The organism is Ruminococcus sp. AF37-20 (assembly GCF_003460465.1).
Classification (GTDB): domain Bacteria; phylum Bacillota; class Clostridia; order Oscillospirales; family Ruminococcaceae; genus Hominimerdicola; species Hominimerdicola aceti.
Genome location: NZ_QTVE01000016.1, coordinates 1 through 45902 on the forward strand (window position 1 = coordinate 1; position 45902 = coordinate 45902).

The window sequence follows — 45902 nt, forward strand, 5'->3', positions numbered from 1 at the left end:
CTTTTCTTTTTTCTTAATTTTGTCCAATATCTATTGTAGCACTACAGTGCTATGGGCGGTATGGTACAAATGCCCTTGACAAAATGTCTATATCATACTATAATAATATGGTATAAATCTTTCGGCAAACGCCGAAACACCGAAAGGAGGATATGCTTTTCAAAGGTCGAAAGGCATGATCTGGATATGATAAAGGACGTACAGGAAAAAATTCTTCAGTTAAAGAAAGAAAACGATATTTGTATACTTGCGCACAGCTATCAGGCTAAGGAGATAGTAGAGATAGCAGATATTACGGGTGATTCATACAAGCTAAGCGTTGAGGCGCAGAAGGTCTCAAACAAAAACATACTTATGTGCGGAGTGCATTTTATGGCTGAGGCGGCAAAAATGCTCAACCCTGACAAGAACGTATATCTTGCAAATCCATCGGCAGGCTGTCCAATGGCAGAGCAAATGGAACCTGAGATGATAGAAATGATAAAGGCGCAGGAGCCTGACAGAAAGGTAGTATGCTACATAAACACCACAGCCGCACTCAAGAGGGTTTGCGACGTTTGCGTTACTTCCTCGTCTGCGGTTAAAATAGTAAAGAACATGGACGCTGACAAGATACTGTTCATTCCTGACTGCAATCTTGGTGCATTCGTAAAAAAAGCCTGTCCTGAAAAGGATATAATGCTTTTGCAGGGCGGATGTCCTGTTCATGCGTCGGTAACAAAGGCTGACATGATAGCGGCTAAGACGGCTCACCCTGATGCACTGGTGCTTTGTCACCCTGAGTGTATCCCTGCTGTAAGCGAAATGGCTGATTATGTTGGTTCGACTTCTGGCATAATGAATTTTGCGGCTGAGTCTGACGCAAAGGGGTTCATCATAGGCACTGAGATTTCCATTGCGGAGCATTTGCAGTACAGATTCCCTGAGAAGGAGTTTTACATACTCTCAAAGAAGATACTTTGTCCTAACATGAAGCTCACCACTCTTATGGACGTTTACAAGACCTGCGAGGGCATAGGCAACGGCGGCGGTTTTGAGATAAAAATGACAGACGAGGAGATAACCTCTGCAAGAAAATGTATCGACGAAATGATACGTCTTGGGGGCTGATATAATGGATAATTACACCATAAAGATCGCAAAAGGGCTTGCAAACAACGCAGACGCCAGGCTCATAAGACAGCAGGTATTCGTTGAGGAGCAGGGCTTTGTGAACGAATTTGACGATATCGACCATGAGGCTTATCATGCTGTTATCTACACAGGAGGATATCCCATTGCAACAGGCAGGCTGTTTGACGAAAATGGCGAAGCGCACATTGGACGTATCTGCGTGAGAAAGGCATATCGCGGCAGAGATCTTGGCAGAATGATAGTGGAAGCCCTTGAAAAGCAGGCTGAAAAAGTGGGCTACAAGGAAGTCGGCTTATCGGCGCAAACGAGAGTACAGCAATTTTATGAGAAGCTTGGCTACAGGGCATATGGTGATGTTTACAAGGACGAATACTGTCCGCACATTGCAATGAAAAAGACCCTTTCAGGGGAATAGATATGAAAAAGGACGACTTGGTGTGTCGTCCTTTTTTGGTTTTATAAACAGATTGTCTGGAACGAGTGACATTTGCCATTACAGAAAAAATAGAATTTGCGCACAAAAAAAGGACGGAAGCGATTCCGTCCTTGATTTTTTTAGCTATTTACTGTTTCCATGATAGCGTCAACTATTTCAGGGAAATACCAGCCGCCCTCGGATCTGTTGAGCAGTCCGAAGTTCTCACCGTTTCCTATTCTTGTGCCGTTATCCCACCAACAGCATGGTACGCCATACTGCTTTGCGGTGCTGAGATAATCCTTTACACACTGAACTCTTGCTTCTGTATTATCCTTGTTTACAGAGCCGAACTCACCGATTATTACAGGAATACCCTTGCTTAGAAAAACGCTGTCGATATCAGTGAAAAGTGTTGTGATAGAAGAATCAATGCTTGTATACTGGTCTGTGCCTGCGGTATCGAGAGCGAATGAATATGGAAGATAAGCATGGATAGAAACTATTATCTTATCGTCGCCCTGCGGAACTTCCAAAGCTTCCATGTTCTGCTTTGATGATGAAGCGGCATATGGCGTTACCATTATACATCTGTTAGGGTTGTTTCCACCGGAAGCACGGACAGTTTCAACGAACGCCTTTGCGTACTGATTTACGACCTCTCTTGACTCAGCGTCGCCTATCCACTCGTTGCCCTCGCCTCTAAGTCTAGGTTCATTCACGCCCTCGAAAATGAGGTGCTCGTCATAGCCCTGAAATCTGTCGCATATCTGCTTCCAGAGGGCTTTGAGCTGCTCTATATCCTTATCGGCACGGTCTTTCTTAGGCATATACCACTCCTCGTGGTGGGTGTTGAGGATAACGAACATTCCGTTGTCGATACCGTAATCGACAATTTCCTGAACTCTGTTCATCCATGCTTCGTCAACTGTATAGTTCTCGTCCATGTGAGTACCCCATGAAACAGGAAGTCTGAACACGTTGAAGCCTGCGTCCTTGACCTGGTCTATCATCAATTTTGTGGTTTCCACATTTCCCCATGAGGTTTCGGCGTCAAGACCTGAGCCTGTGGCGTCCATGGTATTGCCAAGATTCCAGCCCACTTTCATCTGAGCCACAAGGTCTTTTGCAGTGGTCACTGTCATAGGGTCATTGGTATGCTTCTGAGTATTTTCTGTAGCTGAGGAATCGTTTTCAGCCTTTGAAGAGCTGTCCGAACTGCCGCAGGCTGTCATCATTGATACGCCCATTGCAAGGGAAAGCACTGCCGCAAGTAATCTTTTGATTTTCATATTTTGGTTTTCCTTTCTCACCATGTAGAATAATAATATTTATATTTTAGCTCATTAATGTGGATTTGTCAATAGGAATAATAAAATTAGATAAACGCACAAAGTTCTGTTGAAATGTGACTATATATACAAAATTTGTTTTTTGTTATTTATTTTGCCCATTGACAATTATAATCATAAACTGTATAATTTAAACATAGAGTATTTAATTTGAAAATTATATGGGGGGTACAACTATGAAAGCTAAACACGTTGGCATAATAATATGGATAATCGTTGCTGCCGCTTTTATATTTTGCTTTTGGTATTTTGGCTTAAAGAACATAGTTTCTTCTGATGAACCTGAAGATGATGAAAGCGGAATAAATACCTTTAACTACAGCTGTCCCCATGACGATACCTATCAGGAACCAACGCTGAATATGGGAAAATATTATCCAAACGGAGATACAAGCAAAGATTATTTTATAATAGGAGAAAACAACACTCTGAAATACAGCGGAGATTCGGAATATCTTTGCAATAAGCTGTTTACGTTTTATGACGAGACCGCAAAGCAGGATACGATAAAAATGTGGTCTGAAACCAGAACATATACTATTAAAACCTATCACGAAGCAACAGATAAAGTATACGTCGAATTTACAATCGGAAACGATTTACAGCACGAAAAATATAAAGAAGCTTTTGACCACCCGTTTAAGTATGTTGATGAAAACACATTTGTCGCCGATGAAACTTACATTCGTGTTCCCGACGATTCTGCCGCTGAATCGGAATCTTATTCCGACGATGTTTCGGTAAATGAAAGCAAAATTTCATAGTAAAAAAACTTCAATGGCGAAAAAACGTCATTGAAGTTTTTATTTATGTTTTATGTTTCAACCGGCTTTTCCGGAATTATCGGGGTAAGCTTTCCGTCACGGAGAAATTCTATATAATCTTCTATGGAATTGATAGGCTCGTCAGTTGCAACGCCGCTGATACGGCTGTCCTCCACCCACAGGTGGTGATTATCCGTGCCGCCTGTTTGCTTGAAGCTAAACTGTTCGGCATACCACTTGGCACGCTCATTGAAAACTTCCTTGCCATTGCCGCTGTTGTATACCTCAACGCCGTCTATCCATTTCGGCAGGAGCTTTATTTCATGGATATACCAATCTGCTTCACGGAAAGGGTGGGCGTGGACAAGCACGCCCCCTGCTTTATGCACTCTGTCGGCAAACTGATAAAAGCTTATATCACTGATGTTATCATTGGCAAGAAGAAAGTCCTTGTCGATACCATAGGTCAAAAGGTCTGCGCCAAAGTAAGAATACTCCAGACCAAAAAAGACTTTCAGACCTATCTCGTCACCCACTTCTTTGGCGTTCTCATAGCCCTTGCAGAACTTGTTCACTCTGTCCTCCCAACTGTCAAAGTTGGTGACAGCACAGTTTCCGTTGAAAAAGTGATCGGTGACGATGATCCCGTCATAGCCAAGGGCTTTATAACGCCTTGCCTGCTCTGCTCCGCTGGCAGAGGCACAACCACTTCCCTCGGCGGTATGCAGATGTGTTTCATACCTGAACATCAGAAGTCCACGCCTCTGTTTATGACCTCCATGCACATTCTGCCGTTATGATATGGGCACTTCCATGGGCCTACTATCTCTTTCCAATCGTGTGGTTTATGGTCATAGGAAACCTCGGCATACCACTCTGAGCCTTCTCTCTTGTCGATTATCTCAGCCTTGATATACTCCCACACACTTCTTGCACTTTCAAGGAACTTCTTTTCTCCGCTGTGCTGATAAGCGTTGATGAAGCCAACAACAGACTCTGCCTCTACCCACCATACACGCTTCTTGTCTATCTTATCGTTCTCACGCTCGTTATTAAGTGCGCCGTTATCCAGAGCGATATTCTGAATGTTATGAGAGATCTTAAGATCCATTTCGGCAAACTGCTTTTTAAGCTCCTCGTCCCCAAGAGTATCGCAGGCAAGATCCATAAGCCATGTTGCTTCGATATCGTGACCAAATGAATGGATATCTCCCACAAGGTCGAACTTTGTGTCAAAGAAAACTTTCAGAGCGTTTGTTTCAGGAGTATAAACAATATCTCTCATCTGACCAAGCTGGAATTTAAGCCTTTTAGCAACTTCCTCGTTGTGGTCTGCCTTATAAAGCTCGGTATAAGCCTCGATAAGGTGGAGGATAGCGTTCATGGTCTTATCAGCCTGCAAGCCATTCTCAGAAAGAGCGTCATTTGATACCAAATTCCACTGTCTGTCAAAAGCTTCTCTGTAGCCGTACTCATCGAGAGTGTTGTTCTCGATATCGTGGAAAAGCTTATAGGCAAGCTCAAGAGCCTCTTTGTCGCCGCTTGCGTTATAGTAGCATGACAGTGCATAGATAGCAAATGCGATGTTGTATGTATGCTTCATAGTGTCGGCAGGCTCGCCCTTATAGTTCATCATCCAATAAACTCCGCCGTACTCATAGTCGATACAGTGGTTTTTGATAAACTCGTAAGCGTGGCGTGCGTTGTCAAGAAGTGTCTTATCGCCCAGAGTGATATACGCTTTTGAATAGAACCAAAGTATTCTTGCGTGGAGGATAACGCCCTTATCAGCCTGCTTATCCAGCTTGAGGTCATAGCTCATAAAGCCGTAAAATCCACCGTTCTCATCATCTCTCAGCTTGTTCCAGAAGGGAATGATATGTCCTGTAAGTTCCTTTTTGACTTCTTCAATTATCATCGTAAAAACTCCTTTTAAAATATATTGTCTACGATTTTTCTATTTCAACATTTCTTTAATTTTTCTATTTCAATATTTTCCTTGCCTCAACATAAAATCTCTTATCCTCGGCATGACCCATGGAGAACGTTTTTCTTGGCAGTGCGCCGTCAACGATAACTGTAGGGAAAAGCTCTTCCTTGCCCATGTCAGGGAGCATAAAGCCTATGGAATTTTCCTTTGCGGAAAGCTCTCTTATGACCTCCGCACCGTGGATATAGTCCACCTTGCCGCCTTTTTCCTTGATATAGCTGTCAAGGAAATTCTGCAATGAGCCGACAGTGAGCTTTGAAGTCGGCTTATGTATATAGAGAGTCTTTTCCTCGCCATTGTCGCAGACAACTATTGCCTGCTCTGACTTTTCCTCAGAAAACTCAAGAGCCGCTGTCATTTCGCTCATAAGAGCCTTTGTGTCAACATCTGTAACTATTCTATGGATAGCTTCAAATTCAAGTGCAGGCGAATGAAGGTTCACTATCTCCACAAGGGCATATCTGCAAAGAGCATTGCTCATGTCCTTATGAGGGTTCTCTCTCTTCTGCTCCTCGTAAAATTCCTTTGCAGTAGCAAGAGAATGGTTGCCGTCACCCATAGCGTAAACGAGCGGTGAAGTTTCCTTAAGACCATACTTTGTATTGAAAGCGTCGATATCACCAAGCTTTTCAAGTGCGGCGATTATCTTTTCCTGCATAGGCTTTTCAATAAGATAGCCTGCGATATGACCACCCTTTTTCATAAGGTCAAAGTCATAGAGCTTTTTCATTTCTCCCTTGTGAGCTTCAAGCGGCTCAACAACGCTTTTTTCTGTATCGTCAACGAGTATCATGATATGCGGCAGCTCAACAGGTGCGCCACGTCTTACCTTTATTCTAGGCGGTATTCTCTCCACAACAGTGGCTTCGGTCGCTCTTACGGCAGACTTCGAGCCTTTGCGGTAGTCATACTCTTCAAGGTCGATAGCGCCAACAATGCCTGCTCTGACCTTTCCGTCAGACTGTGTTCTTTCAACGTATATCATAGCGTCCTTATACTCTTCAAAAACGCCCTCACTGATATAGCTGTCCATATTCTTATGTATGTCGGCTATTCTTTCATCAACGTTATCGTCCTCCAGATAGACCTCAGGCAGGATAAGGTTAAGTGCGCTTTTTGCACCCTCTGTTATCTTTTCCACGTCAGCCCAATACTCAGGCTCAGAGGTATACTGGTCGCAGGCAACTACTGCCCATTTTGACATATCGGCGTTCTTAGGCAGAAGTATATCTGCGCTTTTAAATGCTGTTGACATTTCACTACACTCCTATTATTCTTATATCCAAAACAGGACGGCTGTTTTCACCGTCCTGCATATTGTTTTTATTCTTCAGAGCTATTCTCTGTCTGCTCGGCTTCGTCAGCCTGTACACCGTTTCCGGCACCGCAGCAGTTCTTATACTTCTTGCCGCTTCCGCATGGGCAAAGATCGTTTCTGCCCGGCTTCTTAGCCTTTCTTACAGTCATGTTATGATGCTCGCCCGGCTTGAGAACGTCCTCTCTCTTTGGAGTGGCGCTGTTCTTCCTTACCTGAATGGTGAACAACATTCTTACAGTGTCCTCACGGATAGAAGCTACCATATCGTCGAACATATCCATACCTTCCATACGATACTCGACTACTGGGTTCTTTTGACCGTATGAACGCAGACCGATACCCTTTTTCAGCTCGTCCATATCGTCGATATGAGCCATCCACTTTGTATCGACAACTTTAAGCAAAACGACTCTCTCTATCTCATGAAGAAGCTCCTGACCCAAGTCTTCCTCACGCTTTGCGTATATCTTCAAAGCTCTGTCTTCAAGCAGGTCGATTATATCCTTCTTTGTTATCTCGTCAAGCTCCTGTGGGGTATAGTTGAAGTCGTCCTCAACGGTGATTATACCCATAAGTCTTTCTTTAAGACCCTGCAAATTCCAATTATCCTGAACGTCCTCGTCAGTGATATACATATTTACAGAATCCTCAACAAACTCCTTTATCATGCCGAGAATGTTGTCATGGAGATCTTCTCCGTCGAGAACCTGCTGTCTTTGCTTATAGATTATCTCACGCTGTGTGTTCATAACGTCGTCGTAATTAAGGACGTTCTTTCTGATGTTGAAGTTTCTGCCCTCTATCTTCTTCTGTGAGGACTCGATAACACCTGTGAGCATTTTTGACTGTATTGGAGTATTCTCGTCAACTTTGAGAGTATCCATCATGGCTGTTATTCTCTCACCGCCGAAAATTCTCATAAGGTCGTCTTCAAGTGAGAGGAAGAATGTGCTTTCGCCCGGGTCGCCCTGACGGCCTGAACGTCCTCTCAGCTGGTTATCGATACGTCTTGACTCGTGTCTTTCTGTACCGATGATATAAAGTCCGCCTGCTTCTCTAACCTTTTCTGCAAGCTCCTTTACCTCGTCAGAATACTTTGCATAGAGCTTCTTATACTCTGCTCTTGCAGCCAGAACTTCCTCGTCCTGAGTATTTGAGAAGCCTGCTGCCTCGACAGCCACTTCCTCAGAATAGCCCATTTTCTGGAGGTCTGCAAGTGATTTATACTCAGCATTACCGCCCAGCATGATATCAGTACCACGTCCTGCCATGTTGGTAGCGATAGTAACAGCACCGTATTTACCTGCCTGTGCAACTATCATAGCCTCACGGTCATGGTGCTTGGCGTTAAGCACTTCATGCTTGATTCCCTTATTTTTCAGAAGTCTTGAAAGATACTCTGACTTCTCAACGGAAACAGTACCAACGAGGACAGGCTGTCCCTTTTTATGGCACTCTATCACCTGCTCGATAACAGCGTTGAACTTGCCCTTTTCCGTTTTGAAAACAACGTCCGGATGGTCAACTCTGATAACAGGCTTGTTTGTCGGTATCTCGATAACGTCAAGCTTATAGATCTCTCTGAACTCGTCCTCCTCAGTAATGGCAGTACCTGTCATACCTGACAGCTTGCCATAAAGACGGAAGTAGTTCTGATATGTGATAGTAGCGATAGTCTTTGACTCTCTTGCTATCTCAACGCCCTCTTTTGCTTCGATAGCCTGATGCAGACCGTCATTGAAACGTCTGCCCTGCATGATACGGCCTGTGAACTCGTCTACGATAAGAACTTCTCCGTCCTTAACAACGTAGTCGATATCCTTTTTCATAACGCCGTTTGCCTTGATAGCCTGATTGATGTGGTGGGCAAGGGTCATATTATCAGCGTCCATAAGGTTTATAACGTTGAACGCCTTTTCTGCTTTCTTAACACCGCTCTTTGTAAGAGTTGCGGTCTTAGCCTTTTCGTCGATGATATAGTCGCCGTCCAGAAGGTCGTTATCTGCCTTATCGTCCATTTCAACAACTGTAACAGGCTTCAGGGTCTTTGCAAATCTGTCGGCAAGTGAATAAAGCTTTGTTGACTTGTCGCCCTGACCTGAAATGATAAGCGGAGTTCTTGCTTCGTCTATGAGGATAGAGTCCACCTCGTCCACGATAGCGAAAGCGTGCTCTCTCTGAACCTTATCTTTCTTATAGATAACCATGTTGTCACGGAGGTAATCAAATCCGAACTCGTTATTTGTACCATATGTAATATCAGCGTTATAAGCTTCCCTCTTCTGCTCCTTGTTCATGCCCGTAAGCACAACACCGATAGAAGTGTTCAGGAAGTGGAACACCTTGCCCATTTCCTCAGACTGGAACTTAGCAAGATAGTCATTTACTGTTACAACGTGAACGCCCTTTCCTGTAAGGGAGTTAGCGTAAGCCGCCAGACAGGCAACGAGAGTTTTACCTTCACCTGTTTTCATTTCAGCGATACGTCCCTGATGAAGAACGATAGCACCGATTATCTGAACAGGATAAGGCTTTTTGCCAAGCACTCTGAACGCAGCTTCACGGCAAACCGCAAGAGCGTCAGGAAGAACGTCATCAAGAGTTGAAAGCTCGTCCAGCTTGCCCCTCAGAATGGCAGTCTGTCCGCCCAGCTCCTCGTCAGACATATCGGCATACTTACTTTCAAGCTCGAGTACCTTATTCTTTATAGGCTCGATCTTGGCAAGCTCTTTTTTAGAATAGTTGCCGAATATTTTATCAAATAATCCCATGTTTCAATCCACCTTTATTTATTCTCCTGCCAGAATTTATGGCAGGAAAAAGTTAAAAAATATACTATGTTATAAATACACTATTATATTATACAATATCCCCTTTTAAAAGTCAAGCAATTTATGTAACGTTTTACAAACAAAAAACGACGGACAGTGTTTTCTCACTGCCGCCGCACCAATATGCTATTTCTGCATTAGCCTGTATTCGCTGATACCCGTCAGCACTGTAAATGCCACCTGACGCTGATAGTCCTCATTCTCCAATTTCTGAGCCTCCTCAGGGTTTGAAAGAAAACCGCACTCTATCATAACCGCAGGATTTTTGGTATTATTAAGTAGATAAAGCTCGTCGCCTACCGGCTTAGTTTCTCTGGTATTGTCAGGCTGTAAAAGGGAAACGAACTGCTTTTGCATCACTCCCGCAAGCTTTTCACCCTCGGCATTGTCTTTAGAATAGAACATCTGCGCACCGCTGTAGCGGCTGTCGGTAAACTGATTTTGGTGTATGGAAACTGATATGCCCTCGGAATATTTCGAGAATATGGCAAGGCGGTTTTTCATATCGGACTTTTTCTGCTCCCCAAGCCCCTCTGTGCCTTTGTCATAGATAGAGATATCGCTTTCACGGGTGCAAACAACATCATAGCCGAGAAGCTTCAGACCGTCACGGAGGCTTTCCGCCACTGCAAGGTTTATCCCCTTTTCAGGCGTGCCGTCAACGGATACACAGCCTCCGTCCACACCACCGTGACCTGGGTCGATGACCACCACAGGCTTATCCATGGTCGTTTTCACCGCCCCTCCTGTCATGACGGCTTCACCGTTGTTTTTACCATACCAGCACACTGCCGCAAAGCCTGCTATCACCACACAGCACAAAATATTCTGCAATCTTCTGAACATATATCCGCCCTCCTAGTTTTTGTCCTTTGTACAAGTTATGCGGACAAAGGACGGCTTATGCAAAAAAATCACCGCACCATGAGAGGGTACGGTGATAAAATATTCAGCACACAGATAATATGCCAATATACGGGTGAACGCTGTTCACCTCTGCATATATTAGGCTGAAAAGACTATTTCTTTTTACGCTTTGCACATATCGCCAAACCTGCTCCAGCGGCTATTATTGCGGCTGTAACGCCTGCCGCCGCACCTGTTGACGGATTTGTTGACGAATCGGTATTATAATTCTTTGAAGCCTGAGAGCCTGCTGTTTTGTCAGGGTTAGAAATATCATTTGAAGTGTTCTTCTTTTCTACATATGTAAAGTTTGCTCCGCCCACAACGTCACCAAGCTTATAATCGTCATATGACTCTGCAAGGGTGCCTTCATCATTAGGGACTTTGTTTTCGCCCATGGTGCTTATTGTTACAGAAAGCTCATCATAGTCGCTGTTAAGCTTTGCAAGATACGCCTGAAACTCCTCTGATGTGGCTTTCTTTCCCTCGATGGTGTATGAAGTCACGCCTTTTTTGCTGTCATATTCTGCGGTGCAGATATCAGCGGTGAGACATTCACCAAGACAGCCAAAAAGCTTTCTCACTGCGTAATGCTCCTTGCCGTCCTCTGAATATCTATCTTCTGAGAGATATGTTTTTTCGCCAGTCTGCTTGTTTACATAAGGCTTGAAGCCGAAGCCGTTCTCACCGTCGCCATGGTCGTTCGACACATTGGTATCCGCCAAAAAGCCTGCATTGCCCATACCGATAACGTCATAAAGCCTTAAAGCAGTACCTTCATCTAAGAGGTCTGCAATACCGCCGATAACAAAGTCAGGAACGCCGTCAAAGTTTAAATCCTCAAACCAACTGTTATAGCTCCAATCAACATCACTAGCAATTTCATAAGGAGCGTCAGCCATTATCTCTTTAAGAAGATCGAACACCTCGACTATTACGCTTACCATATCGTCCTTTTTGTTCTCCGCCGTCATGACAACGCAGTTATAATCGTTATACATTTCCAGAAGCTTATCAGCGTCAGCCTTTGCAGTTTCATCTGATGTCAGCTCTGTATTTTCCACTTCAAGAGGGATAAATCTGCTGAGGGTGGATTTATAGTTATAATACTCGCTCTCGCTGACCTCTTTGCCGTCTGTTTTGTAAACAGTGCTGTCAGTTTCCAAATCGTATTCTTCCGAGCAAAGCTCCTTTTCAGTAACACCTTTTTCAGGGTCAAAGGTCATAGTTTTTATCTTATCGTTACTTGAAAAATATGATACCTCCCCTGTATAAAGATCTCTGTAAGGCATATAATCAAAGCCCATAAATCCCGGAAAATACTGTCCGTTTGCAACAGTGTCATCTATCTTTATCTCCTTGCCGTCCTTGGTAAGAATAGAATAATGTCTGTCGCCGTCAGCCATTTCACCGCCTATTATAAACTCAGGCACACCGTCAAAATCCAGATCCATGAACCATGAGCCATAGTCGAAATAAATCTTATCGCCGTCTGCAACGCTGTCCATACTCTTTAAAATATCAGGCAGCTTGCTGTCTATGAAATTGACGAAGTCTTCTCCTGCGTCCTTATCAAGAACATAGGAAGCGTCTGCCGAAGCTGTAGTGAACATCATGCTAGCTGACATAATGACCGCAATTGCCGCCGCACTTATCTTTTTTATCATACATATCACCCCAAAAAATAGTTTTCATACATATACCTACTTAATATTTCATACATATATCTACTTAATATATAACATATATCAAATAAAAAGTCAAGAAAAAAACTGACCAAAGCACACACTTTAGTCAGTTTATCACTTTTTTGGAAAGGGTATTTAGCAATGTTGTATTATTGCAGGTCGCCTCTGTTAAATTCTGAAAGCTCAAGACCCTCGTTTCTTTCAAGCGCCCAGCGGATATTCCACTCGCTTGTGAAAAGAAGCAGATAGTTGTCACGGAAGTCCTTGACAAGCTTTGTGTCACTTGAAAGCTTCAATGTCTTAGGGTCGATATCCTTGTTATCTATCCAGCGGATATAAGAATAAGGCAGACCCTCTTTGAAGAGGTCAACGTTGTACTCATTTTTCATTCTGTATTCAAAAACTTCAAGCTGAAGAACGCCCACAACACCCACGATAACTTCTTCCATACCGCTGTCAGGCTCATGGAATATCTGTATCGCGCCCTCTTGTGCGATCTGCGTTGTACCCTTTACGAACTGCTTTCTTTTGAGGGTATCCTTCTGACGGACTCTCATAAAATGCTCAGGTGCAAAGGTCGGGATAGACTCGAACTCGAACTTTTTCTTTGGCGAGCAGATCGTATCACCGATAGCGAAGATACCCGGGTCAAACACACCGATTATATCTCCTGCATAGGCTTCGTCGATTATCTCTCTTTCCTGAGCCATTATCTGCTGAGGCTGAGAAAGTCTGAGCTTTTTATTGCCCTGAACGTGGAGAACTTCCATATCCTTATCGAACTTGCCTGAGCAGATACGCAGGAAAGTGATACGGTCACGGTGAGCCTTGTTCATATTCGCCTGAATTTTGAACACGAAAGCCGAGAACTCAGGGTCAAACGGGTCTATGATACCGGCAGAAGAATTTCTCGGAGTAGGAGAAGTTGTCATTTCAAGGAAGTTTTCCAAAAACGGCTCAACGCCGAAATTTGTAAGAGCAGAGCCAAAGAACACAGGCGAAAGCTCACCCTTTCTCACCTTTTCAATATCGAACTCATAGCTTGCGCCATCGAGAAGCTCTATATCATCGCAGAGAGTTGAGTGGAGATCCTCGCCGATAAGGCTGTCAAGTGACGGGTCGGAGAGGTCGACTTCTGTGGCTGCAACCTGATGCTGTCCACCGCTTGCCTCAAAAGAGATTATATGCTTTTTATCTCTGTCATAAACGCCTTTAAACTCTTTGCCTGAGCCGATAGGCCAGTTCACAGGATAGGTCTGGATACCAAGCTCAGACTCTATCTGCTCCATAAGATCGAAAGGATTTCTGGACTCACGGTCCATTTTATTTACGAAAGTAAATATAGGGATATGGCGCATAACGCAGACCTTGAAAAGCTTTCTGGTCTGATTTTCCACACCCTTTGATGCGTCTATTACCATTACGGCAGAATCGGCAGCCATAAGTGTACGGTAGGTATCCTCAGAGAAGTCCTGATGTCCGGGAGTATCCAGGATATTTATACAATAATTTTTATACTGAAACTGCATAACAGAAGAAGTAACAGAGATACCTCTTTGTTTTTCTATTTCCATCCAGTCTGAAACAGCATGGCGGGAGTTCTTTTTACCTTTTACAGCACCTGCCTGTGCTATCGCACCACCATAGAGCAGAAATTTTTCCGTAAGAGTTGTTTTACCTGCGTCAGGGTGGGAAATTATCGCAAAAGTACGGCGGCGTTTGATCTCATCTTCAAGCTTACCCAAAATTATTCCTCCATATTTCATTGCATTTTTAAACATACCTTGTTAGTATAGCACAGTATCGCTTAAATTGCAAGAGATTTTTTATGAAGAAAGCGGCGTTTGTAGAATGAGTAGTGAGGAATGAGGAATTATGGTATCGCCTGTCGGCGATAAATTTTTTGATAGGGGCGAACGCTGTTCGCCTGCTTCTTGTTTGCCAAACTTGCGTTATCCCCCATATTTGGCTTCAAGTTCTACTGCCGCAAAATCGCTTCGCTCGGTGTTGGCTTCAAAACTCGGTGCGGCTATGTCATTCCTCACTCCTCACTCCTCACTCCTCACTTAAACCGCTCCTCACTCCTCACTTAACTTCGTTCCTCACTTAAACAGCCGTTGACATTCTCCACAAACTATGCTAAAATCAAATTATAAGCAATCAACTATCAAACCTACAAAGGAGGCTGTTTTATGAAAGATCTGCTCGAACTTATGAAAACCAGAAGAAGTGTACGAAAATACAAGCCTGACATGATACCGCAGGATGTTCTCGACCGCATCATAATAGCAGGAACTTATTCCGCCACAGGAAGAAACTTGCAGTCGCCTATTATCATTGCTGTCACCAACAAGGAAATGCGTGACAAAATTTCTGAGATGAACAGAAAGATAGGCGGCTGGGCTGAGGGCTTCGACCCGTTCTATGGTGCGCCTGTTATTCTTATTGTACTAGCTGACAAGTCATGCCCGACTTACATTTATGACGGAAGTCTTGTTATGGGCAATCTTATGCTTGCCGCTCACAACGAGGGCGTTGGAAGCTGCTGGATACATCGTGCAAAGGAAGAATTTGAGTCTGAAGAGGGCAAGGAGATCCTCCGCAGCCTTGGCATCGAGGGCGAATACGAGGGCATCGGTCACTGCGCACTCGGCTACACTGAGGGTGAATATCCCGAGGATCACGAGAGAAAAGACAATTGGGTATACTATATCAAATAATCCTGCAAACTATCTTAACAAAAAACGGAGCGGTCAAAGCCGTTCCGTTTTTTTGTTCTTATTAATGAGCTGTCACGTCAGAAAATTCTATGCCGACCTGCTTGCCCTCATATGTTGCGGAATACTCGAACGTTGTGCCAACAACTGTCGCCTTGCCATTGCTGTCTATCTTGAGCTTGCACTTCGGAAGCTTCTGGATATAAAGCTGTTTTGTTTCACCGGGATAGTTGTTGTCATATATCTGAAGGATATATTTTCTGTGGCAATCAGAATCCTGAATAAGTCCGATAGCGTTCACTGTATGAGTATCGTCTATAGTTGTAACAACCGGTATGCCAAGGCTGAGCTGGTCTTCAAGCTTTTCAAAGCCCTTACTGTCGTTGTTAAGGTTATACTCTGAGGAAGAATCATCCCACTGGAGGGCGTTAAGTCTGTAAAGTGCCTTTGCGAACTCTGCGTCATTTGCGGAGTAACCGCCCTTTATCTTGTCAATGCCGTTTGCTATATCCATATCAAGCAGCTCGACCTTTTTCCAGCGGAGATTGCCGCCTGATATTTTTGTAACGTCCTTTACCCAGCCCTTGTTCTTGCTGTCATACTTATAATCATCATTAAGGGTGAGAGTATCCCCTGTGCAGGAGTAATCGAGATACTTTGTAACGTCTGAATATGTGCCTGCGAAAAGGTCTGAGGTTATCTTGCTAAGCGGCACTCTTTCGTCATACTGTTTGCCGAAATCTGTTCCGCTTATGTCATAGCCCGCAGCATTCACCTTTATGTCGCTCTTATCTGACGGAGCGATATCCCCAAGAGAAGTTTTTACATTTCCGAGATACCAATCTCTTGCCATAACAGCCATGCCGAAGTCAACGCTTGCGGTAGTTGTTGTTCTGAAATTCTTGAATGAGAAGCCGTTCACCTTTGGGTCAAAGCCTGTGTTGTAGAGCGAATAACCTCTTACATTATCGTCAGCGTTTGTGTATGTAACGATATCATAGTTCAGTGTAGTAACTATCTGCTTGTAAACGTCATTGAGGGCGTTTGCGTCGGAAGCCGAGTAATATTTTCCGCCTGTGGAATAAGCAAGCTGCTGAAGCCAATCTCTGTCAACATCTCTGCCAAGGCCGACTGTGAGAACGATTATGTCCTTATCCTTTGCGGTATTTGCAAGGCTTGAAACGCTTGCAGGATTTGGCTCGTCAGACTCGCCGTCGGTGAGCATTACAATGATATTCCTGTATTTTCCACCGGAAGTTGTCCTGAACTCGTCCATGCACTTTTTAAGAGCCGTCTGGCTGTGAGTGCCGTTAAATATCTCTTCCTCAGACTTTATCTTATCGAGAGCTTCCGTAAGCTTTGTCTTATCATTAGTGAAGTCTACCATCTTTTTGTAGCTTCCTGTGAACTTGCAAATGCCGACCTGATAGTGGCTCTCAAACTTGTCGATAAGATTCTTTGCAAATTCAAGGCGCTTGAAGTCAACATCATTCTCAGAAGAAGTTACACACTGCTCCTTTGGATACATAGAGCCGGAGTTATCAACGAGGAAGCAGATCCTTGTTGTGGCTTCATCGTTTACAGTTTTCTCAACGCCTACCACATAAGTGCCAAGCTCTGTAAGAGAAGCAGAAACTGTCTTTTTGCTCTTGTCTGCCTTTGAATCCACCTTTGTGTAAAGGGTGGAGCGTGAATCAAATCTCAGCACTGTAAGGTCATCAAATGAATATCCCATTTTACTCAGCTTTGCAGAGTCGATATCAAAAGTTATCTTTGCCGAGTTGAACTTATAGTCAGAATAAGCGTCATAAGCCTTTGTGACGATACTTGCATTTGATGAGATACCAAAGAGGTCAAGCTCAACGAGGGTCGCACTGGCAGCGTTTGCGTCGCCCTTTATTTCAAGGCGGCAGTCCCCTGCATTTTTTTCCACTGTAAGCTCTCTTTCAGCGTCATTGGTCTTTCCGTCAGACTTTGACTCTCTCGGATTTGTGCCTGCCATAAGCTCATAGCCGTCAAGAAGACCGTCGCCGTCAGTATCGGCTTCAATAGGGTTCGTGCCTAGCTTTATCTCATCGCCGTCGCTTATTCCGTCATTATCAGTATCCTCGCTTTGAAGGTTAGTGCCATGACGTACCTCATCGGCATTCTTTATGCCGTCACCGTCCCAGTCCTGATCGTCAGAAAACTCCGACTCCTTGAAGGTAGTGCTTATATCAAGCTTTGTTATGACCGATTTCGCCATGGCGATACGGTTATTTTCCCTTATTTTCAGACCCACGACAACACAGGCAGCCACAAGGAACGCAAGCACTATACACAGCACCAGCAACGCTATCTTCTTTTTGCGCTTTCCTCTGTTCATGCTCTGAACAAAATCATTCGTATCAGAAAAATTTGCTTTCATAAATATTAATTCCCCTTATCAGATCACATATTTCACGATATTAATATTTTAGCATATATGTAACTCATTTGCAAGCAAAATAGCCTAGAATAATTCACAAAATAAACTGTTCTTTTTTGTTTACAAACAGTATATCTTACCAAAACATTAACAAGATAATTCTTTTATTATTAACCTAAAATAAATTAAAACCTTCTTTTTCCACAAAAAAAGGCAGCCCCTCTCGGAGCTGCCCTTTGGCATAATACTATCACTCTTCTGTAACAGTATTATAAATAACGTTCACAACGAAGTCCTTGTCATAATCTACCTGCAAGATAGAATCAGGCTCAAGCTCGTCTGCAATGATCTTCTTTGCAATAAGAGTTTCGATACGTCTTTGGATAAACCTCTTGAGAGGTCTTGCACCGAAGTTCTGGTCGTAGCCCTGATTTACGATAGCTTCCTTAGCGGCGTCTGTTACCTCTATGCTTAGCCTCTTGTCTTCAAGACGCTTGCCAAGCTCTGCAAGCATAAGGTCAACTATCTTGTATATCTCCGTCTTCATAAGAGGCTTGTAGTAGATTATATCGTCAAGTCTGTTAAGAAACTCAGGTCTGAACTGCTGTTTCAGCAGAGCGTCCACCTTGTCCCTTGCTTCCTGAGATATCTCGCCCTCAGGTGTGATGCCCTCAAGGATATAAGGAGAACCAAGGTTTGAAGTAAGGATTATGATAGTGTTCTTGAAGTCAACCGTTCTGCCCTGTGAGTCTGTGATACGTCCGTCGTCAAGCACCTGCAAAAGGATATTGAAAACGTCAGGATGAGCCTTTTCGATCTCGTCAAGAAGAACTACTGAATAAGGCTTTCTTCTTACAGCCTCGGTGAGCTGACCGCCCTCCTCATAGCCTACATATCCCGGAGGCGCTCCGATAAGACGGCTTACGCTGAATTTCTCCATGTACTCCGACATATCTATACGAACGATATTGTTCTCGTCGTCAAACAATGCCTGCGCAAGAGTTTTTGCAAGCTCTGTTTTACCAACGCCAGTAGGACCGAGGAAAAGGAACGAACCTATCGGCTGATTTGGATTTGCGATACCGGCACGAGATCTCATGATAGCCTCAGACACACGCTCAACGGCCTCGTCCTGACCGATAACTCTCTCGTGGAGGATATCAGGCAGGTGGAGAAGCTTCTCACGCTCGCCCTCCATAAGCTTTGCAACAGGGATACCTGTCCAGCGGCAGATTATCCTTGCGATCTCTTCCTCTGTTACCTTATCTCTCAGCAGAGTGTTCTTTGTCTTTGACTTCTCTGCCTTTTCTTCTTCCTCGGCAAGCTGCTTCTGCAAGTCAGCCATTTTGCCGTATTTCAGCTCTGCAAGCTTGTTAAGGTCATATTCACGCTCTGCTCTCTCGATATCCTTTGAGCATTGCTCGATATCTTCACGGAGCTTCTGCACCTTAGAGATAGCAGACTTCTCATTCTCCCATTTAGCTTTCATCTCATTGAACTGCTCACGCATTTCTGAAAGCTCTTTCTGCACCTCATGGAGATGTTCAACTGCAAGCTTATCAGTTTCCTTTTTAAGGACAGTTTCCTCTATCTCGTGCTGGAGTATCTTACGTCTTATCTCATCAAGCTCTGTAGGCATTGAGTCCATTTCCGTTCTGATGAGTGCGCAGGCCTCGTCCACAAGGTCGATAGCCTTATCAGGGAGAAATCTGTCTGTGATATATCTGTTTGAAAGAACAGCCGCCGCAATAAGCGCCTGATCCTGAATTTTCACGCCGTGGAATACTTCGTATCTCTCTTTAAGTCCACGAAGTATAGAGATAGTGTCCTCAACTGTCGGCTCATCAACCATAACAGGCTGGAAACGTCTTTCAAGAGCGGCGTCCTTTTCGATGTACTGACGGTACTCGTTAAGAGTCGTTGCACCGATACAATGAAGTTCGCCCCTTGCAAGCATAGGTTTCAGCAGGTTGCCTGCGTCCATTGCGCCGTCTGACTTGCCTGCGCCAACGATATTATGAAGCTCATCTATAAAGAGGATTATCCTGCCCTCAGACTTCTTTATCTCCTCAACGACCGCCTTAAATCTCTCCTCAAACTCACCTCTGTATTTTGCGCCTGCGATAAGCGCACCCATATCAAGTGAGAAAACCTGTCTGTCTTTCAGGCTGTCAGGAACATCTCCGCTAACGATACGCTGAGCAAGACCCTCTGCAATAGCGGTCTTACCAACGCCAGGCTCACCAATAAGGCAAGGGTTGTTCTTTGTTTTTCTTGAAAGTATCCTTATAACGTTTCTTATCTCGCTGTCTCTGCCGATAACAGGGTCAAGCTTGTTCTGTCTTGCAAGCTCCACAAGATCCTGACCGTACTTTTTCAGCACGTCATAGGTTTCCTCCGGATTCTGGCTCGTTACCTGAGCGTTTCCTCTTACAGCTTGAAGAACTTTCAGAAACTTTGTTTTTGTTACCCCAAAGGTCTTGAATATTTCCTTCAAAGCATTGTTAGGGCTGTCCATGATACCCATAACAAGATGCTCTACTGAAACATACTCGTCCTTCATTCTTGAAGCTTCCGACTCAGCCTCCGCAAAAGCCTTGTCAAGGTCGCTTGAAATGTATACAGAGTCCTGCGCACGTCCGCCTACCTGCACCTTAGGTATATCATCGACCGCTCTTGTAAGAGCCGCCTCTATATTTTCAGGGGCGATATCCATTTTTACAAAAAGCTGCGGCACAAGACCGTTTTCCTGTGAAAGCAAAGCCAGCATAAGGTGCTGCTGGTCAACAGCCTGATTTGAGTTTCTTGAGGCAATGCTCTGCGCTTCCTGCAAAGCTTCCAATGATTTCTGTGTCAATTTCTGAGCGTTCATAAAATTACCTCCCTTATCATCTTAAAAAGATATATGCTCACAGCAGGCGGAATGCTCCGCCCACCGCTTAAAGAACGACAACGCCTTTTTTCAGATATCTTTCATACATTTCAGATACCTTTCTTGCCGCCGTTTCAGGTTCTGCAGCGTTGTCAAAGTAAAGCTGAATACAGCTGTCCATACAGCTTATATAATCACCGATAGCGTTCGCTATATCCTCATCGGTCAGCTCCGACTGAGGCGGTGCGTAAAAATCTCTTGTAAATCTGCCCTCGGCTGTTTCATAAGGCACTCCAGTAGTGAAAAGATACGAAAGATATTTTTCCTCGAGCCTTGCCCACAGCTTAAAAAAGCTGTCAAGCATTGAAATGAGCTGTGTGCTCTGAGTTCTGAAAGATACTTTCAGCCTTCCCACCTTTCCGTGAAAATCTCGGCTCAACTCTATGCTGTATCGTATGGTCGGCTTATATTTATATCTCAAAGGACTTTTTATTGACATCATGGCGTCAGAGGGCTGATTAAGGGTCTGAAACCTGCTGTCCATAAGCTGTTCTATTTTAGCGAATATCTCACGCATTCTTTTTTCAGGGGTGAGAAGCTGGACACGCTCTGCCAAAATCTGATTTATCAGATTTGAACGGCTTGTATTCATGGAATACGCCAGTCTGTCAATAGCCTCCACCACATCGTCTGCAAGCACCAGACTATACACGCTCTTGTTCACTTTACTCTCATTCCTTTCTTTAAGGCGTTCCCATATGGCGTCGCCTTTTATCACTGTACTTATTATACCACATTCTAATAATTTGTCAATAGGATTATATAATTTTAATTACGAATTATATAGATGCACAATAGAATGTATGTTCTGCACCTCTAATTTGTGCAGTTTTATTGAAAACTTGTCAAAAGTGTGATATAATAACAGATACCAAGTTGGAAAGGCGTGATAAAAATGCTCAAAGGCGTTATATTTGATATGGACGGACTAATGATAGATACGGAAAAGCTGCTCACAAGGTTTTGGTGTGAGGCGGCGAATCATTACGGCTATCCAATGACAAAGGAACACGTTCTGGGCATACGCTCTCTTGCAGCGAAGTATGCTATCCCACACCTGAAAGGCATTTTCGGAGAGGATTTTGATTACTACAAAGTTCGTGCAAAGCGTATCGAGCTTATGAACGAATTTATCAGGCAAAACGGCATAGAAAAGAAAAAGGGGCTTGATGAGCTTCTTGACTATCTTGACAGCACAGGGCTGAAAAAAGCCGTTGCCACTGCCACCGACTTACAGCGCACCACGCTGTATCTCAGCTCTATAAATATCATTGACAGATTTGACAAGCTTATCTGCGGAAACATGATAGAAAACGGCAAGCCTGCCCCTGATATTTATCTCGCCGCCGCAAAGGAGCTGGGGCTTGACCCTGGCGAGTGCATTGCCCTCGAGGACTCTCCAAACGGCATACGCTCCGCCCACACCTCAGGCTGCAAGCCTGTTATGATACCCGACCTTTCGCAGCCTGACGAGGAAACAAAAAAGCTTCTGTATGCCTGCTGTGATGACCTTTCCAAGGTCATTGAGGTGGTACAAAAGCTTGTGTGAAAAAAATTAAAATACAAAAATGCGGATACCTCCACGATATCCGCATTTATTTTTTTATCCTATCTAATTAATCCTCGACCTCAGAAACAGAAGACGTGTCAGTGTCCGTTTTGCTGTCCTTGTCTTTATTATCAGAAGCCTTGCCGCCCAGATACTTTTCATAAATAGCAATCTGATCCTCAACAGACTTCAGCTCGTCCTTAGACTTTGTTGTAACACAAATATATTTGTGTCCGTTATCATCAAGTATAGTTGAAAGGGTGTACTTTGCTTCGTCGGTGAAGCCTGTCTTTCCGCCCTCGATGCTTATGCCGTCATCAGCTTTGCCGTCACCGTCACAATCCACATAGTAGCCCTCAATTCTCTGTGCAACAATGCTTGTAAGCTCGATACCGTCCTTGTGCTGTTTTGTCTTTGAAGTTGTGTACTTTGTTGCTGTAAGCACCTCACGGCAAGTTTCGTTATCCATAGCCGCCTTTGTGATAACTGCGATATCCTGCGCTGTGGAATAATGATTTTTGTTGTGCAGACCGCTTGCATTCACAAACTTCGTGCCGGTAAGACCAAGCTCCCGGATCTTAGCGTTCATAAGCTCAACGAACTTCTCCTCTGAGCCTGCAACTGCATTTGCAAGACCTGTTGTGCCGTCAGCACCGCTCACAAGGATAGCTGAATAAAGCAGGTCTTTCATTGTAACAGTTTCCCCGGCTTCAAAGCCTGCTCTTGATGCGTTGTCCTCGATAAGAGGGTCGATATCATCGCTTGTGAACTTATATGTAGCGTCCATATCCTGAATATTCTCTGCGGCTACAAGAAGCGTAAGCATCTTTGTAAGAGAAGCAGGATATACCTTTTTCTCGTAATTATAACCTGCAACTATCTCATTAGTGTCAGCGTCAACAAGTATAGCTGTGTTTGCTGTCATACCCTTTATATTTATATCCTGATAATTTGCAGACTTCACAGGATAATTGCTCACAGGCTCTTCCGCAACTGATGAAAGGTCGTCAACCTCTGAAACCTCCTCAGAAGAGCTTTCCTCAGGTTTGCTGTCCACCCTAACAACTGCGTCTGCCACCTTGCTTGCCTGAATGGTATATCTTCCTGTCACCACCAGTGCCGCCGAGCCAACAGCCACAAGCATTATAACTATAAGCACAGCAACTATAGCTGCACCGCCCTTTTTGTTTGTCCTCTTCATTTTTACAACAATTCCTTTCCCGGTGCTTATACTGCACCTATCTCCTCTTTTTCTTCCTTATGACCATATTTCGCTTCATATTCGTTAAGAGTATCGTGACAATATTTAAGTATATCTCTTCTCGTCACAATACCTATAAAAACTTCCCTGTCATCAATAACAGGCACAAAGTTCTGATCCATCGAAAGAAGTATCAGATCCTCGATAGTAGAATAAACATAGACGGGTTTCATTCTGACACGCCTTGTTATCTCGCTTATCTTATATTTTTCCAGCTCACGCATATCCTGAATGCCATTATTGAGCATGAACCACAGAAAGTCGCCCTCTGCAAGGGTCTTTACATATCTGCCCTCACGGTCGATAACAGGCACAGCGGTAAAGCCGTGATTTTTCATTTTCTCAAGAGCCTGCCTTGCTGTGTTGTCATCATAGACAAAATCCACGCAAGCCTTCGGCTTCAAAAACTTTAGTATATTCATTTATATATATATCCTCTTGTAAGCATACGTTTTTATGCGGTAACGACCGCACTTATAATTATACCAAAAAAACGCATACAAGTAAAGCATAGAGAGGGCATTTTCCGCCCTGCGTTTTCAACAAATCTCCACGCTGAAATTGTGCATTTTGACTTACTGCTGTGCAGACTTGTAGCCGTATGTGTAAACAAGGCTCACAAAGCTGTCATAGGATATGGTCTTAAGATCGTCCGTCTGATATCCCCCTGCACTGAGATCGTCTGTTGTAACGCCTGCTTTGTTGAAGATACCCTGACAATAGCCAAGCCTCTGATCCTCTGACATACTGTCAAAGTCCACAAGACTTGTCGCCTGAGATACGTCAAACAGGCTGTCGTCAGCGTCCCCCGAAAGCTCGTCAACAGTGTATTCTGAAACTGTATCATCTGAGCCTTCAACAGTAAAGGTCTGCGTGTATTTTTTTAAGCTTCCGTCAGATTTATCAAAATACAGGTCGATAGCAGTAATGTATGTGTCGCCTGTATAAGTGTACTCCTCGATATCGAAATCATCAGCCTCATCACTGTTTATATGGCCATAGGTTCTCGGCAGGTTTTGCTTGACTATGCTTTCAAGAACGCCGTCAAGCTCCGTCACGTCTGACTTGTGATAAACACCGGTCACGTTATCGTAATCATATCCTGCTCCGTCAACATAGATAAATCCGCTGGTGCCTATATCCGATGTGACTTTCAGATAGATGTTTCCGCCCTTTTTGGCTCTTACTACCTCCTGCTTTGAGCCGTCGGCCTCTGTGCAGGTCGTTTTCAGAGTGTAGTCACCGTCAAAGATCGCAGCAGTTTTTGTAATAAGCTCACCCTGCTCGTTCAATACCTTACTGTCTGCATCACTCTCGTCACCCTTGCTGTCCTCAGACTTTGCGCTGTCGGCATTGTCGGCTGTTGAAACGTTCGCCTTGCTCTCTGTGACAGAAGAGCTGTCCTTACTATCCTTTGAACAGCCCGCTGCACACAAGCATACCACGCAAGCGCAGAGAGCCGCACATATTTTCTTTATATCCATATGTAAATATCCTTTCAGACCATGTACTATATTTCTTTTTCAAGACAATACTGCTCTTAACATTATACACCCCTTAAACTTTTATGTCAAGAGATAAGGCGGAGTGTAAAGATCGGTGCATTATTTGCTTTTTTACCTTATTTACGCACATAAAAATACAAAAATCGCCCATCAATGTATACTGTGAGTTCATGCTTTTTTCACAAAAGTCTGATATACTATTTGGGTATTCTGACGAAAGAACACCTAAAGAAGAAAAATATATGTGAAAGAGGAAGTAAAAATGGAAGCAGGTCTGATAATCGGAAACCAGATAATAATAATGTTCATTATCCTTATTGTAGGTGCATTTTGCTATTTAAAAGGGATAATCACAAAGGACGGCACAAAACAGTTGTCCTCATTCGCACTGAATATAATCAATCCTGTGCTTATATTCATGTCCTATCAGTCAAAATATGACAAAAGCCTTGTGCATGGACTGCTGTGGTCTTTTCTGCTGTCAGCGATATCCTATGCAGTGACTATCTTGCTCACCTATGTTCTTATAAGAAAAAAGACTCCCGACCTTGCGGTGGAGCGTGTTTCGTCAATATATTCAAACTGTGCATTCATGTGCATACCCCTTATAAACGGCATTTACGGCTCAGAGGGCGTTTTGTATCTTACAGCGTATCTTACGTTCTTCAACGTCCTTATCTGGACGCACGGACTTATGACAATGAAAGGCGAGCGTGACTTTTCTTCTCTTGTTAAAGCCCTTATCTCGCCGTCAGTTATAGCCGTTGTGGTCGGTCTTATTTGCTATCTTACAAATATCAGACTGCCGAAAGTTCCTGCAACAGCTTTGCAGTACATAGCAGATATGAACACGCCTATCGCCATGGTGATAGCAGGTGCAACAGCCGCACAGACCAACGTTTTGAAAGCCCTTCAAAACCGCCGTATCTACTACGTTTCACTGTGCAAGCTCATAATACTCCCTGTGGCAGGCTTCCTTGCAGCGTGGATACTTGATCCTCCTCCGATAGTTCTTATGACAGTTACCATAGCCGCCGCCTGCCCTGCAGCGACCATGTGTACAATGTTCGCTGTAAACCTTGACAAGGACCCTAAAACAGCCTCAGAGATCTTTACAGTCACCACTATTCTCAGTGCTGTAACTCTGCCGCTTATAACTATCTTTGCCGACAGAATTACATATCATATTTAAAGTCAGCCTAAGCAAACATATCCATATAAACAAAAAGACCTGTCAGCATTTCGCTGCACAGGCTGTGAAAAGATAAACAAGCTACGCTCTGCAATGCTTTCCGAAAACCTCGGAGAGCATTTTTTTATCACTCTTTTTGCTGCACCGCAGGTAATTCTATAAAAAGCCTGCCGCACACACTGATCCCCTTCATGACAACACCGTTCAAGAGATCTCAAACGTCTTGCCTTTATAATTTTTTATCCACCCATAGCATACACCTTACTTCATCGGTGCCTCGGATAATGAAAGTATAACATATAATCAATTCACTGTCAATATTTCTTTGAACAAATAGCATATAAATTGTATATTTCAATAAAACAGCCGGATAATTTATAGCGTTTTACACAAAATTGTCAGAAAGCATTCTCAAACAAGACACAATTTCTCCGTTATTTTACTTTTTTCTGCAAAATATTATCCTCCGCCCTCATAAAAAATCTGTATACATCTCCAAGAGAAGCAAGGTCACTGCATACTGTGTCCAGCAAGTTCACGTTGAAAAGCAGCTTAGGGTCTTCACTGTCAAAGCTTACGCCTATATCCTTTTTATTAAGCCACAAAGCGTCCTCACGGCTGGCATTTGGAAAATGGTCACGCTTATACTCGTCACCGAACAAAACGAACTTGCTGTTGTCTTTCAGCGCCTTGCAAGCCTTTCTGTATTCCTGCGCCCCTGCAAGTATCATCGCCCTCATTTCGTCCATGCTTTCTCTGTCGGTTTTGTAATATCCACAGCCATAGCCGAAACCGTGGGTAGAGATATAGAAATAAAACTCAGGCATAGGGTGATATTCGCTTTTGTCACGCTGGCATTTCAAAGAACACCACACGCTCTCTCTGAATATCGGTCCGCCCTTGTTGTAACGTGCGTCTTTGTAAAGTCTTGATATCTTTTTCGGGTTGCATACTATCCTGCTGTCAATATCGTTCATTATGGGCGTAAGCGCAGTGATAAGCTCCGCAAAAGGCTCTTCTATAAGCCTGTGATAATCCGCCTTATGCTCCTTGAACCATTCCTTACTATCTCTCGTATGATTTTCAAACAAAAAGCCGATAGCCTCTTCACTAAATAGCATTTTTTCTCTCTCCTTGATGTTTCTAAACTTATTATAGTATATCACGATTTGCATTATTAATCAAGAAAAAAGAGCCTGCCAAAGCAAGCTCCTTAATGACAAAATTTACTAAAGTGTCTTTATAACGTCCTCGGCTATCTGCTCAGGGGTAAGATGATTTTCTTTCAGCACCTCGGCAGGGTCATAGCGGTCATAGAACTTCTTTTCAAGACCAAAGCAAAGGGTCTTTACATTACTGTCGCCATAAAATCTTGCTATCTTCTCGCCAAAGCCGCCCTCAAGAACACCGTCCTCAAGAGTGATAACCGTCTTGTGGTCAGCCTTAAGGCTTTCAAGCATTTCCTTGTCAATGCCTGTGATGTAGTAAGGGTTTATTACAGTAGCCTTGACACCTGTTTTTTCCTCGATAAGCTTTGCGGCTTCAATGCCCATGCCGTAGAACGAGCCAAGTGCGATAACAGCAACCTGACTTCCCTTCTGTGTCATCTCATACTTGTTGAGCTTTGAAAGATCCTTTGTGAAAGGCTTGCCGTCTGAAACAAGGCTTGCAGGAACTCTTATTGCAACAGGGTGTTCGTTCTGTTCAAGGGACCAATCCAGCATTGCAAGATATTCTTCCTTTGTTACAGGTGCAAGATAAACAAGCTCAGGGATATTTGATATCATCGGTATATCGTAAATTCCAAGGTGAGTAACGTCACTCATGCCGTAAACCGAAGCCGCAAAAACAGCTATTGTAACAGGACTTTTATTTATGCAAACGTCCTGAGAAAGCTGATCGTAGGTACGCTGTAAGAACGAGCTGTAAACGCCGTAGAAAGGCTTCCCACCGTTCTTTGCTATACCTGAGGCAAGTGCCATTGCGTGTTCCTCTGCAATGCCCACGTCCATAAACTGCTTGCCTGCTTTCTTTCTGACATCAGGAGTGAAGCCGAAAACCGTCGGAGTAGCGGAGGTTATAGCACACACGGACTTGTCAGCCTGCATTTTTTCAAGGAGATAATTGCAGGTAACAGTTCCGTAATCCTCGCCCTCAGAATTGTAAAGGGACTTGCCTGTTTCAGGGTCGAAGGGCATATGCCAGTGCCATGTTTCCTTATCCTTTTCCGCAGGAGCATAGCCCTTGCCCTTTTGTGTTACAATGTGAACGACAACAGGCTTTTTGCTGTCCTTTACGCCCTCAAAAGCCTCAATAAGCGAAAGAATATCGTTGCCGTCCTTAACGAAAACATAGTCAAGACCCATTGCCTTGAAAAGGTTACACTCAGCCTTGCCCTCGGTATCACGAAGAAGCTTGAGATTTCTGTACATACCACCGTGGTTCTCAGCGATAGACATATCGTTATCGTTCACAACGATTATGAAGTTTGTATCCATTTCCCCTGCAAAGTCGATACCCTCCAGAGCTTCGCCACCGCTGAGAGAGCCGTCGCCTATAACAGCGATAACATTGCCCTCCTCGCCATTGAGATCTCTGGCCTTTGCAAGACCGCTTGCAAGGCTCACAGAAGTGGAAGTATGGCCAACCGTAAAAAAGTCATGCTCGCTCTCCTCCGGGTTTGTGTAGCCTGAGATATCATCGAACTTGTCAGCGTCAAGATAGGACTCCTTTCTGCCTGTGAGCATTTTATGCGGATAGCTTTGATGTGAAACGTCAAAAACTATCTTGTCCTTAGGGGACTCAAAAACATAGTGCATTGCGATAGTGGCTTCCACCATGCCGAAGTTAGGACCAAAATGTCCGCCATGCTTGCTGAGCCTGAAAAGCAGAGCCTTTCTCATTTCCTCAGCCAGCGCTGTCATTTCATCAACAGTGAGCTTTTTAACGTCAGCAGGTGAGTTTATTTTTTCAAGATACATTTTCATTTCCTCCTGTTTTACTTATAATTTTTCTTAGCTTTAGCTTACTTATATTGTACCACCTGGAGTTAGCTCCAAGTCAACAGGTTGTAGAGATATTTTACATTTTATTAACAATCGACCTAACAAAAAAGCACGGTCATGTGCCGTGCTTAGTATATTTCTCTTGAAAAAAATTAATGCTGTGCTATAATTATAGTATCACCAATATCACACCGGAAAGGTCTTGAAAGCATGAAATACAAAGTTATAGACATAAGTGAAGAGGATTACGGCTGCGAGGGCATACCGGAGGACAGCGAACTCATGTGCAGTGTTTTGATCGAAAGCTCTGACGGCACACAAAAATGGTTGAAAATAGCTGACCGATATCTCAGAGAAAACGACATTGATATAGGCAGTGTCATCACTGCAGACTAGCCTGCCTCCCCTGGAATATCACGCATTATCCACGCAAGCTGTTCTTCTGTAGGCTCTTCTATCTCATAGCCGTCTTAGTGTAAAATAGATCATTCCTTCAAAGCACGGTTATCCGGCTGCAAACAGATATCGCAAATGGCTACCTGCTCCCCCTCTGAACATTCTGCAATAACATTGCCCAAAGGGTCTGCGATAATGCTTCCACCGAAAAGCTTCAGTTTCTCAAACTGACCAAACATATTTACCGAACAAAGATAAATTCCGTTCTCTTTTGCGTGGGAAGTGGTCATTTCCTTGAAAAGCGCCTTGTCCTGCTCTCTCCATGCGCAGGGGCAAAGCACCAGCTCTGCACCCATTTTGGCACATTCCGCCGCAGGCTCGGAAAAATTATTGTCAAAACATATTATCACGCCCACCTTGCCGAAGCCGGTTTCCGCCGTGATATAGCCGCCATCAGATGTAAAATATTTTCCTTCGTCGCCGAACATATGCTGTTTGCTATAAAAATAAGCCTGTCCGTTTTTATCAGTGAGAACTGCACCGTTGAGCACTCCGCCGTTGTTAGCCCGAAGCATTACCCCGGCGCATATGGCAACGCCAAGCTCTCTTGAAAGCCCTTTCAGCCTTGTGACAGTTTCGCCGTCACGCTCTTCACAAAGCTCTTTAAGGTGCTTACCAAGCACAGGAAGAAAATATCCACATCCGAAAAGCTCAGGCAGACACATTATCTGTGCACCCTGTTTTGTTGCGCTTCTTATAAGCTTTTCCGCCCTGTCAAGGTTATACTCCTTGTCAAGCAGCTTTGAAGCTGTTTGTACCATTGCAATTCTGACTTTGCTCATTTTTATCACCCCTGTCGGATAGTTTTACCGTCCTTATAAAAACAGCTTCACTGCACTGTTGCACACAAGTTCAAAGCTTTCTATAGGAGTAAATTCAAGGGGAGAATGACTTTTTCCACCAATGCTCGGCATAAAGATCATCGCCGTTGGGATAAAATTTGCAAAAGCCTTTGCGTCATGACCTGCCCAGCTGTAAAGCTCCATTGTGTCAGGCATTTCAAGAGCTTTTATTGCCGATATCATATCCTTGTCAAATAGCTTGACCGGTGTATACGTTTCGGCTGTTATCTCTGTCTTTACGCCGTAGCTTTCTTCAAGGCTCTTCACAAAGGCTTTGAATTCCGCCGCCGTTGCTTGTGATAAGCTGTCGTCTGCAGAACGATAATCTATCACAAGCTCTGTTTCTCCAGAGATAACATTGTGGATATTCGGACTATTGTGAAGTCTTGCCACTGTGCAAACAAGGTCGCCGCTCTTTTTCTGACCCTTCTCCCAGACGTGGGTTATGAGCGCCGCCGCTGCCGCAAGTGAGTCCTGTCTGCCCTTCATAAGCGTAGGGCCTGCGTGGTCTGAGCTGCCTGTGAATTTCACAAATATCCTGCCAATGCCCACAACTCCGCAGACTATCCCAGCCTGCTTATGCTCGGTCTCAAGGACGTTTCCCTGCTCAACGTGTATCTCCAGCCAGCTTCTGTAACAGTTCTTTGCCCAGCCGCAGTCGCTGCCAAATGTGTTGTCTTTGAAAAGTCTGCAATCCCCTTGCAGGTCTGCGACATTTTTGCCCTCAGCATTTCTAAATCCAAGGCATTGCTCCGCCGTCATATCCCCTGTCATAAACCTTGCACCGAAATAGCCTTTCTGACAAATTGCGCCCTCCTCATCAGCGGTGGCGATGACTTCTATAGGGTGCTTTGGCACAATGCCGTTTTCGTATAGCATCGATACCATTTCCAATCCGCAGACAATGCCCGCAACGCCGTCATACTTGCCTGCGTTTTTCACGCTGTCAAGGTGCGAGCCCACGGCAAAAGGCTTTTCGCTGCTGCCCAAAGGGTCGTAACGGCCGATAAGATTTCCAAAGCTGTCCATTCGGCAAGTCATTCCTGCAAGAGCAAACTCCTTTTTGAGATAGTCAACAGCATCCGCCCAAGCGGCGGAATATGTTCGCCTTGTGATCTCACCGTCTATTTCCGTGAATGAGCTTATCTCGTCTATCCTGCGCTGCATTCTGTTTTTATTTGATAAAAGAGCATTTCTCATATTATTTCCTCTTTTCTAATTTATTCTTGATACAATGCCAAATTTACACCGCAAATAAAATTGTCAATCTACGGACGTCCACAGGTCACCCATACATCTTATATTCCCAGACCATTTCTCCGCCTACATATAATGCCTCGACCCTGCTGTGAAGCTTTGTGCTGCCGTATATCACTCCATTGTGAGAGGCTCTTGTCAGCATATTTTTCTCATTCATAACATATGGCTGACAGTTCATATCCAGCACCGCAAGATCGGCCTTGAAGCCCTCTTTTATAAGACCTTTATCCATTATACCGAAACGCTTGCAGGCATTATATGAACTAAGCTCCGCCGCTTTTTCTATAGTCAGCCTGCCCTTTTTGACAAGCTCCAAAAGCAGCCGCAGGGACATTTCTATTCCAGGCAACCCATCAGCCGAAGTCCATACGGAGCCATTGGGGGCTTTTTCCTCTGCGGTGAAAGGTGCGTGGTCACTGCCAATATAGAAAAAGTCGCTGTGTTCCACAATATCAAGAAGCTCGTCACGATCTTCTCGGATCCTGAACGGTGGCTTCATTCGGGCATATCCCCCTTGACACGCCATATCTTCATCGCAGTAGAAAAGATAATGCAGAGTAGTTTCGCCGCAGACATCTACCCCTCGCTGCCTTGCGGCTGTAATAAGCCTTGCAGCCTTTGCTGTGCTGACGTGGGCGACATTGACCTTGCAGCCTGTTTTCTCTGCGCACCTTATGGCTGTTTCCACCGCCTTTATCTCGGAGATATCAGGGTGTGAACGGAAATATGCTTCTGCACCGTCTGCCCCCTCTGCTTCAAGCCTTGCGGTCTCACGGGTGATGATGTCATAGTCCTCACAATGGATAGTAAGCGAAAGGCCGGTCTGCTTCACCGCCGCCATTATTTTTTCAAGTGCCTGCTCGTCAGGAGCGCAAAGCCCCACAAATTCACGCTCTCGACCTTTCAGCGGCGGGTTCATAAAAGTCTTGAAGCCCACCGCTCCGCAAGCCGCAAGTTCGGGAAGCTTATCAAGGTTATCAAAGCCTGCTCCGGCATACAATCTGAAATCTGTTATACTGTCACGAAGCATTTCCGACCTGCGTTTTTCAAACGAAGCCTTGTCTACCACAGGGGTCTTTCCGCCCGGCATTTCAAAGAACGTTCCCACACCCCCGGACGCCGCAGCGGTCGAGCCCGATCGAAAGTCCTCACGATAAGAAAATCCTCCGCCCCTGATGTGGGTGTGGGTGTCGATCATTGCAGGGATAATAAGCCGCCCTGAAAGATCCGCACTTTGCTTTGCGTCCCCAAGCTTTGTGCTATTTTCAGCAACTTGCGTTATGAAACCGTCCTTTATGCCGATATGAGCGTTTCTTAAGCCACTTTTGTCGCAAAGCTTTGCATTTAAGATATTCAGGTCATTAAAAGCTTTCATTTTCTCACCATTCTTATTGCACCAACAGGACATATCTGTGAGCAAAGTCCGCAGCCGTCACATTTTTCCTTGCTGCAAAAGGCTTTTTTGTCCGTGATATCTATTGCGCTGTAGCCATTGTCTGCACAGCTTATCTTACACCTTCCACAGCCTATGCACTTTTCCGTGTCAACGCAGGCGCACATTTTATATGCCCTATTGAGCTGGTTGTGCTTTACGATATTTCCAAGAGCCTTTCCGCAGAAGTCTGAAATAGTTTCATAGCCAGACTTTTCCATAAACTTCACAAGCCCTTTGGACATTTTTTCACAATGCCATAACCGCTTTCCATTACTGCCGAACACACCTGTAAGGTGGTCGCACCTACGGCAATAAACTCTGCGCAATCGTGCCAATCGTATATGCCTCCCGTTGCCGATATAGGCAGACCCGTTGCCATTGAAAGCTGTGCAACGCTTCGCAAAGCTATGGGCTTGAGAGGTCGTCCGCTCAGACCTTGAAAGGCGCTTTTGCCGTCAACGCTGTTGAAAGGCACCATTGTTTCAAGGTCAATGCCCGGAAGAGAGCTTATGGTATTTATTGCTGTGAGCGCTCTCGCTCCCCCACGTTTTGCCGCAAGACCTTTTGAAGGCAGATCAGCGGTGAGTGCTGTAAGCTTTGGCATAACAGGCTTTGAAGTGGTGGAAGTTACCCAGCCCACCACCTTTTCTATCATAACGTCATTTGCACCGATAGCAGCTCCACCGCCGCTCTCAGCCTGTCCGTGGGAGCAGGACAGATTAAGCTCGAAAGCGTCCGCACCTGCCTGATCAAAGGCTTTGGTCAGCTCTTTCCACTCGCTTTCGTGCAGCTCGTCAGAATGGATAAGGCTGGATATCACCACCTTTTCGGGAAATCTTTCTTTTAGCCAACGTATACCCTTGACAAATTCTTCGATAGTTTTTGGGCTTCCGATCTCGAAATTCGTGAAAGCTTCTACCTTTCCGTTTCTTTTCACCGCCCTTATCCTCGGGTTGACGTTACGCTTTATGAACCTAGGGGAATACTGAGCAGTCTTTAAAACTGCACCGCCCCAGCCTGCTTCAAAGGCTCTTGCGATCTGATCGAAATTTGTTGTTGGCGGTGCAGAAGCAAGAATGAATGGGCTGTCCATTTCTATCCCTGCGAAATTCGTTCTGAGTGTTGCTGACATATATCTCAACTCCAAATACTATATCTTATTTTTTGCGTTGGTCTGTATTTTGCCGAAAGCATCTGTTCGGTGGCTGATGTAATCGTCAAATTCCTGCAAGATATCATCGGTTGACTTTTCTCTGTCGTCCATCATAAGACCGTATACCGGGGGTGCTTCAAGGCCTCTGTCTGCAAGCTCTCCCAACAGCTCTTCCATAAATATCCCCGGCTTGTCAACAAGCACTCTGGGGACTTCTTTCGGTCTGCCGCCCCAATCCTCGCAGAAGCTCGACTTTGTTATGCCGCAGCTTGGCGAGCCGTCGCAGGCGAGAATGGCGGTGACTTCATAGCCGACCTTGTAGTAATTTGCAATATAATCTGCCGTTTGTGCTGCAAGCTGTCTGCAAAGGCGGCGGTAGCCTGCGTTGTCGTAAAGATTTCGGCTTGTCCACCAGCGCTGGTTGCCCATATGCAAAACCTCTGGACAGGGCATTTGCATAACACCGAAGCCGTATTTATCAAGTATCTTCACCACATCGGAGAACATTCCGCTGTATCTCGCAAATTCAAACACCTTGTTATTGGCGTTCAGCAGACAGTTTGAAACAAAAACGATCCTTTTACTGCGTTTGTCCTGCTTGTGCAAAGTCTTTTTAGTCTTTGCCATAAATCATTCTTCTTTCCTGCTTATTTTTTACCCAGCCCCTTTTGCGAGCCGTCTCTTTCCATAGGCAAAAGCGGAAGAGATAGCTCGGGCTGTATATATCATGGAGGAATTTAGCTTGTTTGGTTACTTCAGACCCTCAACGGCTGCCTTCCAATAGCTGTCATCATATACCTTTGCAGGCTTTTCCTTGATGATATCGAATTTAAGGCAAGCGTCAACAGTTGAACCTATCTTATCGTCGCCAAGTCTGAGCATTTTCTCTGCTTCTGTTCCGTCAGGCGCTGCAAGTGAAGCAACTTCCTTGGCGGAAGCCTTCTGATGCTCAAGTGTCGTACTGCTCTGATCTACATAGTTCCATACGATCTCGGCAGCTGCCTCAGGGTCTGTGCAGGCGTCTGACCAGCCCTTCATGGAGGCTCTCATAAAGCCTTCCATAAGCTTGTCGCTGCCGTCCTGTGCAGCCCAGTCTGTATTTGCAATTATAGCGTCCTCGAGCATTCCGCAATCATAATCTTCAAAGTTTATCACGTTGATATCGTCTTTTGAAAGTCCCGATTCCTGCAATACGATATACTCGTTATAGATATTTGCACTGGCAACGTCGATCTCATCATTGAGAAGTGCGTCCATTGTGTAATCCTGACTTACGATAGTGCAGTCCTTATCCTTGTCAAGTCCTACCTTATCCAGAAGCGAATAAATAGGATAATCTGCTGTTCCGACCCAAGCGCCGATCTTCTTGCCCTTTAAGTCCTCAGATGTCTTGATACCAGAGGACGCCTTTGAGCAAAGCATAAGCGAACCCTCTTGGAACACCTGTCCTATTTCAACAATCGGATACCCCTGTTCCTCGTATGGCAGCAGACCGTAGAGGTTTGCGATACCGATATCGGCAGCACCGATAGATACCTGCTGTGCAGAAACGATATCGCTTCCGCCTGAGATGATGTTAAGGTCAATGCCCTCGTCCTCATAATAGCCCTTTTCATAAGCCACATAAAATCCCATAAACTGAACGCTCGGCAGCCACTTGAGCTGGAAATCCACTGTTGTAAGCGTCTTGCCGTTCTTTGTTACTGTGGCATTGCTTGAACCCTCTGAACTGCCGCAGGAAGTAAGACCTGCCGAAAGAAGGATACCTGCTGTCAGGGCCGATAATGTTTTCATCAATACTTTTTTCATAATAGACTCTCCTTATAAATTTAAAAATGGGTGTTTGCTTTTTATTACTATCACTATAACTATCTGTTACAGCTTTAAGACCTTTGAGAAGCGTGCCATTTAAGAGCAACACGCTCGATGATCGAAATAATTGCGTACATAAGTACACCGCAGAGGGTAGCGACCAAGATATACGCCCAGGCAACGGACATCTGCGAAAGCTTTATTGAAGCTGTGAGCTGATAGCCTATGCCTTTGTAAGAAGTGAAAAACTCGCTGCATATTGCAGACATGAGTCCTGTTGTGGTGCTGACCTTCAAGGCTGTGAGCATATACGGCAGACAATTTGGAAGCCGGAGCTTGAAAAAAGTCTCGATCTTTCTTGCCGCACATATCTGCATAAGATCCTTTGAGAATGGCGGAAGCTCAGTCATACCTCTATAAGCATTCAGCGTCATTGAGGCCATGCTGAATACTGCAACGACCGCCACCTTTGAAGCCATTTCCATTCCGAACCAATTGTTCATGATCGAAGCCATTGCTATCATAGGGATAGCGTTCACGGCGGTGACAATGCTTATTCCGCCCACGCCAAGCTTCGGGAACGCTGCTGCAAATACTGCGATAACAAAGCCGATAAGCGAACCAACTAATATTCCCACAACGGCTTCTTTAAGCGTCCACACCGTGTTTGACATTATTACCGAGAGATCATCGTCAAGGGTGCGTATGATATCGGAAGGGTATGAAAGCTGATAAGGCTTCAAGCCAAGTATATAATGAAGTCCTCCCTGCTGCCAAGCGAAAATTATTATCACGCCCAGCACAAGCGAAAGTATCATATCCTGCGTCTTTTTCCAAAGGCGTTTAGCTTTGCTCATTTTCCGCACCTCTCTTTCTTTTGAATGTTTTAAGTGTTATAACGCCTGGTGTCGTGAGCTTTTCTATAAGCACCACCAGCAGATATGTTGAGATGCCCATAAGCGAAGCCATTACCACTGAAGCCCAGAAGTTTATTGCACCTGTTGCACCATAATAAAGCGAACTGAGTATCTTGAAACCTATGCCCTCGCTTGAACCCATCATCTCAACCAGCACCGCTGCTGTTACGGCGCTCGGAGCGGCAAGCTTCAAGCCTGTGAAAAGATACTGTCTTGAAAATGGGAACATAAGCTTTGTGTAAACTGTTATACGCCTTGCGGCAAGTATCCTCATAAGGTCTTTCTTGTCGTTTTCAACGCTTCTCAGACCCTGATACATATTCACTGCGACCGGAAAGAACGTTATGAACGCCGCAAGCACCGTTCTTGACATTCCCGAGTCCCTTACCACCGTGTAAACGATCGGTGCAAGAGCCAGTATAGGTATCATCTGCAAGACGATCATATAAGGAAGTATCATCTTTTCAAAAGACTTGTGAAAGCTCATAAATATAGCAATGCAAATGCCTATTACCGAACCGATCACAAAGCCCTGTAGTGCCTTTGTGAATGTGAACATCACTGCTGAAAAAAGGCTGTCAAAGTCGGTAAATATCTTTGCTATCACTGAATGGAGATATGGCAGCTTCTTCACCGCCATAGGGTCTTTGAGCATCTTGTCAAGATAGAATGCCACAAACTCCCATAGTCCCATAAGAAGTGCAAGACAGACAATGACAGAGATAGTCTTGTTGGTTTTCTTTTCTTTCACATTTGTCACACTCCTTCAAAGCAGCCTCTGATATGCTCTACAAGTGCGTTACACTCAGGGGTATATCGCATTTCCTTTCTTCTCGGTCTCGGAAGAGTTATATCCACCATTGCGGAAAGTCTGCCTGGGTGAGGCGAGAACACTGCCACCTTATCAGAAAGATAGACAGCTTCCTGAATGTTATGGGTAATGAAAATAACGGTTTTGTGGGTCTGTCTCCATATTTTCAGTATATCGTCATTTAGCTTCTCTCTTGTGAACTCGTCAAGAGCTGAGAAAGGCTCATCCATTAAAAGTATAGGCGGATCGAGTGCTAACGCTCTTGCGATACCCACACGCTGCATACCGCCGCTGAGCTGATATGGATAATGGTCAGCGTAATCGGTAAGACCCACAAGCTCAAGCACCTCGTCTGAACGCTTTTTCTGTTCTTTCCTGCTCATCTTTTGCAGCTCCAGCGGCAGGTAGATATTTTTTCTCACAGTCCGCCAATCAAACAATACTGCACTCTGGAACACCATTCCGAAAGAGTGGCTGAGACGTTCCTCTTTCGGTGTGTATCCGCTTATAATGACCTCGCCCTTTGTGGGCTGCAAAAGGTCACAGATTATTCTGAGCATTGTGCTTTTGCCACAGCCCGACGGACCGACCAGTGAGATAAAATCACCTTTATCAATGTTAAAGCTGACATTTTTAAGTGCCTCGGTAGGTTCGCCCTTGGCATTAAGATAGGTCATACTGACGTCCTTGATAAGTATTTGCGTCTTCAAACAAAACAACTCCTTCTGAATAAAAAAGGCGCAGAGGAAAGCTGCTTTGCTGCATCTTCCTTCTGCGCTCCATTGCGTAGTCTTTATTTTTTAGGTTCAGCCTGCGTCGTTTACAAGCTTCATAAGCTCTGACATATCCTTCTGAGCTTCCAAATTCTCAACGTAGGAGATTATCTTTTCAGTTCTCTCAGGGTCGCTGTAAACTCTGTTTGCAAGAGTTCTGAATTTGTTCTTTACGTCCTCAAATGTAACAGGGTTTCTCCAGTCGCCCTTTGGGTCATCGATAACCGACTCATACTCGGTGTCGTCTTTCATTGTGATCTTTACAGCGCTTGAATAATGCTCAGGGTATCTTGCCTCGAACTCCGGGTCTTCAACGACCGTTGTTGAAGCAATGAGCTTCTTTACCAGCGGATCGTCAATATACTTGACGTCGAACTCATCAACTGTTACCTTGCCGTTCACAAAAGCGATAGCTGCCTGGAAAGGCATACTTAACTGGAGATCAACGATATTCTTAGGGTGCCACTTGCGTTCTTCTGCAAGCAGTCTCATTGTATACTTCGATGAGCGTATCTCGATCTTTTCAATGTCCTCTGCCTTTGGGTGGTGCTTTGCAACGATATCCAGACAAGCGTCAAGATGTCCGCCTGAATAACGGCAGCAAGGATATACCTTGATACTTGATGAAGCAAATTCCCACTTATCGCCTAAGCCCTCTGTAATGAACTTTGTGTCGAAATGATCGTAATATGAATAAGCGTGGAGGATCCCGTCCTTGCCCTCATAGATATCAGGCGGGCCATTGAAGCCCTTGTCAGCGAGATATGCGGCAATGATAGAGTTCATTGCTGGATGACCTGCCTGAAAACGCTTTGTGAAGGAACCCTCAGAATTCCAAGCCATAAGACCTGCAACAGTGCTTCCTGCAATACCCTGAACGTAAACCGTCTTCTGCTTGTCAAAGCCCATTAGCTTCGCAGCGCTGACAGCCGCACCCATTGAACCGCAGGTGCTTGTAGGGTGAAAGCCCTGATAGTACATATCGCCAAGATATGCACTGCCAAGTCGGCAAACGACCTCATTTCCTAAGCAAACGGCTTCGATGAACTCCTTGCCGCTCTTTTTGAGCTTCTCGGCAAGTGAAAAGCTTGCAGGATATGTAGCAGGCGACGGATGAGCATTCGACTCGTTGTGATCGTCAACGAAATCGTAGCCGTAGCACTGGATAGCGTTTGCGAAAGCCGCATTCGGTGCAGAAACCTTCTTTGACGAGCCAACAATAGTACATTCAGCGGAACCCTCAAGCTCCTCATCGGTCTCTCTTGCGATTTTGCTTGTGATGATATTTCGTGTGCCAACCATTGAAGCAAGCACGTCAAGTGTCAGCGTCTTTGCGTGAGCCACCGCATAGTCGGGCAGATCCTCGAACTTAAGTTCCGTGGAAAGCTCTGCGATAATTTCAGCGATCTTTTTTTCATTTGTCTTTGCAGTTGTAGTCATAATAAACAGCGTCCTTTCATTGAATTGTAGCAAATCGTATTATTGAAATGTTGATATGGTGTATTGTATGTATTGTTCTATGCTTTGGCTTGCAAAGCCTGTGATGAACGTTTTGACCTGAATGGTATGATATTTATTGCCGAGCCGCATATTACAAGCACCGCACCTGCGATCATATGCGGGGTAACAGCTTCGTGGAGAAATATATAAGCTGCCGTCATTGCGATAACAGGCTTTATAAAAAAGGATACCGAAGCCGCCGAAGGACCGCCTGCGGCGATCGCCTTGAGAAATGCGATATAGCCTATTCCCGTGACCACTATCCCAAGATAGAGGAGAAGCGGTGCTGAGGAAAGAGATATGCCTTTAACTATCGGTCTGCCGGAGATCAAAAGATAGATCAGAAGTCCTGCACAGCCAAATAGAAAACTGAAACAGTTCTGAGACCAGCCACCGATCTTTGTGATACGCTTTTTTCCAAGTGCGGTATAAAGTCCAAAGGCAATGGAAGCAACAAACACGATGAAAAGCCCCGAAATGTTGTTGCCCGAAAAAAGCTTTTTCGGATCAGCTGCCACTACAAGTCCTGCAATGCAGATGATAAGCACAACAAGCTTTTTTCTGTTGAATTTGTCGCTTGTAAGGAAGTGAGCAAAAACCATTGTGAAAACCGGGTTTGCACTTATTATCAACGCGGCAAGCGCTGCGTTTGTTTTCATAACACCGATCTGAAACAGCGTCATCGAAAAGCATACACACACAAGACCGAGTATCACGAGATAAATTATATCACCTGCTGTCAGGCGGTAATTTCGCTTTTTGAGGTCTGCCGCCGCAAACGGTATCAGCAGCACACCACCGATAAAAAATCTCAGAAATGTGAGCTGTATCGGATCGAATGTACTTCCGCCAAGCTTCAGCGCCGTTTCCATTGTGCCGAAGCAAAAGGCTGTTATCAAAACATAAGGAAAGCTTTTTTTGATATCGGGCATTTTTATTACCTCACTTTGCGGTCAAATGATTTTTTCATTTGCCTTGCTGTATCTTATGTTTTATATTATACTCGTTTTGAATCTTTTAAAAAGGACAAATGTCCTATTTAAAAGATAAATTATGCATATTTTTTTCGTGCTTTTTTGTGCAATTTTGCATTTTTAACGATTTGATCATATCAACCTATATAATTTTATCTTATCAATACAACGAACAAAATAAATGGAACGTCAAGGACGCTGTTCACTACATCTCATTTTATAACTGCCTTTTCTGTTCATTAAGTTCGCTGTAAACGCTGAGTTTCATTTTGTCTGCCTGCTCACCATCCACCACGATAAGCCGTCCCTGTCTTGTAATAAGCCCCTGTTCTTCCAGCCTGTTAAGGGCACGGCTTATTGATCGGATATTTAAGCCCGTGTCCTCTGAAAGCCGCTCACGTGGGATATTAAGACAGACCTTTCCACATCCCCCCATATCCTCATAATAAGAAAGCAGCCTATATGCCAAACGTTGATAACCGTGAGAAAAGAGCATTGCACGATCTTTGTTCTGCTGAGAGAAGTTTTTATATATAATTAATAAGCCGTGTTATGCTAAAAAGCGCCTTATTGCTTGAATGAAGCCAATGTAAGAACACTTCCTTCGGCATATATATAAGCTGAGCGTCATCACTTTCAGTACATACCGTTCCTCGTGAAAACTCTTCGTCCGTGATAGCCTCCGTTTCTCCCATCAAACAAGGGGCACGAACACTTGCGATCTCATACAAAATGCCGTCTGGAAGCTCCTTGTATATCTTTGCCGTGCCTTTTAGCAAAAAATAGACCGCCTCGCATCTTTCCCCCGACTTTATAAGCATATCACCCGAATGCTTTTTCACCAAAGCAGCATTACCCTTGACATTATCGTCCATAAGGTCATAAAGGGCAGATATCCACTCCGCAGTGCCTCTATCTTCGCAGCTTTTACATATTGCTTCCCGGCTGTCAAGCATTTTTCTCACTCCTTATCATTTCTTAAAGCTTATCTTTATCCTCTTTGATAAGAATTTTTAAAGCCTCCACCGCTGTCTTAATAGCGTTGTGAGTATCAAAATCCGTATTCATAAGCCCTGTTGCCTTTTCACGGAGCAGATTTCGGCAAAGGTTCAGCACAGCGCCACAGCGAATTTTTCTCACCGCCGACACCACAAAAATTGACGCACACTCCATTTCGGAGGCCAGCACTCCGGCTTCCTGCCACATTTGCATATTGCGCTCCAGCGTATCGCGGGTCGGCATTGATCGGGGTCGATGCTGACCATAATAAGAATCTTTACTGTCAACTACTCCGACAGCGACAGTCAACTCTAATTTTTTTGACGCATTTTCCAAAGCTTTCATCACCGAATAACTCGGCACAGCCGGAAACTGTTTGGGCATATAGCTGTCAGCAGTACCCTCAGACCTTACCGCACCGTTTGGTATAATAAGAGTACCCGGCACAAGTTCAGGTTGATGAGCGCCACAAGTTCCGACCCTTATAACTGTATGCACGCCAGCGTCACAAAGCTCCTCCAAAGCTATCGCCGCTGATGGTCCGCCAATACCAGTTGACACCACCGAGACCCTTTCGCCACAAAGCTCACCTGTATATGACATAAACTCTCTTTTGTCAGCCACAAATTTCGGCTTATCAAGCTCCTGAGCTATGATCTCAACACGCCTTGGGTCACCGGGCAGCAGAACATATTTCCCCAATTCTTTAGGATAACAGCCAAGATGATGAAGCCTTTCATTAGTAATAATCATATTTGTTCCTCCCAATGTATCAATACATACCTTGCATTGCTTTACTTTTTTAGGCAACAAAAAAAGCACCTGAAAGATTTTCAAGCGCTTCATTGCAACAATTCCCTATACTATGATTTTACTATAAAATACATTTAATTTCAAGAAACATAGATGTATTTTTCTTAAACATTTATTAAACGCAAGCGTAAAACCATCCGCTACCTAAAAATAAATCAGGACCCTGCGAGAATCATGCGTCTCAGCAGCCTAATCCCGTTATTCTTCTTGACCCTTCGGACAACGCTGTTTTGAGAAAAAAGTATTTCGTATCAAAGGAATACGACTACATAAAAACTCTATCTGCAAAACATTTCTCGCCTGTGATTCAGTCAGCGATGAAATACTTCTTAGCTATCACTATCGCTGCGACAAGAACATTATTAACTTCAATAATAAAAAGTACTATAACGGCAGACTTAATGTAATGACCACCGCCAAAAATCTCAATCCGCTTGTATTCTATGAAATTCCTGACGATACAACGACCTACAAGAACACTGCTCCATATGAAGCGGAAAATGCACGATAAAGCGAGAGGTTGCTATTTCACAAGTGTTTAACGAAAACCTCGCACATGAGAAACTGTTTTACTCAGGCTGATTTGATTTTGTCGTTTATGAAAAACCATTTAAAAATCAGGAGTTTCCTCTGCTTGCGATCGAGTTTGATGGAAAAGAACATTTTGACGACGAGATAGTAAAGCGGCGTGACAGAGCTAAAAATGAGATATGTCGCAAGCACGGTTTTGAGCTTATCCGTGTTGAAAACTCATATGCTCGAAGATACAACTTCATAAAAAACATACTTATCGACTTTTTTTGCAAAGATCAGGTAAGATCGATCATTAATTACTACCCTGCCGCCGTTATTGCCTTTTCATCAAGCACACGTTCGCCCTTGGAGTTGGTTTTCAGTTTCTTTGCAAGCTCAGGGTGTCTGCTTAACATTTTGTAAAACTCCAGCGTTAGGAAATTGTTGTTCCTGCAAAATTCGGAGATGAAACAGGATTTCTTATTCTTTCTCATTGGTTTGTTGTCCTTTCTTTTGATTTTCTATTTGTTTTTCTGTGCGGATATGGTATAATGGTTTTGGAAATTGGTCGGGATAAACTGCCCGACAAATCGAAATTTTTGCGATAACCATTGAGGTGGTTTGTAAATGAAAGCATTAGAAACAGAGCGATTATTTTTACGAGAATGGCAAAAAAATGATGTTGAAGATTTATTTGATATTATGAAAAATCCTTCTGTCACCATCGGCGGATGGAAACCTCATTCAAACATAAATACTTCTATCGAGGTTTTGAATGAGTATATTGAAAGTGATGAACGATGGGCTGTTGAGCTAAGGGATACTGGAAAAGTAATTGGCAGTATAAGGGTTTATCCTGACAATAATCGTGGTAAATTATTCGCTAAAACTATTAACTATGTTTTATCCGAAGATTATTGGGGAAACGGATATATGACGGAGGCGGTTAAACGGATTATTGAATATTTGTTTGAAGAATTAAATATAGATTTACTTTCCGCTTTCCATTATCCTAATAATGATAAGTCCAAAAAAGTCCTTGAAAAATGTGGGTTTGAGTATGAGATTACAATAGAACAAGGCTCTACAAGATACGATGGACAAGTTTTTGATGCGGTGTGCTATTCAATTTTGAATTCTGATTATTTTCAAAACAAGTTATTATAACTTAACTGAAAACTTTCCATTTATCAAGCAATTCACTTATCGCAGCACTCATAACGGGTGCTGTGTTTTTTTCTGCCGTTAAGCCTGTGCTTAGTCATTCTTCGGCAAATCTCAAATAAAGCTGCCACCAACAAAAGTTCAGCCACTTTCCTCATTCCTTTCAAAATTCCATATCATCATAGCAGCTTCATACCCATATCGTGTTCAAAGCCTGCAAAGGTCGCATTTGTCAGAGTGTAAACCGAGTTAAACAGCGACGTTGTAAGGAATCGGTCAATCCTGCTTATCTTTTCGGGATAGCTCACAAGACTTTGCAGAACATATTGAACGTGTTCAAATGTTATCTTTCCGTAAGCCGACTTTGCCGTTTCTTCCGAAATACGCCTGCCCTCGGAAACCACACTTCTCTCCCCACAGAGAACATCAACCATTAAGCCCTTTATCTCCTCTGCCATTTTCACAACCGATTCATCGGGGTGATATACAAAACAGTCATAGTCGATCTGAACATTTACAGCTTCTTCAACAGCAGTTCTGTCTATCCCGTCAATCAATCCGTCATTTTCAACAGCTCTGGGTGAAAAATTCTGAAAGCCTGCCCGTGAACGATTGACGGATTGATCTTCAATATAACTCATTTCAATATTATTCTTATCAATATAATTAGTGTCCGAATTTCGTACTTCAAGAATTCCGTTTTTCGGATTTGCAGAAGTCCGATTTTCCGACTTCCTGACTTCCGCTTTCCGTACTTTTTGATGTCGGAGTGCTATCCAAACTCTGCTGACAATGTATAATAAAGTTTTTCACATACAAAATAGACGGCAAGCCCAGACCTCTCCGCTTCTTCTTCACAAGCCCGATACCCGACTGATCGTCAAGTTCTTTGAGAAGATTAAGAGCTTTTTCGTGACCAACATCAAGTATCTCCTCAATTTCTTCTACGGGGAAAATGATATACACCCTGTTGTGCTTGTCGATCCAGTTGTTTTTCCTGCTAAGGCTCATTCGTTCAAGCAGCAGACCATACAGAAGCTTTGCTTCATTGGATAAATTACCGAAATGCTCCTTATCGGTAAACAGCACCCTCGGAACACGAACAAAAGAGAATTGCTCCAATTCTGCACCGTAATAATAGTCAAATTCTGTTTTGGGCATATATTTCACACCTCACATATACATAGGCAAACAAAAAAAGCCGCAGGACACTTCAAAATAAAATAAAGAATCCTGCGGCTCAAAACCACATAAATATCGTGTTTGCATAAAAACAAGTACAGAAAATGCCTATTCTACGTCATTTGACGGCTCACTCGTACTATACTCGTACTATTTTTCCGAAAGTCTGAAAAACTCAGCCAAAAAAATTTTCAATTCGTACTATTTTCGTACTATGAAACGGCTTTTTTCAGTTTTCGAAGAAAAGGTAAAAGCCCGCAACCGACGTAGTTGCGAGCTTTTTCGTGGCAGGGGCAGAAGGATTCGAACCCTCGGCACGCGGTTTTGGAGAC

General features: G+C 44.1%; 41 protein-coding genes. 8 read left to right on the forward strand and 33 right to left on the reverse strand.

Translation table 11 applies throughout. The features are described 5' to 3' along the window. Window positions 1-186 precede the first annotated feature (186 nt). Window positions 187-1110, forward strand: a complete 924-nt coding sequence (gene nadA / locus DW015_RS09995) for a quinolinate synthase NadA (protein ID WP_117905542.1) — start codon at window positions 187-189, stop codon at window positions 1108-1110. A 4-nt stretch (window positions 1111-1114) separates the two neighbouring features. Next, on the forward strand, window positions 1115-1549 hold the full coding sequence (locus DW015_RS10000) for a GNAT family N-acetyltransferase (RefSeq protein ID WP_117905543.1): 435 nt from the start codon (window positions 1115-1117) through the stop codon (window positions 1547-1549). Window positions 1550-1689: 140 nt separating this feature from the next. Here the strand turns inward: DW015_RS10000 and DW015_RS10005 are convergent, their stop codons facing one another. After that, a complete protein-coding gene (locus tag DW015_RS10005; RefSeq protein ID WP_117905544.1) occupies window positions 1690-2841 on the reverse strand; it encodes a glycoside hydrolase family 5 protein in 1152 nt (383 codons plus the stop codon). Window positions 2842-3077: 236 nt separating this feature from the next. Here DW015_RS10005 and DW015_RS10010 point away from each other — a divergent pair, with 236 nt between their 5' ends. Beyond that, window positions 3078-3665 (forward strand): hypothetical protein, encoded by a 588-nt coding sequence (locus tag DW015_RS10010; RefSeq protein WP_117905545.1) that lies wholly within the window; start codon window positions 3078-3080, stop codon window positions 3663-3665. 50 nt (window positions 3666-3715) lie between these two features. Here DW015_RS10010 and DW015_RS10015 read toward each other — a convergent pair whose 3' ends face one another. The 7 genes from DW015_RS10015 to DW015_RS10045 all read right to left on the reverse strand — a co-directional run bounded on the left by DW015_RS10015 (window position 3716) and on the right by DW015_RS10045 (window position 14143). Then, window positions 3716-4414, reverse strand: a complete 699-nt coding sequence (locus tag DW015_RS10015; RefSeq protein ID WP_117905546.1) for a PHP domain-containing protein — start codon at window positions 4412-4414, stop codon at window positions 3716-3718. Then, a complete protein-coding gene (locus tag DW015_RS10020) occupies window positions 4414-5583 on the reverse strand; it encodes an AGE family epimerase/isomerase (protein ID WP_117905547.1) in 1170 nt (389 codons plus the stop codon). Before DW015_RS10020 ends, DW015_RS10015 begins: the two co-directional genes overlap by 1 nt. Window positions 5584-5647: 64 nt before the next feature. Beyond that, a complete protein-coding gene (locus tag DW015_RS10025; RefSeq protein ID WP_117905548.1) occupies window positions 5648-6910 on the reverse strand; it encodes a DUF1015 domain-containing protein in 1263 nt (420 codons plus the stop codon). 68 nt (window positions 6911-6978) lie between these two features. After that, entirely contained in the window at window positions 6979-9744 is a 2766-nt protein-coding gene (secA, locus tag DW015_RS10030; RefSeq protein WP_117905549.1) for a preprotein translocase subunit SecA, read from the reverse strand. Window positions 9745-9930: 186 nt separating this feature from the next. Beyond that, entirely contained in the window at window positions 9931-10650 is a 720-nt protein-coding gene (locus DW015_RS10035; RefSeq protein WP_041337363.1) for an N-acetylmuramoyl-L-alanine amidase, read from the reverse strand. Window positions 10651-10823: 173 nt separating this feature from the next. Continuing rightward, window positions 10824-12377 (reverse strand): NPXTG-anchored protein, encoded by a 1554-nt coding sequence (locus DW015_RS10040; protein WP_117905550.1) that lies wholly within the window; start codon window positions 12375-12377, stop codon window positions 10824-10826. 170 nt (window positions 12378-12547) lie between these two features. After that, complete coding sequence (locus DW015_RS10045; protein WP_022287650.1) at window positions 12548-14143, reverse strand: peptide chain release factor 3; 1596 nt, start codon at window positions 14141-14143, stop codon at window positions 12548-12550. Window positions 14144-14590: 447 nt separating this feature from the next. Here DW015_RS10045 and DW015_RS10050 point away from each other — a divergent pair, with 447 nt between their 5' ends. Beyond that, complete coding sequence (locus DW015_RS10050) at window positions 14591-15118, forward strand: nitroreductase (protein WP_117905551.1); 528 nt, start codon at window positions 14591-14593, stop codon at window positions 15116-15118. Window positions 15119-15179: 61 nt separating this feature from the next. On the opposite strand, the gene DW015_RS10055 is transcribed toward DW015_RS10050, so the two are convergent. From DW015_RS10055 to DW015_RS10065, 3 genes are all read right to left on the reverse strand, one after another. After that, window positions 15180-17522 carry a vWA domain-containing protein gene (locus DW015_RS10055; RefSeq protein ID WP_117905552.1) on the reverse strand — a complete coding sequence of 781 codons (2343 nt, stop codon included), beginning with the start codon at window positions 17520-17522 and terminating at the stop codon, window positions 15180-15182. Between the two features lie 250 nt (window positions 17523-17772). Further along, window positions 17773-20394 (reverse strand): ATP-dependent chaperone ClpB, encoded by a 2622-nt coding sequence (gene clpB, locus DW015_RS10060; protein WP_117905553.1) that lies wholly within the window; start codon window positions 20392-20394, stop codon window positions 17773-17775. Window positions 20395-20461: 67 nt separating this feature from the next. Further along, the gene (locus DW015_RS10065) at window positions 20462-21172 is read right to left on the reverse strand and encodes a hypothetical protein (RefSeq protein WP_147337874.1); all 711 of its coding nucleotides are present in this window, start codon (window positions 21170-21172) and stop codon (window positions 20462-20464) included. A 177-nt stretch (window positions 21173-21349) separates the two neighbouring features. Between DW015_RS10065 and DW015_RS10070 the strand changes: the two genes are divergently transcribed. After that, window positions 21350-22003 (forward strand): HAD family phosphatase, encoded by a 654-nt coding sequence (locus DW015_RS10070; protein ID WP_117905554.1) that lies wholly within the window; start codon window positions 21350-21352, stop codon window positions 22001-22003. Window positions 22004-22070: 67 nt separating this feature from the next. On the opposite strand, the gene DW015_RS10075 is transcribed toward DW015_RS10070, so the two are convergent. From DW015_RS10075 to DW015_RS10085, 3 genes are all read right to left on the reverse strand, one after another. Further along, window positions 22071-23204: a serine hydrolase gene (locus DW015_RS10075; protein ID WP_117905555.1), complete on the reverse strand. Its 1134-nt coding sequence runs from the start codon at window positions 23202-23204 to the stop codon at window positions 22071-22073. A 26-nt stretch (window positions 23205-23230) separates the two neighbouring features. Next, on the reverse strand, window positions 23231-23686 hold the full coding sequence (locus tag DW015_RS10080) for a CBS domain-containing protein (RefSeq protein WP_117863422.1): 456 nt from the start codon (window positions 23684-23686) through the stop codon (window positions 23231-23233). 153 nt (window positions 23687-23839) lie between these two features. After that, complete coding sequence (locus tag DW015_RS10085; RefSeq protein WP_117905556.1) at window positions 23840-24748, reverse strand: hypothetical protein; 909 nt, start codon at window positions 24746-24748, stop codon at window positions 23840-23842. 283 nt (window positions 24749-25031) lie between these two features. Between DW015_RS10085 and DW015_RS10090 the strand changes: the two genes are divergently transcribed. After that, the gene (locus DW015_RS10090) at window positions 25032-25961 is read left to right on the forward strand and encodes an AEC family transporter (protein WP_242993268.1); all 930 of its coding nucleotides are present in this window, start codon (window positions 25032-25034) and stop codon (window positions 25959-25961) included. Window positions 25962-26395: 434 nt separating this feature from the next. Here the strand turns inward: DW015_RS10090 and DW015_RS10095 are convergent, their stop codons facing one another. After that, entirely contained in the window at window positions 26396-27082 is a 687-nt protein-coding gene (locus DW015_RS10095) for a DUF2461 domain-containing protein (RefSeq protein WP_181979904.1), read from the reverse strand. Between the two features lie 108 nt (window positions 27083-27190). Beyond that, entirely contained in the window at window positions 27191-28942 is a 1752-nt protein-coding gene (locus DW015_RS10100; RefSeq protein ID WP_117905558.1) for a 1-deoxy-D-xylulose-5-phosphate synthase, read from the reverse strand. A gap of 234 nt (window positions 28943-29176) precedes the next feature. On the opposite strand from DW015_RS10100, the gene DW015_RS10105 reads away from it, so the two are divergent. After that, window positions 29177-29362, forward strand: a complete 186-nt coding sequence (locus DW015_RS10105) for a hypothetical protein (RefSeq protein ID WP_022288254.1) — start codon at window positions 29177-29179, stop codon at window positions 29360-29362. Between the two features lie 89 nt (window positions 29363-29451). Here DW015_RS10105 and DW015_RS10110 read toward each other — a convergent pair whose 3' ends face one another. The 15 genes from DW015_RS10110 to DW015_RS10180 all read right to left on the reverse strand — a co-directional run bounded on the left by DW015_RS10110 (window position 29452) and on the right by DW015_RS10180 (window position 42651). Then, window positions 29452-30204, reverse strand: coding sequence for a carbon-nitrogen hydrolase family protein (locus tag DW015_RS10110; protein ID WP_117905559.1), 753 nt, complete (start codon window positions 30202-30204; stop codon window positions 29452-29454). Window positions 30205-30237: 33 nt separating this feature from the next. Beyond that, complete coding sequence (locus tag DW015_RS10115; protein WP_117905560.1) at window positions 30238-31464, reverse strand: Zn-dependent hydrolase; 1227 nt, start codon at window positions 31462-31464, stop codon at window positions 30238-30240. An 85-nt stretch (window positions 31465-31549) separates the two neighbouring features. Then, window positions 31550-32899: a dihydroorotase family protein gene (locus DW015_RS10120; protein ID WP_181979905.1), complete on the reverse strand. Its 1350-nt coding sequence runs from the start codon at window positions 32897-32899 to the stop codon at window positions 31550-31552. Further along, window positions 32896-33201 carry a 4Fe-4S dicluster-binding protein gene (locus tag DW015_RS10125; RefSeq protein WP_117905562.1) on the reverse strand — a complete coding sequence of 102 codons (306 nt, stop codon included), beginning with the start codon at window positions 33199-33201 and terminating at the stop codon, window positions 32896-32898. The genes DW015_RS10120 and DW015_RS10125 overlap by 4 nt, the downstream gene beginning before the upstream one ends. Then, window positions 33183-34091 carry a hypothetical protein gene (locus DW015_RS10130; protein WP_117905563.1) on the reverse strand — a complete coding sequence of 303 codons (909 nt, stop codon included), beginning with the start codon at window positions 34089-34091 and terminating at the stop codon, window positions 33183-33185. Before DW015_RS10130 ends, DW015_RS10125 begins: the two co-directional genes overlap by 19 nt. Before the next feature lie 18 nt (window positions 34092-34109). Continuing rightward, window positions 34110-34739: a CD3072 family TudS-related putative desulfidase gene (locus tag DW015_RS10135; protein WP_117905564.1), complete on the reverse strand. Its 630-nt coding sequence runs from the start codon at window positions 34737-34739 to the stop codon at window positions 34110-34112. Between the two features lie 123 nt (window positions 34740-34862). Beyond that, window positions 34863-35921 carry an ABC transporter substrate-binding protein gene (locus DW015_RS10140; RefSeq protein ID WP_117905565.1) on the reverse strand — a complete coding sequence of 353 codons (1059 nt, stop codon included), beginning with the start codon at window positions 35919-35921 and terminating at the stop codon, window positions 34863-34865. 74 nt (window positions 35922-35995) lie between these two features. Next, on the reverse strand, window positions 35996-36781 hold the full coding sequence (locus tag DW015_RS10145) for an ABC transporter permease subunit (RefSeq protein WP_117905566.1): 786 nt from the start codon (window positions 36779-36781) through the stop codon (window positions 35996-35998). Further along, window positions 36768-37592 (reverse strand): ABC transporter permease, encoded by an 825-nt coding sequence (locus DW015_RS10150; RefSeq protein ID WP_242993269.1) that lies wholly within the window; start codon window positions 37590-37592, stop codon window positions 36768-36770. Before DW015_RS10150 ends, DW015_RS10145 begins: the two co-directional genes overlap by 14 nt. A gap of 5 nt (window positions 37593-37597) precedes the next feature. Beyond that, window positions 37598-38329: an ABC transporter ATP-binding protein gene (locus tag DW015_RS10155; RefSeq protein WP_117905575.1), complete on the reverse strand. Its 732-nt coding sequence runs from the start codon at window positions 38327-38329 to the stop codon at window positions 37598-37600. Between the two features lie 129 nt (window positions 38330-38458). Further along, window positions 38459-39865 (reverse strand): MmgE/PrpD family protein, encoded by a 1407-nt coding sequence (locus tag DW015_RS10160; protein ID WP_117905567.1) that lies wholly within the window; start codon window positions 39863-39865, stop codon window positions 38459-38461. Window positions 39866-39942: 77 nt separating this feature from the next. Continuing rightward, window positions 39943-40857, reverse strand: coding sequence for a DMT family transporter (locus DW015_RS10165; protein ID WP_117905568.1), 915 nt, complete (start codon window positions 40855-40857; stop codon window positions 39943-39945). Window positions 40858-41116: 259 nt separating this feature from the next. Next, window positions 41117-41395: a helix-turn-helix domain-containing protein gene (locus tag DW015_RS10170; protein ID WP_117905569.1), complete on the reverse strand. Its 279-nt coding sequence runs from the start codon at window positions 41393-41395 to the stop codon at window positions 41117-41119. A 31-nt stretch (window positions 41396-41426) separates the two neighbouring features. Continuing rightward, on the reverse strand, window positions 41427-41855 hold the full coding sequence (locus DW015_RS10175; protein ID WP_117905570.1) for a cyclic nucleotide-binding domain-containing protein: 429 nt from the start codon (window positions 41853-41855) through the stop codon (window positions 41427-41429). Window positions 41856-41877: 22 nt separating this feature from the next. After that, window positions 41878-42651: a nucleoside phosphorylase gene (locus tag DW015_RS10180; RefSeq protein ID WP_117905576.1), complete on the reverse strand. Its 774-nt coding sequence runs from the start codon at window positions 42649-42651 to the stop codon at window positions 41878-41880. A gap of 1200 nt (window positions 42652-43851) precedes the next feature. On the opposite strand from DW015_RS10180, the gene DW015_RS10190 reads away from it, so the two are divergent. Then, window positions 43852-44391, forward strand: coding sequence for a GNAT family N-acetyltransferase (locus DW015_RS10190; RefSeq protein ID WP_117905571.1), 540 nt, complete (start codon window positions 43852-43854; stop codon window positions 44389-44391). Window positions 44392-44567: 176 nt separating this feature from the next. Here the strand turns inward: DW015_RS10190 and DW015_RS10195 are convergent, their stop codons facing one another. After that, window positions 44568-45029 (reverse strand): DUF6017 domain-containing protein, encoded by a 462-nt coding sequence (locus DW015_RS10195; protein ID WP_242993270.1) that lies wholly within the window; start codon window positions 45027-45029, stop codon window positions 44568-44570. A gap of 46 nt (window positions 45030-45075) precedes the next feature. Next, window positions 45076-45549: a replication initiator protein A gene (locus tag DW015_RS10200; RefSeq protein ID WP_117905572.1), complete on the reverse strand. Its 474-nt coding sequence runs from the start codon at window positions 45547-45549 to the stop codon at window positions 45076-45078. Window positions 45550-45902: the final 353 nt, after the last annotated feature.

What these genes read in the sequence shown, in the direction of transcription:
- nadA (WP_117905542.1), top strand. Translation starts at nt 187, where the DNA reads ATGATAAAGGACGTACAGGAAAAAATTCTTCAGTTAAAGAAAGAAAAC.
- DW015_RS10000 (WP_117905543.1), top strand. Translation starts at nt 1,115, where the DNA reads ATGGATAATTACACCATAAAGATCGCAAAAGGGCTTGCAAACAACGCA.
- DW015_RS10005 (WP_117905544.1), bottom strand. Translation starts at nt 2,841, where the DNA reads ATGAAAATCAAAAGATTACTTGCGGCAGTGCTTTCCCTTGCAATGGGC.
- DW015_RS10010 (WP_117905545.1), top strand. Translation starts at nt 3,078, where the DNA reads ATGAAAGCTAAACACGTTGGCATAATAATATGGATAATCGTTGCTGCC.
- DW015_RS10015 (WP_117905546.1), bottom strand. Translation starts at nt 4,414, where the DNA reads ATGTTCAGGTATGAAACACATCTGCATACCGCCGAGGGAAGTGGTTGT.
- DW015_RS10020 (WP_117905547.1), bottom strand. Translation starts at nt 5,583, where the DNA reads ATGATAATTGAAGAAGTCAAAAAGGAACTTACAGGACATATCATTCCC.
- DW015_RS10025 (WP_117905548.1), bottom strand. Translation starts at nt 6,910, where the DNA reads ATGTCAACAGCATTTAAAAGCGCAGATATACTTCTGCCTAAGAACGCC.
- secA (WP_117905549.1), bottom strand. Translation starts at nt 9,744, where the DNA reads ATGGGATTATTTGATAAAATATTCGGCAACTATTCTAAAAAAGAGCTT.
- DW015_RS10035 (WP_041337363.1), bottom strand. Translation starts at nt 10,650, where the DNA reads ATGTTCAGAAGATTGCAGAATATTTTGTGCTGTGTGGTGATAGCAGGC.
- DW015_RS10040 (WP_117905550.1), bottom strand. Translation starts at nt 12,377, where the DNA reads ATGATAAAAAAGATAAGTGCGGCGGCAATTGCGGTCATTATGTCAGCT.
- DW015_RS10050 (WP_117905551.1), top strand. Translation starts at nt 14,591, where the DNA reads ATGAAAGATCTGCTCGAACTTATGAAAACCAGAAGAAGTGTACGAAAA.
- DW015_RS10055 (WP_117905552.1), bottom strand. Translation starts at nt 17,522, where the DNA reads ATGAAAGCAAATTTTTCTGATACGAATGATTTTGTTCAGAGCATGAAC.
- clpB (WP_117905553.1), bottom strand. Translation starts at nt 20,394, where the DNA reads ATGAACGCTCAGAAATTGACACAGAAATCATTGGAAGCTTTGCAGGAA.
- DW015_RS10070 (WP_117905554.1), top strand. Translation starts at nt 21,350, where the DNA reads ATGCTCAAAGGCGTTATATTTGATATGGACGGACTAATGATAGATACG.
- DW015_RS10075 (WP_117905555.1), bottom strand. Translation starts at nt 23,204, where the DNA reads ATGAAGAGGACAAACAAAAAGGGCGGTGCAGCTATAGTTGCTGTGCTT.
- DW015_RS10080 (WP_117863422.1), bottom strand. Translation starts at nt 23,686, where the DNA reads ATGAATATACTAAAGTTTTTGAAGCCGAAGGCTTGCGTGGATTTTGTC.
- DW015_RS10085 (WP_117905556.1), bottom strand. Translation starts at nt 24,748, where the DNA reads ATGGATATAAAGAAAATATGTGCGGCTCTCTGCGCTTGCGTGGTATGC.
- DW015_RS10090 (WP_242993268.1), top strand. Translation starts at nt 25,032, where the DNA reads ATGGAAGCAGGTCTGATAATCGGAAACCAGATAATAATAATGTTCATT.
- DW015_RS10095 (WP_181979904.1), bottom strand. Translation starts at nt 27,082, where the DNA reads ATGCTATTTAGTGAAGAGGCTATCGGCTTTTTGTTTGAAAATCATACG.
- DW015_RS10100 (WP_117905558.1), bottom strand. Translation starts at nt 28,942, where the DNA reads ATGTATCTTGAAAAAATAAACTCACCTGCTGACGTTAAAAAGCTCACT.
- DW015_RS10105 (WP_022288254.1), top strand. Translation starts at nt 29,177, where the DNA reads ATGAAATACAAAGTTATAGACATAAGTGAAGAGGATTACGGCTGCGAG.
- DW015_RS10110 (WP_117905559.1), bottom strand. Translation starts at nt 30,204, where the DNA reads ATGAGCAAAGTCAGAATTGCAATGGTACAAACAGCTTCAAAGCTGCTT.
- DW015_RS10115 (WP_117905560.1), bottom strand. Translation starts at nt 31,464, where the DNA reads ATGAGAAATGCTCTTTTATCAAATAAAAACAGAATGCAGCGCAGGATA.
- DW015_RS10120 (WP_181979905.1), bottom strand. Translation starts at nt 32,899, where the DNA reads ATGAAAGCTTTTAATGACCTGAATATCTTAAATGCAAAGCTTTGCGAC.
- DW015_RS10125 (WP_117905562.1), bottom strand. Translation starts at nt 33,201, where the DNA reads ATGTCCAAAGGGCTTGTGAAGTTTATGGAAAAGTCTGGCTATGAAACT.
- DW015_RS10130 (WP_117905563.1), bottom strand. Translation starts at nt 34,091, where the DNA reads ATGTCAGCAACACTCAGAACGAATTTCGCAGGGATAGAAATGGACAGC.
- DW015_RS10135 (WP_117905564.1), bottom strand. Translation starts at nt 34,739, where the DNA reads ATGGCAAAGACTAAAAAGACTTTGCACAAGCAGGACAAACGCAGTAAA.
- DW015_RS10140 (WP_117905565.1), bottom strand. Translation starts at nt 35,921, where the DNA reads ATGAAAAAAGTATTGATGAAAACATTATCGGCCCTGACAGCAGGTATC.
- DW015_RS10145 (WP_117905566.1), bottom strand. Translation starts at nt 36,781, where the DNA reads ATGAGCAAAGCTAAACGCCTTTGGAAAAAGACGCAGGATATGATACTT.
- DW015_RS10155 (WP_117905575.1), bottom strand. Translation starts at nt 38,329, where the DNA reads ATGACCTATCTTAATGCCAAGGGCGAACCTACCGAGGCACTTAAAAAT.
- DW015_RS10160 (WP_117905567.1), bottom strand. Translation starts at nt 39,865, where the DNA reads ATGACTACAACTGCAAAGACAAATGAAAAAAAGATCGCTGAAATTATC.
- DW015_RS10165 (WP_117905568.1), bottom strand. Translation starts at nt 40,857, where the DNA reads ATGCCCGATATCAAAAAAAGCTTTCCTTATGTTTTGATAACAGCCTTT.
- DW015_RS10170 (WP_117905569.1), bottom strand. Translation starts at nt 41,395, where the DNA reads ATGCTCTTTTCTCACGGTTATCAACGTTTGGCATATAGGCTGCTTTCT.
- DW015_RS10175 (WP_117905570.1), bottom strand. Translation starts at nt 41,855, where the DNA reads ATGCTTGACAGCCGGGAAGCAATATGTAAAAGCTGCGAAGATAGAGGC.
- DW015_RS10180 (WP_117905576.1), bottom strand. Translation starts at nt 42,651, where the DNA reads ATGATTATTACTAATGAAAGGCTTCATCATCTTGGCTGTTATCCTAAA.
- DW015_RS10190 (WP_117905571.1), top strand. Translation starts at nt 43,852, where the DNA reads ATGAAAGCATTAGAAACAGAGCGATTATTTTTACGAGAATGGCAAAAA.
- DW015_RS10195 (WP_242993270.1), bottom strand. Translation starts at nt 45,029, where the DNA reads ATGAGTTATATTGAAGATCAATCCGTCAATCGTTCACGGGCAGGCTTT.
- DW015_RS10200 (WP_117905572.1), bottom strand. Translation starts at nt 45,549, where the DNA reads ATGCCCAAAACAGAATTTGACTATTATTACGGTGCAGAATTGGAGCAA.